Annotated in this window: 46 protein-coding genes, 1 tRNA gene and 8 pseudogenes (2 of these 55 cut by a window edge); 24 read left to right on the top strand and 31 right to left on the bottom strand. The window is 62.3% G+C overall.

Translation table 11 applies throughout. The features are described from left to right. Together ACFQT0_RS02145 and ACFQT0_RS02140 are read right to left on the bottom strand one after the other, a co-directional pair. Positions 1–174, bottom strand: the 5' end (the start) of a protein-coding gene (locus tag ACFQT0_RS02145) for a pentapeptide repeat-containing protein (protein WP_380200004.1). The gene continues 546 nt to the left of window position 1, outside the view; 174 of the gene's 720 nt are visible here — the first part of the coding sequence; it begins with the start codon at positions 172–174; its stop codon lies off the left edge, out of view. Positions 175–217: 43 nt separating this feature from the next. Further along, on the bottom strand, positions 218–2,290 hold the full coding sequence (locus tag ACFQT0_RS02140) for an ExeM/NucH family extracellular endonuclease (RefSeq protein WP_380200002.1): 2,073 nt from the start codon (positions 2,288–2,290) through the stop codon (positions 218–220). Between the two features lie 218 nt (positions 2,291–2,508). Here ACFQT0_RS02140 and ACFQT0_RS02135 point away from each other — a divergent pair, with 218 nt between their 5' ends. The 3 genes from ACFQT0_RS02135 to ACFQT0_RS02125 all read left to right on the top strand — a co-directional run bounded on the left by ACFQT0_RS02135 (position 2,509) and on the right by ACFQT0_RS02125 (position 5,340). Continuing rightward, complete coding sequence (locus ACFQT0_RS02135) at positions 2,509–3,729, top strand: Gfo/Idh/MocA family protein (RefSeq protein WP_380200000.1); 1,221 nt, start codon at positions 2,509–2,511, stop codon at positions 3,727–3,729. 189 nt (positions 3,730–3,918) lie between these two features. Continuing rightward, positions 3,919–4,773: a pirin family protein gene (locus tag ACFQT0_RS02130; RefSeq protein ID WP_380199998.1), complete on the top strand. Its 855-nt coding sequence runs from the start codon at positions 3,919–3,921 to the stop codon at positions 4,771–4,773. Between the two features lie 120 nt (positions 4,774–4,893). Continuing rightward, complete coding sequence (locus ACFQT0_RS02125; protein ID WP_380199997.1) at positions 4,894–5,340, top strand: hypothetical protein; 447 nt, start codon at positions 4,894–4,896, stop codon at positions 5,338–5,340. Positions 5,341–5,394: 54 nt separating this feature from the next. Here ACFQT0_RS02125 and lysA read toward each other — a convergent pair whose 3' ends face one another. Beyond that, positions 5,395–6,468 carry a diaminopimelate decarboxylase gene (gene lysA, locus ACFQT0_RS02120; protein WP_380205884.1) on the bottom strand — a complete coding sequence of 358 codons (1,074 nt, stop codon included), beginning with the start codon at positions 6,466–6,468 and terminating at the stop codon, positions 5,395–5,397. A 194-nt stretch (positions 6,469–6,662) separates the two neighbouring features. Here lysA and ACFQT0_RS02115 point away from each other — a divergent pair. Beyond that, a pseudogene (locus tag ACFQT0_RS02115) lies at positions 6,663–7,190 on the top strand (DinB family protein). A 74-nt stretch (positions 7,191–7,264) separates the two neighbouring features. On the opposite strand, the pseudogene ACFQT0_RS02110 reads toward ACFQT0_RS02115, so the two are convergent. Beyond that, positions 7,265–8,355: pseudogene (locus ACFQT0_RS02110) on the bottom strand (NADH:flavin oxidoreductase/NADH oxidase). A 598-nt stretch (positions 8,356–8,953) separates the two neighbouring features. On the opposite strand from ACFQT0_RS02110, the gene ACFQT0_RS02105 reads away from it, so the two are divergent. The 7 genes from ACFQT0_RS02105 to ACFQT0_RS02075 all read left to right on the top strand — a co-directional run bounded on the left by ACFQT0_RS02105 (position 8,954) and on the right by ACFQT0_RS02075 (position 13,993). Then, positions 8,954–9,838, top strand: a complete 885-nt coding sequence (locus ACFQT0_RS02105; RefSeq protein WP_380199995.1) for a prephenate dehydratase — start codon at positions 8,954–8,956, stop codon at positions 9,836–9,838. Between the two features lie 4 nt (positions 9,839–9,842). Continuing rightward, positions 9,843–11,060, top strand: a complete 1,218-nt coding sequence (locus tag ACFQT0_RS02100) for a pyridoxal phosphate-dependent aminotransferase (protein WP_380199993.1) — start codon at positions 9,843–9,845, stop codon at positions 11,058–11,060. A 95-nt stretch (positions 11,061–11,155) separates the two neighbouring features. Next, entirely contained in the window at positions 11,156–11,302 is a 147-nt protein-coding gene (locus ACFQT0_RS02095) for a hypothetical protein (protein ID WP_380199991.1), read from the top strand. Beyond that, positions 11,295–12,002: a prephenate dehydrogenase/arogenate dehydrogenase family protein gene (locus tag ACFQT0_RS02090; RefSeq protein ID WP_380199987.1), complete on the top strand. Its 708-nt coding sequence runs from the start codon at positions 11,295–11,297 to the stop codon at positions 12,000–12,002. The genes ACFQT0_RS02095 and ACFQT0_RS02090 overlap by 8 nt, the downstream gene beginning before the upstream one ends. A 175-nt stretch (positions 12,003–12,177) precedes the next feature. Next, a complete protein-coding gene (locus tag ACFQT0_RS02085) occupies positions 12,178–13,125 on the top strand; it encodes a 3-deoxy-7-phosphoheptulonate synthase (RefSeq protein ID WP_380199984.1) in 948 nt (315 codons plus the stop codon). Beyond that, positions 13,049–13,249, top strand: a complete 201-nt coding sequence (locus tag ACFQT0_RS02080; RefSeq protein ID WP_380199981.1) for a chorismate mutase — start codon at positions 13,049–13,051, stop codon at positions 13,247–13,249. Before ACFQT0_RS02085 ends, ACFQT0_RS02080 begins: the two co-directional genes overlap by 77 nt. A 150-nt stretch (positions 13,250–13,399) precedes the next feature. Further along, positions 13,400–13,993, top strand: a complete 594-nt coding sequence (locus ACFQT0_RS02075) for an Hsp20/alpha crystallin family protein (RefSeq protein ID WP_380199978.1) — start codon at positions 13,400–13,402, stop codon at positions 13,991–13,993. A 319-nt stretch (positions 13,994–14,312) separates the two neighbouring features. Here ACFQT0_RS02075 and ACFQT0_RS02070 read toward each other — a convergent pair whose 3' ends face one another. The 3 genes from ACFQT0_RS02070 to ACFQT0_RS02060 all read right to left on the bottom strand — a co-directional run bounded on the left by ACFQT0_RS02070 (position 14,313) and on the right by ACFQT0_RS02060 (position 18,129). Beyond that, on the bottom strand, positions 14,313–15,854 hold the full coding sequence (locus tag ACFQT0_RS02070; RefSeq protein ID WP_380199976.1) for a M56 family metallopeptidase: 1,542 nt from the start codon (positions 15,852–15,854) through the stop codon (positions 14,313–14,315). 2 nt (positions 15,855–15,856) lie between these two features. Further along, positions 15,857–16,219, bottom strand: coding sequence for a BlaI/MecI/CopY family transcriptional regulator (locus tag ACFQT0_RS02065; RefSeq protein ID WP_380199974.1), 363 nt, complete (start codon positions 16,217–16,219; stop codon positions 15,857–15,859). 653 nt (positions 16,220–16,872) lie between these two features. Continuing rightward, positions 16,873–18,129, bottom strand: a complete 1,257-nt coding sequence (locus tag ACFQT0_RS02060) for a TCR/Tet family MFS transporter (protein WP_380199972.1) — start codon at positions 18,127–18,129, stop codon at positions 16,873–16,875. Positions 18,130–18,410: 281 nt separating this feature from the next. On the opposite strand from ACFQT0_RS02060, the gene ACFQT0_RS02055 reads away from it, so the two are divergent. Further along, a complete protein-coding gene (locus ACFQT0_RS02055) occupies positions 18,411–19,505 on the top strand; it encodes an acyltransferase family protein (RefSeq protein ID WP_380199970.1) in 1,095 nt (364 codons plus the stop codon). 54 nt (positions 19,506–19,559) lie between these two features. On the opposite strand, the gene ACFQT0_RS02050 is transcribed toward ACFQT0_RS02055, so the two are convergent. Beyond that, positions 19,560–20,210: an alpha/beta hydrolase gene (locus ACFQT0_RS02050; RefSeq protein WP_380199968.1), complete on the bottom strand. Its 651-nt coding sequence runs from the start codon at positions 20,208–20,210 to the stop codon at positions 19,560–19,562. A 175-nt stretch (positions 20,211–20,385) separates the two neighbouring features. Here ACFQT0_RS02050 and ACFQT0_RS02045 point away from each other — a divergent pair. Continuing rightward, positions 20,386–20,458 (top strand) — tRNA-Met (locus ACFQT0_RS02045). Between the two features lie 40 nt (positions 20,459–20,498). Here the strand turns inward: ACFQT0_RS02045 and uvrA are convergent. The 11 genes and pseudogenes from uvrA to pxpB form a co-directional block, all read right to left on the bottom strand. Further along, a pseudogene (gene uvrA / locus ACFQT0_RS02040) lies at positions 20,499–23,055 on the bottom strand (excinuclease ABC subunit UvrA). Positions 23,056–23,145: 90 nt separating this feature from the next. Further along, the gene (locus ACFQT0_RS02035; RefSeq protein ID WP_380199966.1) at positions 23,146–24,003 is read right to left on the bottom strand and encodes a hypothetical protein; all 858 of its coding nucleotides are present in this window, start codon (positions 24,001–24,003) and stop codon (positions 23,146–23,148) included. Positions 24,004–24,010: 7 nt separating this feature from the next. After that, positions 24,011–24,319, bottom strand: coding sequence for a cytosine permease (locus ACFQT0_RS02030; RefSeq protein ID WP_380199964.1), 309 nt, complete (start codon positions 24,317–24,319; stop codon positions 24,011–24,013). A gap of 61 nt (positions 24,320–24,380) precedes the next feature. Continuing rightward, a pseudogene (locus tag ACFQT0_RS02025) lies at positions 24,381–25,028 on the bottom strand (cytosine permease); the annotation flags it as partial. Beyond that, the gene (locus tag ACFQT0_RS02020) at positions 25,000–25,476 is read right to left on the bottom strand and encodes a cytosine permease (protein WP_380199962.1); all 477 of its coding nucleotides are present in this window, start codon (positions 25,474–25,476) and stop codon (positions 25,000–25,002) included. The pseudogene ACFQT0_RS02025 and the gene ACFQT0_RS02020, both read right to left, overlap by 29 nt. Before the next feature lie 354 nt (positions 25,477–25,830). Further along, on the bottom strand, positions 25,831–27,426 hold the full coding sequence (locus ACFQT0_RS02015; RefSeq protein WP_380199960.1) for a glycerol-3-phosphate dehydrogenase/oxidase: 1,596 nt from the start codon (positions 27,424–27,426) through the stop codon (positions 25,831–25,833). A gap of 216 nt (positions 27,427–27,642) precedes the next feature. Continuing rightward, positions 27,643–28,680: an NRAMP family divalent metal transporter gene (locus ACFQT0_RS02010; protein WP_380199958.1), complete on the bottom strand. Its 1,038-nt coding sequence runs from the start codon at positions 28,678–28,680 to the stop codon at positions 27,643–27,645. A gap of 159 nt (positions 28,681–28,839) precedes the next feature. Beyond that, entirely contained in the window at positions 28,840–29,622 is a 783-nt protein-coding gene (locus ACFQT0_RS02005) for a LamB/YcsF family protein (protein WP_380199955.1), read from the bottom strand. Between the two features lie 138 nt (positions 29,623–29,760). Then, entirely contained in the window at positions 29,761–29,991 is a 231-nt protein-coding gene (locus tag ACFQT0_RS02000) for a hypothetical protein (protein ID WP_380205883.1), read from the bottom strand. Next, entirely contained in the window at positions 29,903–30,766 is an 864-nt protein-coding gene (locus ACFQT0_RS01995) for a 5-oxoprolinase subunit C family protein (RefSeq protein WP_380199953.1), read from the bottom strand. Before ACFQT0_RS01995 ends, ACFQT0_RS02000 begins: the two co-directional genes overlap by 89 nt. Further along, entirely contained in the window at positions 30,756–31,502 is a 747-nt protein-coding gene (pxpB, locus tag ACFQT0_RS01990) for a 5-oxoprolinase subunit PxpB (RefSeq protein WP_380199951.1), read from the bottom strand. The genes ACFQT0_RS01995 and pxpB overlap by 11 nt, the downstream gene beginning before the upstream one ends. Positions 31,503–31,675: 173 nt before the next feature. Here pxpB and ACFQT0_RS01985 point away from each other — a divergent pair, with 173 nt between their 5' ends. Together ACFQT0_RS01985 and ACFQT0_RS01980 are read left to right on the top strand one after the other, a co-directional pair. Next, on the top strand, positions 31,676–31,870 hold the full coding sequence (locus tag ACFQT0_RS01985) for a hypothetical protein (RefSeq protein ID WP_380199949.1): 195 nt from the start codon (positions 31,676–31,678) through the stop codon (positions 31,868–31,870). Positions 31,871–31,901: 31 nt separating this feature from the next. Continuing rightward, positions 31,902–33,062 carry a M1 family aminopeptidase gene (locus ACFQT0_RS01980; protein ID WP_380199947.1) on the top strand — a complete coding sequence of 387 codons (1,161 nt, stop codon included), beginning with the start codon at positions 31,902–31,904 and terminating at the stop codon, positions 33,060–33,062. A gap of 1,247 nt (positions 33,063–34,309) precedes the next feature. Here the strand turns inward: ACFQT0_RS01980 and ACFQT0_RS01975 are convergent. From ACFQT0_RS01975 to ACFQT0_RS01955, 5 genes and pseudogenes are all read right to left on the bottom strand, one after another. After that, entirely contained in the window at positions 34,310–35,509 is a 1,200-nt protein-coding gene (locus ACFQT0_RS01975) for an ATP-binding protein (RefSeq protein ID WP_380199945.1), read from the bottom strand. Positions 35,510–35,582: 73 nt separating this feature from the next. Then, positions 35,583–35,867, bottom strand: a pseudogene (locus tag ACFQT0_RS01970) (PAS domain-containing protein); the annotation flags it as partial. A 767-nt stretch (positions 35,868–36,634) separates the two neighbouring features. Further along, a complete protein-coding gene (locus ACFQT0_RS01965) occupies positions 36,635–36,895 on the bottom strand; it encodes a hypothetical protein (RefSeq protein ID WP_380199943.1) in 261 nt (86 codons plus the stop codon). 414 nt (positions 36,896–37,309) lie between these two features. Further along, positions 37,310–40,846 carry an IPT/TIG domain-containing protein gene (locus ACFQT0_RS01960; RefSeq protein ID WP_380199941.1) on the bottom strand — a complete coding sequence of 1,179 codons (3,537 nt, stop codon included), beginning with the start codon at positions 40,844–40,846 and terminating at the stop codon, positions 37,310–37,312. Positions 40,847–41,361: 515 nt separating this feature from the next. Further along, the gene (locus ACFQT0_RS01955; RefSeq protein ID WP_380199939.1) at positions 41,362–41,895 is read right to left on the bottom strand and encodes a GNAT family N-acetyltransferase; all 534 of its coding nucleotides are present in this window, start codon (positions 41,893–41,895) and stop codon (positions 41,362–41,364) included. A 442-nt stretch (positions 41,896–42,337) separates the two neighbouring features. On the opposite strand from ACFQT0_RS01955, the gene ACFQT0_RS01950 reads away from it, so the two are divergent. From ACFQT0_RS01950 to ACFQT0_RS01940, 3 genes and pseudogenes are all read left to right on the top strand, one after another. Next, complete coding sequence (locus ACFQT0_RS01950; protein ID WP_380199937.1) at positions 42,338–42,652, top strand: DUF1028 domain-containing protein; 315 nt, start codon at positions 42,338–42,340, stop codon at positions 42,650–42,652. Continuing rightward, positions 42,636–43,333: pseudogene (locus ACFQT0_RS01945) on the top strand (DUF1028 domain-containing protein). Before ACFQT0_RS01950 ends, ACFQT0_RS01945 begins: the two are co-directional and overlap by 17 nt. 203 nt (positions 43,334–43,536) lie before the next feature. Further along, positions 43,537–45,189, top strand: a complete 1,653-nt coding sequence (locus ACFQT0_RS01940) for a M28 family peptidase (RefSeq protein ID WP_380199935.1) — start codon at positions 43,537–43,539, stop codon at positions 45,187–45,189. A gap of 263 nt (positions 45,190–45,452) precedes the next feature. On the opposite strand, the gene ACFQT0_RS01935 is transcribed toward ACFQT0_RS01940, so the two are convergent. Beyond that, positions 45,453–46,343, bottom strand: a complete 891-nt coding sequence (locus ACFQT0_RS01935) for a pirin family protein (RefSeq protein ID WP_380199933.1) — start codon at positions 46,341–46,343, stop codon at positions 45,453–45,455. A gap of 297 nt (positions 46,344–46,640) precedes the next feature. On the opposite strand from ACFQT0_RS01935, the gene ACFQT0_RS01930 reads away from it, so the two are divergent. Further along, positions 46,641–47,750 (top strand): glycoside hydrolase family 43 protein, encoded by a 1,110-nt coding sequence (locus ACFQT0_RS01930; RefSeq protein WP_380199931.1) that lies wholly within the window; start codon positions 46,641–46,643, stop codon positions 47,748–47,750. Between the two features lie 249 nt (positions 47,751–47,999). Then, a pseudogene (locus ACFQT0_RS01925) lies at positions 48,000–48,421 on the top strand (BrxA/BrxB family bacilliredoxin). A gap of 96 nt (positions 48,422–48,517) precedes the next feature. Here ACFQT0_RS01925 and ACFQT0_RS01920 read toward each other — a convergent pair. After that, entirely contained in the window at positions 48,518–48,910 is a 393-nt protein-coding gene (locus ACFQT0_RS01920; protein ID WP_380199929.1) for a GxxExxY protein, read from the bottom strand. A gap of 99 nt (positions 48,911–49,009) precedes the next feature. Next, entirely contained in the window at positions 49,010–51,217 is a 2,208-nt protein-coding gene (recQ, locus tag ACFQT0_RS01915; RefSeq protein ID WP_380199927.1) for a DNA helicase RecQ, read from the bottom strand. Between the two features lie 310 nt (positions 51,218–51,527). Here recQ and ACFQT0_RS01910 point away from each other — a divergent pair, with 310 nt between their 5' ends. Further along, on the top strand, positions 51,528–52,544 hold the full coding sequence (locus ACFQT0_RS01910) for a KpsF/GutQ family sugar-phosphate isomerase (RefSeq protein ID WP_380199926.1): 1,017 nt from the start codon (positions 51,528–51,530) through the stop codon (positions 52,542–52,544). Between the two features lie 92 nt (positions 52,545–52,636). After that, positions 52,637–53,716 (top strand): annotated as a pseudogene (locus ACFQT0_RS01905) (mannose-1-phosphate guanylyltransferase). Positions 53,717–53,803: 87 nt separating this feature from the next. Here ACFQT0_RS01905 and ACFQT0_RS01900 read toward each other — a convergent pair. From ACFQT0_RS01900 to ACFQT0_RS01890, 3 genes are all read right to left on the bottom strand, one after another. Further along, positions 53,804–54,061, bottom strand: coding sequence for a hypothetical protein (locus tag ACFQT0_RS01900; RefSeq protein WP_380199924.1), 258 nt, complete (start codon positions 54,059–54,061; stop codon positions 53,804–53,806). A gap of 6 nt (positions 54,062–54,067) precedes the next feature. Next, on the bottom strand, positions 54,068–54,553 hold the full coding sequence (gene rlmB / locus ACFQT0_RS01895) for a 23S rRNA (guanosine(2251)-2'-O)-methyltransferase RlmB (protein ID WP_380199922.1): 486 nt from the start codon (positions 54,551–54,553) through the stop codon (positions 54,068–54,070). Between the two features lie 507 nt (positions 54,554–55,060). After that, positions 55,061–56,383 (bottom strand): GWxTD domain-containing protein, encoded by a 1,323-nt coding sequence (locus tag ACFQT0_RS01890; protein WP_380199920.1) that lies wholly within the window; start codon positions 56,381–56,383, stop codon positions 55,061–55,063. A gap of 113 nt (positions 56,384–56,496) precedes the next feature. Between ACFQT0_RS01890 and ACFQT0_RS01885 the strand changes: the two genes are divergently transcribed. Continuing rightward, complete coding sequence (locus ACFQT0_RS01885) at positions 56,497–56,718, top strand: hypothetical protein (RefSeq protein WP_380199918.1); 222 nt, start codon at positions 56,497–56,499, stop codon at positions 56,716–56,718. 60 nt (positions 56,719–56,778) lie between these two features. After that, positions 56,779–57,171, top strand: coding sequence for a hypothetical protein (locus tag ACFQT0_RS01880; protein WP_380199916.1), 393 nt, complete (start codon positions 56,779–56,781; stop codon positions 57,169–57,171). A 65-nt stretch (positions 57,172–57,236) separates the two neighbouring features. Here the strand turns inward: ACFQT0_RS01880 and ACFQT0_RS01875 are convergent, their stop codons facing one another. Further along, positions 57,237–57,254: the 3' end of a hypothetical protein gene (locus ACFQT0_RS01875; RefSeq protein ID WP_380199914.1), read on the bottom strand. 537 nt of this gene lie beyond the right edge of the window; only the last 18 of its 555 coding nucleotides appear in the window; its start codon lies beyond the right edge, outside the window — the gene reads right to left on this strand; the stop codon is at positions 57,237–57,239.

Raw genomic sequence — 57,254 nt, 5'->3', positions numbered from 1 at the left:
CTCCGAAAAGCGCAGGTTGCTCAGGTTGGCCCCGCTAAAGTCGCAGTTGACAAAGCGGTACTCGTCAAACTCGGTATGGCCGGCCAGGTGCCGCGCGTCCCAGCGCTCCACCACGTTCTCGGCCGGAAAGTAGTGGGGCTTGCGGGCAGCAGCGGGTTTGCGGCGTTGTTTCATGGGAGCGGAGTGAGGGCGCAAAAGTAGGTTATGGGCTGCCGCACTACAGCTTCACCACGCGCTGCGCCTGGCTGAAACCAGCGCTACTGAGCCGCACCAGATAAGTGCCGGGAGCCAGTTGAGCCGTACGGCGAGTCATGTCGGCCTGAATTGCCTCGGCGGTGCCGTGCAGCAAAAGCACGCGCCGGCCCAGCATCGACAGCACTTCCAGCGTCAGGAGTTGCTTGTCGGCAATGCCCGCGATGCGGACGCTAAACGCGCCCGAAGCCGGGTTGGGAAATACTTCAAACCGCACGTCAGCTTTGGGTTTGGCAGCGGCCGTTACCACGCCCGAGAAGTTCAGCCCGATAAGCACCGGGTCGTGGTCGGAGGAGCGGAAAGGGCTGCTGGTGTTGGTGGCGGCGCCAGCCACGTCGTACTGCAGAAAATCGGGCTCGCTGGCGTTGATGTGCCACTTCTCCACGGCCGCGTGGCCCACCAGGTTGCTGCTGAGTACGGCGTGGTCGAGGGACCCGCTCAGGCCGTTGAAGACGTAGGAGGTGCTGCCGGGGGAGCCAGCTACTACCAGGCCTGCGGCGCGCAGAATGTCCATGGTGTCTTCTTCGTAGTGCGCGTTGTAGTCGCCCACGCTCACCACGTAGCACGTACCGGCCGGCCGCACCGTGCTGTTGATGAACTGCACCAGCCCCGTGGCCTGGCCCTTGCGCCGCAGGTTGGAGGCTCCCTGTCCGTCGCCCTGGTCGGCGTTGAGGCCGGAGCCGCTGCCTTTGGATTTGAAGTGGTTGACGACGAGGGCGAAGGTGTCGGGCGCCGCGGTTCGGTTGGTGGTGAAAAGTTGAGCCACCGGGGGCCGCTCAAACACGCCGGTGACGGTGGCGACGAGGACGTTGCCGTAGGGTGTGACCGCGGCCGGCTTGTACAGAATAGCGCAGCGGATGAGGTCGGTGTCGTTGGGCTGGCGCAGGGTGCCGTCGTTCACAAAGGCGTAGGTGCCGGCACCCACGGCCTGGTTCAGCCCGCTCACCAAATCCTGCAAAGCCGAATTAGGGCCGGTGCCGTCGTTTTCTATTTCAATCAGCCCCACGACGTCGGCGTTCATCTGGGCAAGGGCGGCGATGATTTTGCTGCGCTGGCGGTTGAAATCGGCCAGCGTGGTGGCCCCGCGCGAAGTGGGAAAGCCCCCGCCCAGGCCGTCGCCGTTGAAATAGTTGAGCACGTTGAAGCTGGCCACTTTCACGTCAATCGGCCCGAAAGTGGGCACCGGCGGGCGCAGCGCCGTCACTACGGGCGCATCGGGCCCGGGCAGCGGCTGCACGCGCCACTGGCTGTTGCCGTAGCCCAGAATGCCGCGCAAGCTGGCCACGGTGCTGCCCACGCGCACGGTTTGGGTGGCGGCGTCGAGGTAGGGGATGGGCAGCGGGTTGGTGGTGGCGCGGCCGTCATCCAGGATGAGCGTCTTGTTCACGTTGGCGGCCTGGTAGGCATTCACGGCGGGCACGTTGCTGGTACCGGTGCTGCTGGTGCCCGCGGCGGGGTCGTCGTTGGGGTCCACAAACTGAGTGGGCTGGTACGCCAGGCCCTGGGTGGAAATGTCCAGCTCACCGCGCGATTTCAGGGCCGACACGTCCGTGACCGTAACCGGCGCCGAAAACTGCACCAGCATGCCCTCAAACCGCTCGGCTGTGGCCACCGAAAAAGTGCTGTTATCCAAGACAGTGAAAGCCGGCAGCGCCGCAGCTCCCGACAGCACCGTAATAACTGGCTCTGTGAGCACGGCTTGGTTGAACGACGGCGTGGAGGCCGTTTCCTGCACTGCGCCGGTTACGCGCACCTTGCTGCCCGCGGGCACGGTGGGCGCCGCCTGCACCACAAACAGCGCATCGGAAGTGGCGGGGTCGCCGTCGGCGCTGGCGGCTTCGTTTTGCACGTAGAAACCGGCCGGATTCAGGCCAGCGTACACGCCCGTCACCACGCCTTCGATGGTGTAAGTGCCGGCAGTAGCCAATGCCCCGGCGCCCTGAATAACCCCGATGGGAGTGACTTGCTGAGCCAGCGCCGCCGTGAAGCTGAAAGCACAGGCAGAAAATAGGAATAAGGCCTTAGTAAAGAGTTTCATCAAACGAGCAACGGAGCTGGAAAACAGGGTCCTAAATGTATTGCTATTTCAACTCATAGCTCAAGTAAAGGGTGAGGGAGGCAGGAGCCGAAGGCGGTGGCCAGCCAGAAGAGCCGCCTGGCCGACCTACGCCGGTTCCGGCTTGGTATTCCGGCTCAACTTGCAACACCAAACGGAAAAAGGTACGTAAGGCTTAGCTCCACATTTTCCTTTCGCCCATGCCCCGACCAACCCCTGCCGTCAAAGCCAAACCCACTGCCAAACCCAAGAAGGCGCCGTCCTCCGCCTCGCTCGAAGTAGCGCTGCCGCCCCTGAACGCGCCCACTGAGCCGCAAAGCGCCGGCCCGCCTAACCCCGACGCCGTAGACCAGCGCGTCGGCTTTGCCCTGGTGGGCCTGGGCACGCTCACCCTCGAAGAATTGCTGCCCGCATTCGGGCAGTGCAAGCACGCCCGGCCGGTGGCGCTGGTGAGCGGCGACCCCCGCAAGATGAGCAAGGTGGCTCGCCAGTACGGCATCAGGGCCAGCGGCTGCTACTCCTATGAAACCTACGACCAGCTCCGGGACAACCCCGAAGTGGAGGTGATTTACATCGTGCTGCCTAACTCCATGCACGCCGAGTTCACCATTCGCGGAGCGCAGGCCGGCAAGCACATTCTCTGCGAAAAACCCATGGCCAACTCCGTGCAGGAGTGCGAGGACATGATTGCGGCCTGCAAAAAAGCCGGTAAAAAGCTCATGATTGCCTACCGCATTCAGTACGAGCCGCTCAACCGCATGGCCCGGCAGCTGGTGCGCGACAAAACCTACGGCCGCGTGAAGATGATTGACGCCATGAACTGCCAGAACCAGGCCCACGACAAACAGTGGCGCCACCAGAAAAAGCTGGCCGGCGGCGGCTCCCTGCCCGACGTGGGCCTCTACTGCCTCAACACCACGCGCTTCCTGCTGGGCGAAGAGCCCAACGAGGTGTTTGCCAGCATCTACAGCACCCCCGGCGACGCCCGCTTCAAGGAAGTGGAAGAAAACGTCAGCTTCATGCTGCGCTTCCCGAGCGGCGTAATTGCGAACTGCGCCACCGGCTACGGCAGCTTCAACGCCAAGCGCTACGCCGTGTACGCCGAAACCGGCACCATCAAAATGGACCCAGCTTTCACCTACCGCGGACTGCAGCTGGAAAAGGAACACGCCCCCGACGGCCAGCAAGTGCAGGAAAAGCCCCAAAACCCGCACAAGGACCAGTTTGCCCTCGAAATAGACCACATGGCCGAGTGCGTGCGCCAAAACAAAACGCCCTACACCCCCGGCGAAGAAGGCCTGCAGGACCAGCGCATCATGGAAGCCATCTACCAGTCGGCCAAGGAAAACAAGCCCGTAAAGCTGCCCGTGGTGAAGAAGCTCGATGCCTTCCGCGGCACGCCGCCCACGGAGGAGGACTAAACTTTAGCCGGGTGCTTGGTCTTATTGGGCCGTGTTATGCAGAAATGAACGTCATGCAGAGCGCAGCGAAGCATCTTTACCTCGGTAGTAAATCTGATTAGTTGCGCAGTAAAGATGCTTCGCTGCGCTCTGCATGACGTTTCTATTTATAAGCAGCTTCTTCTTTCTGCCCTCCAACCTCCACCACAAATGCGCACCATCAAGCAGCAGCACCGCGCCGTGAGCGCCCCCATTGCCGACCTCACGACCTTCCGGGCTCTGCCCACGGAATCGGTGGAGCACCTCGACCCGTTTCTGTTTCTGAACCACCACGGCCCGCAGGTGTACCGGCCCAACAACCGGGGCCTGCCCTTTGGCCCGCACCCGCACCGGGGCTTCGAAACCGTGACCTTTATCCTGGAAGGCGACATTTTGCACAAGGACAGCAGCGGCCACGAAAGCGTGATTGAAGCCGGCGGCATTCAGTGGATGACGGCCGGCAGCGGCCTGATTCACGCCGAGGTGTCTTCAGACAATTTCAAGAAGGAAGGCGGCCCACTCGAAATCCTGCAGCTGTGGGTAAACCTGCCAGCCAAGGACAAGATGGTGGAGCCGCGCTACATCGGCCTCCAAAAAGATGAAATTCCAACGGTAAAGCTCGACGACGGCCGCGTCACGGTGCACGCGGTGTCGGGCAACTGGGCGGGCACGGCCGGTGCGGTGCAGCCCCTGGCCGACGTGCAACTGGCCTGGCTCAACCTGCAGGCCGGCGCCCGCATTACACTACCCATCGCAGCGGCGCGCACCGTTTTCTTCTACGTAGTGCGCGGCAGCCTGCGCGTGAACGGCACCGATACCAAGGCCCTGCAGCTGGTGGAGTTCAACCACGACGGCGACGCGCTGACCATCGAAGCCAGCACCGACACCGTGCTGCTATTGGGCCACGCGCTGCCGTTCAACGAGCCCATCGTGTCATACGGGCCCTTTGTGATGAACAGCGAGGCCGAGATTCAGCAAGCCTACCGTGACTACCAGCGCGGCGCCTTTGGTACCTGGCAAGGGTAGGGCCAGGTAAAAAATGTGGCGCTGGGCGCAACCCCGGCCGGTAGTTTGTGGTTGGGGCTTCGGCCGAGCGCCGGGGCAGTGCTCTGGCGAGCCGGGGCGCTTGGCCTGTTACCGTTTATTTTGCTGCGTAAGTTGTTGAGCCACAAAAGCACCCGCTCCCTTTATTTCGAAAACAGCATCGGTCGGATTTGGGAGGAGCCCGGGGATTCCTGCGGCTGGAATACCGTGCCGGCCCGCGCGAGCCTGCTGCAGTTTCGGGCCCTGCTCACGCACGCTGCGCAGGCCCTGAGCCGGCGGCACTGGGAAAAAATGCTGGTTGACCAGCGCGCCATGGCCCCCTTCAATGCCAGCGAGCAGGAGTGGATGGCCACCGAATGGCTGCCCCGCGCCGTGGCCGAGCACGGCTACCGCTACGGCGCCGTCCTGCTGGCCCACGACGTGTTTGCCCGCCTCGCCATGAACCAGTACGTCATGGCCAGCCGCCAGCTCCACCACGTCTACCGCACCTTCGACACCGAAGAAACAGCCGTGGCGTGGCTCCTAAACCCGACGAAGCACCTAGGCTAGACCGCTGGGGCGGGCACCGTGGTTTCGGCATCTACCTGCCCGGCCAGCAGGTCTTCAAAGGTCTGGCGGCGGCGGATGAGCCGCAGGCTGGCCGTCTTCCAGCAGCACCTCGGCGGGGCGGGTGCGCGAGTTGAAGCTGCTGCTCATCTCGAAGCCGTAGGCGCCGGCGTTGTGGAAAGCCAGCAGGTCGTTTTCGCGAATTTCGGGCAGCAGGCGGTCCCAGGCAAAGGTGTCGGTCTCGCAGATGTTGCCCACCACCGTGTACAGCCGCTCCGTGCCCTTGGGGTTGGTCAGGTTGCTGATGTGGTGGTAGCTGTCGTAGAACATGGGCCGAATCAGGTGGTTGAAGCCCGAGTTCACGCCCGCAAACACCGTGGCGGTGGTTTGCTTCACCACGGCCACGTTCACGAGCAGGTAGCCGCTTTCGCTCACCAGGTACTTGCCCGGCTCAAACCAGCACTCCAGCGGCCGGCCGTATTCTTTCTCAAAGCTCTTGAAGGCCTCGGCCACTTGCTTGCCGAGCGTGGCCACGTCGGTTTCGGCATCGCCGGGCTTGTAGGGCACCTTGAAGCCCGAGCCCAAATCCAGAAAGTCCAGCTCCGGGAAGCGGCCGGCGGCATCGAACAGAATTTCCAGGGCGCGCATGAACACGCCCACGTCCTTGATTTCGGAGCCGGTGTGCATGTGCAAGCCCTTTACGTGCAGGCCGGTGCCCTTCACCACGCGCTCGAGGTGGCGCAGGCGGTGAATGCTGATGCCAAACTTGCTGTCGATGTGGCCGGTTTGAATCTTGTAGTTGCCGCCCGCCTCGATGTGCGGGTTCAGGCGCACGCACACCGGATAGGAGCCGCCAAACGCCGCGCCGAACCGCTCGAGCAACGAGATATTGTCAATATTCAGGTTTACGCCCAGGTTTTTGGCTTCCACCAGCTCCTCAAATGTCACACTGTTGGGCGTAAAAAGGATGTCGTCGGGCGCAAAGCCCACGTGCAGGCCCAGCCGCACCTCGTTGATGCTCACGCAGTCCAGCCCCGCGCCCAGGCCGAGGATGTGGCGCAGAATGGCCACGTTGCTCAGGGCTTTGCAGGCGTAGAAAAAGCGCGTTTTGTGCCCCGAGAAGCCCTTTATAAGCTTGTTGTACTGACCGGTGATGGTCGCGGAGTTGTAGACGTAAAGGGGGTGCCGAACTGGTCGGCCGCAGCGCGCAGCGCATCGTTAATACCTGACATAATCACAAAAGTAAGGCCCGCAGCGGCGCCTTATATAAACCTCAGGCCGATAGTACATTCACGGCCCGGCCATAGTTTCCCGCTTTCCTGTTTATGCCCAATCCCGAAACCCTAGAAGTGTGGCTGCGCGGGCCCCTGCCCGGCGTGCCCCCACTGCTGCAGCCCGTGGCCCACGCCCTGCTGCAAGCCCGCGAAGAACTCACCGCCGCCTTCCACGACTTTCCCTCCGAGCCTGCTCAACGAGCGGCCCGCCGGCGTGGCCTCGGTAGGCTTTCATTTGCAGCACCTCTCCGGCGTGCTCGACCGGCTGCTGACCTACGCCCGCGGCGAAGCCCTGATGGCCGAGCAGCTGGCCGCGCTGGCTGCGGAGACCCCGCCACTACTCGTTGGAGCGGACACACTGACGCAGCTGGTGCAGCGCTTCAGTACGCATGTTGATAATGCTTTAGCTCAACTTCGCACCACCCCGAAAGCTCCCTGACGGAGCCGCGCGGGGTAGGTCGGGCCCAGATTCCTTCCACCCATATCGGCTTGCTGGTGCACGCTGCCGAGCATACCACGCGGCACCTGGGCCAGTTGCTGGTGACAGCCAAATGGGTGCAGAGTGTAGCTTACAAATAGATTTTAACTAAAAGAACGGTCATGCTGAGCGCAGCCGAAGCATGACCGTTCTCTATCTTCTGGCAGCTCAACTGCTAGCGCGGTCCAGCAGCCACATGCGCCCGCGGCTTGGCGCGCTCGTACTGCACCGGCCACGCCATCTCTACGCCCACTCGTGCGCTGCGAAAAGCGGGAAGTACGGCTCGCGCAGAAACTCGCGGGCCAGCAGCACCACGTCGGCCTGGCCGTTCGCCAGAATGGCCTCGGCCTCGGCGGGCGTGGTGATGAGGCCCACGGCTCCCGTCAGGATACCGGTTTCCTGCTTGATGCGCTCGGCGAACTGCACCTGGTAGCCGGGGCCCACGGGAATGGGCGCCTTGGGCACGTTGCCGCCGGTGGAGCAGTCTATCATGTCCACACCGCGCACTTTGAGCATGGCGGCCAGCTGCACTGATTCGTCGGCGTTCCAGCCGCCCTCGGTCCAGTCGGTGGCCGAGAGGCGCACGATGAGCGGTAGCTCCTCGGTCCAAACTTCGCGGGTGGCGGCCACCACCTCCAGCAGCAGCCGGATGCGGTTTTCAAACGAGCCGCCGTACTCGTCGGTCCGGTGGTTGCTCAGGGGCGACAGAAACTCGTGCAGCAGGTAGCCGTGGGCCGCGTGCAGCTCAATTACCTGGAAGCCGGCTGCCAGCGCCCGAATCGCCGCCGCCTGAAAATCGGCCACGACCTGCTGAATGCCTTCCGTGCTCAGGGCGTGCGGCACGCCGTAGTTGGGTGCAAACTCAATGGCGCTGGGGCCCACCGGAATCCAGCCGCCTGCGTTTTCCGGTACCCAGCCCTCGCCTTTCCAGGGGCTGTAGGTGCTGGCCTTGCGGCCAGCGTGCGCCAGCTGAATGCCCGGCACCGAGCCCTGGGCCACTATAAACGCCGTGATGCGCTGCAGCATGGGCAGGTGCTCGTCTTTCCAGATGCCGAGGTCGTCGGGGCTGATGCGGCCTTCGGGCGACACGGCCGCGGCCTCCGTGATGATAAGGCCGGCGCCGCCCACGGCACGGCCGCCCAGGTGCACCAGGTGCCAGTCGTTGGCAAAACCATCGACGCTGCTGTACTGGCACATGGGCGATACAACAATGCGGTTTTTCAGAGTAACGCCGCGCAGGGCGAAGGGTTCAAATAGCTTGGGCATAAGACAAATGGAAGGGGAGATGCGAAGCTGTGTAAACCGATTTTCGGCCGTTTGGGTTGTAGCGGGCGGGTTTTTGGGGTTGAGCCGTGCAAAAGTTCGGGCGTGTTTCCGGGCCCTTGGGCAGGGCGTGGCCAGCCGGTTAGTTGTCCTGCTCAGCTTGCATTTCTAAAACTCCTGCCTAACTTGCCACTACATTCACCGCCACCATGCTCCAGACGCGCTACTTTTTCGGCTATTATTACTTCTACGCCACCGCGTAGAACGAGCCGCCGTTTGTAGCCCCCACAAACACTACCAGCGCCGCTCGTTCACCGAGAAGGCGCTTTTTTAATGCCCGATTCGCAGATGCTTCCCTCGCAACAGGTCTTTTTTTATTACGGCTATTACTTCTTCTACCCGAAGAAGCCGGCCCGCTGTTGCCAGTGTTAACCACCACACTCTCTGCCAACAACCTCAGGGCCCCGCACAACGGAGGCCTTTTTTATTGCCCAATTTTTAGTTGTCTGTTGCTGGTTGTCAATTGTCAGTAACTCGAAAATGAAGACTTCAAACTAGCAACCAGCAACTAGCAACAAACAACTACCAACCAACAACTAATATGCCCCAGCACGTCTCCATCCAGGGTTTTCAAGGCAGCTTTCACGAAGTGGCCGCCCGCCAGTATTTCGGGGCCCAGCCCGCGCTGCTGCCCTGCGCCACCTTCGCGGCCGTGGTAGCCCACGTGGTAAACGGCACCGCCGAGGCCGGGCTGATGGCCATGGAGAATTCGCTGGCCGGCAGCATCCTGCCCAACTATCTTCTGCTGGAGCGGGCCGCCGTGCGCGTCACCGGCGAAGTGTACCTGCCCATTCACCAGCACCTGCTGGCCCTGCCCGGCACCACCCTGGCCGAAGTTCAGGCCGTGCACTCGCACCCCATGGCCCTGCGTCAGTGCGGCGACTTCCTCGACCGCCACCCCCACTGGAAGCTGGTCGAAACCGACGACACCGGCCACAGCGCCCAGCTCCTGGCCGAAAACCAGACGCCCGGCGTGGCCGTGGTGGCCGGCGCCCAGGCCGCCGAGCAGTTTGGCCTTCAGATTCTGGCCCCGGCCATTCACGACGACCCGCACAACTACACCCGTTTCCTGGTGCTGGAACGCGCCGAAACGGCCACAACGCATCCGCAGGCCGACAAAGCCTCGCTCTACTTTCACGCGCCCCACGCCCCGGGCAGCCTGGCCCGGGTGCTCACCCGCGTGGCCGCCCACGGCCTCAACCTGAGCAAGCTGCAGTCGTGCCCGCGCCCGGGCCAGCCCTGGCACTACGGCTTCCACGCCGATGTCGAATTCGACGAGTTGAGCCAGCTCAATTCCTTGCTCGCCGATTTGGCGCCCGTCACCGAGGCCCTGCGCGTGCTGGGCACTTACCAGCGCGGCAGCATGGCGACTGCCATGGCCGAGAGCACCACGCCCCACCTTGCCCTGAACCCGACCAACGCCTAATCCCATGCAAGTTTCCACTGCCAGCCGCTTGGCCCAAACCGGCGAATACTACTTCTCCCGCAAGCTGCGCGAGCTGGCGGCGCTCAACGCAGCCGGCGCCAACATCATCAACCTGGGCATTGGCAGCCCCGATTTGCCGCCGCACCCCAGCGTGACGGCTGCCCTCACGGCCACTGCCGCGCTGCCCAACGCCCACGGCTACCAGGGCTACCAGGGCACGCCCGCCCTGCGCGGCGCCATGGCCGACTTCTACCAGCGCCACTACGGCGTAGCGCTGGACCCCGCCACCGAAGTCCTGCCGCTGCTGGGCTCCAAAGAGGGCCTCATGCACGTGGCCATGACGTTTCTGGAAGCCGGCGACGCCGTGCTCATCCCCAATCCCGGCTACCCGACCTACCGGGCCGTGGCCGAAATTTGCGGGGCCGAGGTGCGCGAGTACGACCTGAACGCGGCAACCGGCTGGCTCCCCGACCTCAATGCCCTGGCCCAAACCGACCTCTCGCGGGTGAAACTCATGCTGGTGAACTACCCGCACATGCCCACCGGCACGGCCGCCGATGTGCCCTTCCTCACCCGTCTCGTGGAATTTGCCCGGCAGCACGAGATTCTGCTGGTGCACGACAATCCCTACGGCTTTGTGCTGAACGAAACGCCGCCCGTGAGCCTGCTAGCGGTGCCCGGCGCCCGCGAAGTAGCCCTGGAGCTGAATTCCCTGAGCAAATCGCACAACCTGGCCGGCTGGCGTGTGGGCATGCTGGTGGGTCGCGCCGATTTGCTGGCCGCCGTGCTCCGCTTCAAAAGCAATATGGATTCGGGCATGTTCCTGCCGGTACAGCAAGCCGCCGTGGCGGCCCTGGCGCTGGGTCCCGATTGGTTTGAGGAGCTGAACACGACCTACCGCGCCCGCCGCGAGTTGGTAATTGAGCTGCTACGGGCCCTTGGCTGCGAGCCAGCTCCCGGCCAGGTTGGGCTGTTTATCTGGGCGGCCGTGCCCGCCGCCTTTGTCGATGGCTACGCCCTGAGCGATGCCGTGCTGGCCGGCGCCCGGGTGTTTATCACGCCAGGCGGCATTTTCGGCAGCAACGGCGAAGGCTACGTGCGCGCCAGCCTCTGCCAGCCCGAAAGTGTGCTGCGCGAGGCCTTGAACCGAGTGAATACCTGGAAGTCCAATATCCAAGAACGTCATGCAGAGCAGAGCGAAGCATCTCGACCGCAGAAGTAATTCAATCAGCTCAACGAAGCGGGCGAGATGCTTCGACTTCGCTCAGCATGACGTTCTTCTAACACCGGACAACGATTAATTAACAACCCAAAACCATGAACGTCACCATCATTGGCCTCGGTCTTATTGGCGGCTCGCTCGCCCTTAGCTTGCGCCAGCACGGGCTGGCCGAGCGCCTCATTGGGGTGGAGCAAAACCCGGCCCACGCCCAGCGCGCGCTCGAGCCTGGAACTGGTGGATGAAGTGGAGCCCGACCTGGCCACCGCTGTGCGCCGGGCCGATTTAATCGTGGTAGCAGTGCCCATGGATGCCATGGTGAGCGTGCTGCCGCCCGTGCTCGACGCCACCGCCGCGCACCAGGTGGTTATCGACGTGGGCTCGACCAAGCAGGCGCTGCTGGCCGCCTTGGCCGAGCACCCCAACCGGGGACGCTTCGTGGCGGTGCACCCCATGGCCGGCACCGAGCACTCGGGGCCCGAAGCAGCCGTATCGGGCTTGTTTGAAGGGAAAACCGTGGTGCTCTGCGACGCCGCGCACAGCGACCCCGACGCCCTGCGGATGGTGGAGGACCTGTTTCACGCGCTGCCCATGCGCCTGCTTTACCTCGACGCCGCCGACCACGACCTGCACACGGCCTACGTGTCGCATATTTCGCACATCACTTCCTTTGCCCTGGCCCTCACGGTGCTGGAAAAGGAGAAAGAAGAGCAGCGCATTTTCGACCTGGCCAGCGGCGGCTTCGAGTCCACCGTGCGGCTGGCCAAAAGCTCGCCGGCTACCTGGGTGCCCATCTTTCGCCAAAACCGGCTCAACGTGCTCGACGTGCTCGACGAGCATCTGCACCAGCTCCAGCACCTGCGCGAGCTGCTGGCGCGGGAGGATTACGAAGGCCTAACCGAGCAGATTCAGCAAGCCAACCACATCCGCAAAATCCTGCCATGATTGGTCTCAGGAACAATAAAAAGAACGTCATGCTGAGCGAAGCCGAAGCATCTCGCTTGAGGTAGTAACTCAATCGTGAGGACGAAGCGGGCGAGATGCTTCGGCTTCGCTCAGCATGACGACCTAATAATTAAAAGAAACAAAAAATAATAACCCCAACCTTATGGTACCCACGATGAAATCCGCGCTGTTCAACCGCCAGCCCGACGACAAGCCTTTCCTTATCTCCGGCCCGTGCTCGGCCGAAACCGAAGAGCAGGTGCTCGATACCTGCCAGCGCCTGGCAGCCACCGGCAAGGTGCAGGCCCTGCGCGCCGGCATCTGGAAGCCCCGCACCAAGCCCGGCATGTTTGAGGGCGTGGGCACCAAAGGCCTGCCCTGGCTCAAGCGAGCCAGCGAGCTTACCGGCCTGCCCACCGCCGTGGAAGTAGCCACCGCTAAACACGTAGAGGACTGCCTGGCCTTCGGCATCGACATTCTGTGGGTGGGCGCCCGCACCACCGGCAACCCGTTTTCGGTGCAGGAAATCGCCAATGCCCTGCGCGGCGTGGACGTGCCGGTGCTGGTGAAAAACCCCATTCACCCCGAGCTGGAGCTGTGGGTGGGCGCCGTGGAGCGTCTTCAAAAGGCCGGCCTGCAACACGTGGGCCTGATTCACCGGGGCTTTTCGAGCTACGGCAACACCGACTTCCGCAACGCCCCAATGTGGCACCTGCCCATCGAAATGAAGCGCCGCATGCCCGAAATGCCCCTGCTCTGCGACCCCAGCCACATCTGCGGCCGGCGCGACACGCTGTTCGCCGTGGCCCAACAGGCCCTCAACCTCGGGTTCGACGGCAACATGATAGAGTCGCACCAAAATCCCGACGCCGCCTGGAGCGACGCCAAGCAGCAAATCACCCCCGAGGTGCTCCGCGACCTGATTGAGGGCCTGGTATGGCGCCACGAAACCACCGACAAGCGCGAGTTCCTCACGGCCCTGGCCAGCTTCCGCGAGCAAATCAATCAGGCTCGACGCCGAAATCATGCAGCTGCTGGGCCGCCGCATGGCCGTGGCCGAGAAAATCGGGCAGTACAAAAAGGAAAACGACATCACCATCCTCCAAACCAACCGCTGGAATGAAGTGCTCGAGCGGGCGCTGCGCCAGGGGCAGTCGGTGGGCCTCACGCCCGAATTTGTGGAGCAGTACCTGGCGGCAGTGCACCTCGAATCCATCGCGCACCAGAGCCGCGTGATGGAGTCGTAGATAGCGCCGGGCTTAAGTGAAAAATTTGAAAAAATGCCGCTACTGTTCAGTAGTGGCATTTTTTTGTGAAACATGCGGCCCGGAAGCACAGTAGAAAAGACCGCCTCATCGGCAAAGTTTTTTCTCTTTCAACCCTTAAATTTTTCAGCCATGGCTATTCAAAAGTATCAGGACTCTTTCGGCGACATGATGCCGCAGAGTTTTTCGACCATGCTCGACCGGTTCTTTCAGGATTCGATGGCGGGCCGCGGCCGGGTCAGCACTTTTTCACCCCAGGTCGACGCGTACGAAACCGACAAGGGCTACCAGATTGAAGTAGCCTTGCCGGGCCTGAAGCGCGAAGACGTGAAAGTGGACTTCCAGCAGGGCCGCCTCACCATCTCCGGCGAGCGCCAGTTCAAAAACGAGCAAAACGACCGCCGCTACCACATCGTGGAAAGCTCCTACGGCTCGTTCCAGCGCTCGTTCCAGCTGCCCGACACCGTGGAGCCGCGCCAGATTCAGGCCAATTTTGAGGACGGCGTACTGCGCGTGCTAGTGCCCAAAGACGAGGAGAAAACCATGCGCCACCAGATTCAGGTGCAGGGTGCCCAGGCCGGTAGCCAGCCCAGCGGCCAGCTTTCGGAGCGCATGGGCCAGCAGGCCACCGACGCCAAGGTGCAGCAAAACCAGGACAAGGGCAACGGGCAAAAAGACTCCGGCAACCAAGGCGGCCAGCGCCAGAAAGAGTCCGCCTCGCGCTAAGCGGGCAGTATAAAGCTCGCACGGAGCCTGAAATCAACCGGCTGTAGGGTTTTGTGCGGATTTTATACTAAGAGTATATAAAAAAGAGGCCGTGCGCTATGCACGGCCTCTTTTTAGTTTAGCTCAATTGCCACCAAGCTAGTAAATATCCTCAGGATTGCCAAGTAGATTGCGGGAATCCCAGAAGGCTCTGGCTCAGCTATCACGCCCTCTTAGCAGAACAGCCTGTAGGGCCAGACTGCCGAAGCGAGGTAATTAGGGCCGCGCAGAGTGTGGTTCACAGCCCGCGCGGGCCCAGGGCTCAGTCTCAGTAGCAAACTCAGCGGGCCTTCTGCGATTCTGAAATGAACTGGCCTTTCGCATCAAATACCAGGTATGCGGGGCGGCGCCCAATGGCAATTTCAGCCTGGTATTGTGGGGTACCGTCGGCTCCCTGAATTTGGGTCACGCCCAGGAGCCGGGCGTCGGGATAAGTTTTGGTGATGTATGCCAGGGCCGGCGCCGCCAGATACGGGGTTTCGGTTTTGGCCGGAGCAGCTGGCACGGCCGCTTGCACGCCGTATTTTTGGTTGAAAGCCAGCACTTCCGGGTTATTCTCATTCTGTTTGGTGGTTACCACCACGACCCCCGCCGCGCTGGCTTCGTCGCCGAATGGGCGCGCTTGCTCGCCTTTAAACACGCTAATGGAGGCAATGGACTTGGGGTCAAGGGTATTCTGAGCATTGCTGCTAAGCTTTCCATCCACATAGTAAAGGGGCGGCGGGCCGCTTTGCTTGGTGGCATTTACTGCTTTGGGGGTAGATTCGGCGGCTTCCGGTCGCGAAGCTGCGGCGGGCACTTGAACCGAGACTTTAGCCCTTTTAGCAGCCGGCCGTGGGCGTGGTGCCGGTTCGGCCGCCGTTTTCATCTCAACGGCGGCTTGTGGCGAAGATATAGTGGTGGGCTGGGCTTCGGCTGGCGTCAGTTTTGCCGGTGTCGTTGGGCCTGCCCCTGCGCTTGCGCGGCCGAGAAGCCCAGCGCCAGAGCCAGCACCAGCGGTCCGGCCACAAAGTAGCGGGCCAGCCTGCCCAGCCGAAGAATGAGGGGTATTCATCATGGCAACACGGTTTTTGAGGGTTGGAAATGTGAAATGGGAGACGAGGGAAGGCCCAGCCACGCCCTGGCTGAGGCGCAGCAGGCTGTATTGGTAAGCTTGGCGGTCGAGGCCGGTTTGCAAGGCGGCGTGGTCGGCGAGGTACTCGAGGTTATTGAGCAGGGCGCGGCGCAGCAGCCAGGCCGCGGGGTTGAGCCAGGCCAGTGCCAAGGCCACCTGGGCCAGCAGCACGTCGAGCGTGTGCCACTGTCGCACGTGCACCTGCTCGTGGTGCAGCACAGCCGCCAGCTCGGCGCCCGGGTGCTGCAGCGGGTTGAGGTAGATAGTTCGCCAGAACGAAAACGGGCTGACCGCGCCCGCCAGCGCCCGGATGGGCTGGCCCAACACCGTCGAGGGGCGCGAGGAGCGCCGCAGCCACAGCGACAGCAGCTGCACTAGCAGCCGGGCCAGCAGCACCGCCGCGCCACCGGCGTAGAGCACCAGGCCCACCGCTTCCCAATCGACAGCGGGGGCTACCGAGCTAGCTACCACAGCGCTCTGGGCAGCGGTAGTTTCTACCAGCACAAAAGCGCCGGGCAAGGCGGCTTCGGCGGGAAACAGCGCCGGCATGGGTAAGGCCGGGTAAACGGCCGAAAACAGCAGCGCAAACAGCAGGTAAAAGCGGTTTAGCGAGAAGAACGTGAGCCGGCGCAACAAGCCAAAGTAAGCCAGCGCAAACAGTAGCAGCGCCCCGTTGGCCTTCATCAGATACAGTAGGATGGGCGACATGGCTATTCGGCTTTTTTGCTTTCGATGAGCTTGATGATGTCCTGCAAGTCAGCCGCGCTGATTTTCTGGTCCTGCGCAAAAAAGGACACCACCTTGTAGGAATTCTGGAAGTGCTGCTGCACCAGCGTGCCCAGCGAGCGGCGCTGGTAGTCATCGGCCGACACCACGGGCACGAACCGGAAGGAATTGCCCAGTTTCTCGGCCCGCACGTAGCCTTTGCGCTCCAGGTTGCGCAGCGTCGACGCCAACGTGGTGTAGGGCGGGCGCGGCTCGGGCAGGCCATCGAGCACTTCCTTTACAAAGCCACCGCTGCTCTGCCAAAGCACACGCAAGGCATCTTCTTCTGGTTGGGTGAGGCGTTCCATAAGGTGATAGATAAAACGTATTACGATTATTTCGTAAACCTACGAAGATTTCGTAATAGATTATCCGTATCCTGAAAAAATATTGTTGGCTGAATGAAAAAGGCCTTTCCAGCAATGGAAAGGCCTTTTTTGGAAAGAAATAATTTGAGCGAGGATGCTGGAGGTTACGCCACTCAACGGCCTGCTGGCTGGTGAGCCACTGGATGGCTTCGCCCTCATCGCCAAAGAAACCTACTACGAATGGCTGGCCAGCATAAGAGTCGATGGGGGCAAACGCCGGTCCGCTGACGATGTGGTGATGCAGGTCGGGGCCGACCAGGTAAGCCACGCAGAGCCGGCCGCCCAGCTGCCCGGCCATGTCGGGGAAGTACTCGGTGAGCAGCCACTGGGTCGTCTGCGGGTCGTTGAGCGTGCGCCGGCGAATATCCTGCAGCCAGAAGCAGCACTTATCGCGCAGCCCCGCGGCGGCGAGCTCCGCGTAGGCGGCCGGCAGTTGAGCCGGGTCTGGCTGGAAGCCCCAGCGGCCCACCAATATGCCCAAATCGGACCGGAGCGTGAGTTGCAGCAAGGGAAGAGAATTGGGCTGAATCATATAAGCAGCACGGATGAGCGAGGGGAAGATAGCGCCCGCTGTGAAAACAGGGCCGGGTCGATTAGTGCGCAGGCGTGGCTTCCAGAGGTGCCGCGCCCACCGCTACCGGTGGGTGCTTGCGCAGCGACCGCACGGCCAGCGCGATGCTGACCAGCGTAAGCACTGCGCCCAGCAAAAACGGCGCGCCCGGGAAATGCACCGGCGCCGTGGGCCGGGTAAAAAACGCAAACAAATACGTCATCAGCAGCGGCCCCACCACGCCCGTGGCGCTGATGAGGCTGGTAAGCGAGCCCTGCAGCTCGCCCTGTTCGTTGGCCGGCACCTGGCTCGAAATGGTGCCCTGCAGCGCCGGCCCCGCCAGCCCACCCAGGCAGTAGGGCGCCAGAAACACCAGCATCAGCCAGCCGCTCGAAGCAAAGGCAAACAGCACAAAGCCCACCGTGTAGCACGCCAAACCGATGACGATGGCCCGCGCCGCGCCCAGCCGCGGTATGGCCACGCGCACCAGCCCGCCCTGCACCAGCCCCGAAAACAGCCCCACCACCGCCAGGGAAATGCCCACCAGCTTCTCAGTCCAGCCAAACTTGAGCATGGTGTAAAACGTCCAGACCGACTGCGTGGCCGAGCCCGCCAGGTAAATCAGCACCAGGGCCGCCACCAGCCCCAGCACCGCCGGGTAGTGGGTAAGCCGCAGCAGGGAAGCCACGGGGTTGGCCCGGCGCCACTGAAACGGCCGCCGCTGGTCGGGCGCCAGCGACTCGGGCAGCACAAATAAGCCGTAAAGGAAATTGCACAAGCTCAGCCCCGCGGCTACCATAAAGGGCACCCGGGACCCAAAATCGGCCAGCAGCCCGCCTACGGCCGGCCCAATAATAAAGCCGATGCCAAAGGCTGCGCCCACCAGCCCAAAGTTCTGGGCCCGCTTCTCCGGCGTGCTGATGTCGGCAATGTAGGCCGTGGCCGTGGTGAAGCTAGCCCCCGTGATGCCCGCCAGCACGCGCCCCACAAACAGCCACGCCAGGGTAGGGGCAAAGCTCAGAAAGATGTAGTCGAGCCCCAGGCCCAGGAGCGCCGCCAGCAGCACCGGCCGCCGCCCCAGCTTGTCGCTGAGCCCGCCAATCACCGGCGCAAAGCAAAACTGCGCGCTGGCGTAGGCAAAGGTGAGCCAGCCCGAGTACTCCGACGCCCGGCTCAATCCCTCACCCGTGAGCTGCTGAATCAGCTTGGGCACCACCGGAATGATGATGCCCAGCCCAATGACGTCAATCAGAATCGTGATAAAGATGAACCCAAGGGCGGGAGGACGTTTTTCGGACATAACATCGGACATAACAACAAGGCAAAAGCAAGGCACCGCCGCACGCAGCGTAAGGGGGCAAAGGTCAGGAGAAAAAGTGCGGGTTCAGAAGCCGTAGAACCTATCCTAAAAATGCCCTCCCCGAAAAAGGCCGTCATGCTTTGACTGCGCGGACGCCAGATAAAGCATGACGTGCACATTACTTTTCGGACAGGCTCTTATTGTCCTGCCAGGGGCTGCAGTAGAGGCCGCGTGTACTTTGCGGCTTCGCTCTACTTCGCTCTAGAATGGCTGCTCCTTTTATGTCCACTCCTCCGCCCACTGCTCTCGCGTACCGCCCCGAACTCAACGGCCTGCGGGCGGTGGCGGTGAGCATCGTGCTGGTACAGCACTGGGTGCGGCCCGCTTTTCCACTGGGTGAGCTAGGGCCGAGCCTGTTCTTTGTGCTCAGCGGCTACCTGGTATCCGGCATTGTCTGGAAATACGGGGCCTATGCGGGCGCGCCAGGGCCCTGGTGGCGCCGGGTGGGGGTATTCTACGTGCGAAGGACGCTGCGCATCCTGCCGTTGTACTACCTGGCCTTGGCGGGCTGTGCTTTGCTGCCGCTGGCCATGGTGCGCGAGTATCCTGTGTGGTTTGTGCTGCCCGGAGCTAACTTCCTGGTTTACCGCTTCGGGGGCTGGGGCGACGGCGTGGGCCATTTTTGGACCATTGCGGTCGAAGGTCAATTCTACCTGGTATGGCCCCTGCTTCTCGGCCTGATTGGTCGTCGGCTCAAGCCCCTGCTGGCCCTGGCTGCCTCGGCCTGGGTATTCCGGATAACGTGGACCCTGTGGGTAAACCCCAACATGGTCCACATGCTGCTGCCCGCACACTTCGATTTATTTGCACTGGGGGCCATTCTCCGCCTGGAACAAAGTCGCCCGTGGCTGGCCCACCTGGCCCAGGGGCGGTACGTGCTGCTGGCCTGGCTCGGCTGGATTGCTTTGCGCCTATGGGTACCCCCAGGCGATTGGGCGCAAGTCTGGAACCTCGGCCAAGGCGCCTGGCTCGCTGTTGCCGAATTTCTAACCATCGGCTGGTTTCTGCATGCGCCTGAGGCGGGCCGTCGCATGGGGCTGAACCACGCGCTAACCCAGTGGGTTGGCCAGCGCAGCTATGGGATTTACCTGTTTCACCTGCCGTTGCTGGTGTTCTGGCAGCGCTTGGTATACTACTTCGTGCCCGGTGGTGAGGGTCGCGCCGCTCTTATGGAGCCGTTGCCCGTTCTACTCGCGCTGGGTCCCGTGCTGCTTCTGCTCAGCGCCGCCTCCTGGCATTTCGTGGAAGCTCCTGTGGACCGTTTCAAAAACAGGTTCCGGTACACTGAGCTGCCCAGCACTCCCGAATACGCCTAGGAAGCCAATTCCGCGCATCGCCTCGGTCTGGCATGCTCAGACTCCTAAAACCACTCAGGCTTCGGCGCTGGCGCCCAGGGAGGCCAGCGGCAGCGGACCTGCATCTACCAGGCGCTGCTGGGCGCTCAGGCCCACATCCAGCAAATCCTGCATCAGGCCTTCGCCGGCGGCTTCGGGAGTGTACGTATCGGTAGTAGTGCTTACCACGAGCACCGGCCGCTCGGGCAAAGCCACCAGGGTGGCCCGCCGGTCGATATTGGCCGGAAACACGGGAGCGTACATAATCAGGCGGGTGTATTCTACGCCATTGCCCGCCAGCCAGCGGCAGGCCGCGGCGGCGCCGTGGCCGTAGCCGAGTATCGTGAGGGGAGTAGCCGGCGGGCAGGCCGCCAGCACCTCGTTGGTAAGGGCATCGAGGTAAACGCCAAGGTCGTCGAAGTCAGTGAGCAGCGAATCGGGAGCAAACCAAGCGGCGCCGGTGCGCAGTTCTCCCTCCTCGGTTGGGGGCAATTCGTAACGGCTCAGGGCTTCGGGCAGTACCAACAGGCGCTCCGGAGTATCGAGGTTGCGAAGCTGCTCGGCCAGGTCGCCCACGGGCTGGTCGTGGCCGTGCAAACACACCCACACGTGCTCAATGGCGGGCCCTGGCTCGCCCAAGCTCAGATAGCGGGCCGTGCGCGGCGTAGTAAAGGTGAGGGGTATCATAGCAGCGACGTGAAAGGCATGGATAAGCCCATTCTATACGGCTTATATGATTCTATCGCTCAGTGGTATCATGTTTTTTCTGCCTGACAACCACCTCTTAACCCGTTCGGACGGGCTAAAACGACATTTTTTGTGGCTTTGCCCGAAAGTTTGCTTACCTTTGTATCACAAACAGTGCGGGGTGGAGCAGTTGGTAGCTCGTTGGGCTCATAACCCAAAGGTCACTGGTTCGAGTCCAGTCCCCGCTACCTAAAAGGCCGTTTTCCTTATGGAAAACGGCCTTTTTCTTTATGCCCTTACGCTATCAGGCTGTTGCAGGTAGCGCAGCAGGTACGGAGCGGTCCGGCTGGCCTTCACTTCAGCTACTGCTTCCGGAGTTCCGGCCGCAACGACGCGTCCGCCTTCTTCGCCCGCGCCAGGGCCGATGTCGATAACCCAATCGGAGCCGGCTACTACGCGCATGTCGTGCTCCACTACGATGACGGTGTTGCCGGCTTCTACCAGGCCGTCGAGCCTGCAGCATGAGCTTTTCTACGTCGGAGGGGTGCAGGCCGGTGGTGGGCTCGTCGAGGATGTAGAGCGTGTTGCCCCGGCCGATGCGCTGCAGCTCGGTGGCCAGCTTGATGCGCTGGGCTTCGCCGCCCGATAGCTCGGTGGCGGGCTGGCCGAGGCGCAGGTAGCCCAGGCCGACTTCGCGCAGCACGGTGAGGGCGCGGTGTACGGGCGGCTCTTCGGCGAAGAACTCCCAGGCGTCGTCCACGGTCAGGCTCAGCACTTCGGCGACGTTTTTGTCGCGGTAGGTTACTTCCAGCGTTTTGGCGTTGTAGCGGGCGCCGTGGCACAAGGGGCAGGGCGCGTACACGCTGGGCAGAAACAACAGCTCAACCATCACGAAGCCTTCGCCCTGGCAGTTTTCGCAGCGGCCTTTCGCCACGTTGAAGGAGAAGCGGCCGGCGTCGTAGCGGCGCTTTTTGGCGGCGGGCGTAGCGGCAAACAGCTTGCGCACGTGGTCGAACAAGCCAGTGTAGGTGGCCATGTTGGAGCGCGGCGTGCGGCCAATGGGCTTCTGGTCGACCCGCACCAGGCGCTTGATGCCTTCCAGGCCGCCCGTAATCTGGCCGCCGAGGGTGACGGGGGCGGGCTGGTCCAGCGCATCTACTTCCTCTTCCTCGGCTGGAATGTCTTGACCCAGGTGCTCGGCTACCAGCTCAACCAGCACCTGGCTCACCAGGCTCGACTTGCCGGAGCCCGACACGCCCGTGACGGTGGTGAACACGCCCAGCGGAAACTGCACGTCGAGCCGGTCAAGGTTGTTGCGCGTCACGCCAGTCAGCTTCAGCCAGCCGGTGGGGCGGCGCGGCGTCTGTTCGGGTAAGGCGGATATGTCGAAAAGGTGCTGCCGGGTTTGCGATTCCAGCACTGTTCTTAAGCCCTCGGGCGGGCCGCTGTAGAGAATTTCGCCGCCTTTTTCGCCGGCGGCGGGCCCCACGTCCACCAGCCAGTCGGCTTGGCGAATGACGTCCAAATCGTGCTCGACTACGAACAGGGAGTTGCCCGCGTCCTTCAGGCCGGCCAGTGCGGCCAGCAGGGCTTCGGTATCGGCGGGGTGCAAGCCGGCAGAGGGCTCATCGAGCACGTACACTACCCCGAACAGGTTAGAATATAGCTGGGTAGCCAGCCGCAGCCGCTGCAGCTCGCCTGGCGAGAGGGTGGGAGTGGCGCGCTCCAGCGACAGGTAGCCCAAGCCCAAATCCAGCAGCACCGTGAGGCGGGCAGAGAGGTCTTCGGCAATGCGTTGGGCTACAATGGCTTGCTCGGGGTGCTCGGCATCGTGCTTTTGCTTGCCTGCTTTGCCTTTGGCGTAGGGTTCCAGTTGGCCGGCCAGGCGCTTGAGCGGCAGCCGTGACATTTCCGCAATATCCAAACCGGCAAATTTCACCGACAAGGACTCTTTGCGTAGCCGCTTGCCCTGGCAGGTGGGGCAGTCGCTGCTGAGCATGTATTGGGCCACGCGCTTCTTCATTAGCGGGCTGTGGGTGGTGGCGAAGGTGTGCAGCACGTGCCGCCGCACGCCGGTGAAGGTGCCCATGTAGCTGGGTTCCATCTTGCGCTTCACGGCGTAGCGCGTCTGCTCGGGGGTGAAGCCGGCGAACACGGGCACCACCGGTTGCTCGTCGGTGAAGAGAATCCAGTCGCGGTCTGTCTGGGGCAGGTTGCGCCAGGGCGTGTCCACGTCGTAGCCCATGCTCACGAGGATGTCGCGCTGGTTTTGGCCGCCCCAAGCCTGGGGCCAGGCCGCAATGGCGCGCTCCCGGATGGTGAGCGACGGGTCGGGCACCATGGTTTGCTCCGTGACTTCGTACACGCGGCCCAGGCCGTGGCAGGTGGGGCAGGCGCCCTCGGGGGTATTGGGCGAAAACGACTCGGCGTAGATAATGCCCTGGCCCTTGGGGTAGTCGCCGGCCCGCGAGTAGAGCATGCGCAGCAGGTTGGACAGCGTGGTGACCGAACCCACCGACGAGCGGGTGCTCGGGGCGCCGCGCTGCTGCTGCAGGGCCACCGCCGGCGGCAGGCCATCGATGGAATCGACTTCGGGCACGGCCATCTGGTGGAACAGCCGGCGGGCGTAGGGCGACACCGATTCGAGGTAGCGGCGTTGGGCCTCGGCGTAGAGCGTGCCGAAGGCCAGGCTGGATTTGCCCGAGCCCGACACGCCTGTGAACACCACCAGCGCATCGCGTGGCAGGTCGACGTCAACATTTTTGAGGTTGTGCTCACGGGCGCCGCGCACGCGCACGAACCCGGTGCGTTCTTCGGTGGGCTGCAGAGGAGATGGTTTCGCCATGTGGGTATGCGCCTGGGTTAAGTGGAAGGAAGGCCACCCCCAACTACGTATCCGGCGCGTAGGGATACGAACCTCAACCAGAAAAAACAGCTACAGGTCGTCTTCGAATTGCCGCAGCCGCTTCTTGCTCAGCTCGTAGCTCAGGATGGCCGGGACGTAAAACGTCACATCGGCCAGCAGCTTGGCAAGCAGAATGCCCGCCGCGAAGTGACCCAGCCAGCGTGGCAGGTAGTACATGAGCGCGGGCCGAATGAAAAAGCTATCGAGCAACTCTGCTGGCCCAAACTCTACCGCCAGCGCCCGCAGATTCCGGCCCAATGTGCGCCACGTGTAGGGCTGCCCGCGCCGCTGTCGGGCCCGGTGGGCCAGCAGCACATCCTGAGCCAGCAGGTAGCCGAAGTACGCCACGTTGCCGGCCCAAGTCCCGGCCAGCGCTGCGCGTAGGCCACTGTGCGTGGCGTGCAGCACCAGGCCTGCCGCTACCAGCGTGGCCACACTCGATAGGAGCTCGGCGGGTAGGTAACGGTGTAGCCATTCGCGCAGTCGGGGCTTCATGGGCGTAAAAATCCGGCTGTCGGACCTGCCCGCATCAGGGGTGGTAGCTAGCAGCGCTACCACGGCCACGGGGTCTTCTACCTCGATGATGAGCTGCTGGTATTCCTCGTCGCGCAAGTCAATTACCACGATGTTTTCGGGGTGAGCCACGTCGATAAACGAGGGCTTGTGGCCGGCATGGGAGTCGAGGTAAAACGTGCCCGCCGTTAGGAGCCCGGGCACGTGGGTGCCGCCGGCGCGCAGCCCTTCGAGGCGGTGGGTGGCGGCAGGGTCGAGCCGGGCGCCCGTGATGTGGGAGCGCGGCACGGTGAGCTGGCTTTTGAAGGCCAAAACCTTGTGCAACCCGCGAATGGTGAACACGACGGTGTCGTGCTGCACATCAACTTCAACCATGGGAAAATTATTGAGCCAGTGACGAGGAAGGAGCCGGGCGGGCCACGATGCCTGGCTGGAGGTCGGCAGAGCGGCTGGCGGACTGCCAGTGCATGAGCAGCATATACACGCCGCCCGACACCAGGAAGCCCACGAACCAGGCGTAGTTGTATACGGCCACCAGGCCGGGCCATACCGCGCCTTTATCCAGAACGCCGATGGCGGTGAGGAAGCCGGGCACGTTGGGCAGAATGCCAACGATGAGCGCGACGATGGCGGCGAGGTTGAAGCCGTTGCGGTAGGCGTAGCGGCCGTGGTACTGGTAGAGGTCGGGCACGTCGAGCCTGCTGCTTGCGGATGAGGTAGTAGTCAGCTATCATGATGCCGCCGATGGGACCCAGCAAGCCCGAATAGCCTACCAGCCAGGTAAAAATGTAGCCCGAAGGGTCGGCAATGAGCTTCCAGGGGAAGATGAGCACGCCGAGCACGCCGGTGATGTAGCCGCCGGTTTTAAAGCTGATGCGGGTGGGCGAGAAGTTGGCGAAGTCGTTGGCCGGGCTCACGATGTTGGCCGCGATGTTGGTGGCCAGCGTGGACAGGGCCACGGCCAGCATGGCCACGGTCACGAGCACCTTGCTATCGAACTTACTGGCCAGTACCACCGGGTCCCAGATGGTTTTGCCGTAGATGACAAACGTGGCCGAGGTAACCACCACGCCCACAAACGAAAACAGGGTCATCGACGTGGGCAGTCCCAGCGCCTGCCCCATCAGTTGGGCCCGCTGGCTGGTGGCGTAGCGCGTGAAGTCCGGGATGTTGAGCGAGAGCGTGGCCCAGAATCCCACCATGCCGGTGAGCGAGGGAAAGAAAAAGGCCCAGAACGCCGCGCTACTGGTGAATTTGCTGGGTTGAGCTAAAATAGGCCCCAGCCCGTGCCCGGCCGATATGGCCCACCACAGCAAGGCCAGCGCCGCCACTGGTAGAAAATACGCCTTGAATACCAGTAGCTTCCGGATGCTATCGACGCCGAGGTATACCACGTACATGTTCACGAGCCAGAACAGGAAAAATACCAGCGCCGGCCCCGTAGCCAGCGCCCCTGGCCGGGAAAATAGGCGGCAAAGTAGCCAGCCCCGGCACCCAGAGCACCGCCATCTGGTAGAGCGCGTAGCCGCCAATCCAGGTCTGAATGCCGAACCAGCCGCAGGCAATAATGGCCCGGAGCAGGGCCGGCACGTTGGCCCCGCGCACGCCAAAGCTGGCCCGCGCAAATACCGGAAACGGGATGCCGTACTGCGCCCCGGCCCGGCCATTCAGCAGCATGGGCACCAGCACAATCGTGTTGCCGAGGAAGATGGTGAGCAGGGCCTGCCACCAGTTCATGCCGCCCTCGATGAGCGAGCTGGCCAGCATGTAGGTGGGGATGCACAGGCTCATGCTAATCCAGAGCGCGGCGTAGTTGCCGGTGCCCCAGGTGCGCTTCTGCGGCGGCACCGGCGCCAGGTCGGGGCTGGTGAGGCCGGCGGCGTAGGCTCGGTGGCGAATGGCGGCGTGGTGTTCATGCGGTTATCGGTGAAAAAGACCCCGGCTAATGTAAGCGTCTCGGCGATAAGAACCTCTTGTTGAGCTTGCCAGGCCATCTCGCGAGCTGCCTTCCGCCATGTTAACGCCTGTTATGCTACCGTCTGTCATGCTGACGAAGGAAGCATCTTATCGCCGCTGAACGAATCATTGAGCCGTGATAAGATGCTTCGCTGCGCTCTGCATGACAGATGGCGCGGTAAAGGTGCTCGGTTCCGCCGACCATTGGTTTTCTCTGCTATATAAATGACAGACAAGAGATTGAGCTCACTGCTTTAGAAGCAAATAGTTTTGAGTTAACTGGTTAAACGCGGCTACCTGCTGCGCCTGCCATGCCTGGTCGTGGCCCAATTCCTGAGCCAGCAGCGCGGCCACGGTGGGAGCCGCGCGCACCGCGGCAGCAGCGTCGAGAAACAGCAGGCGCACGCGGCGAGCCAGCACGTCTTCCACGGTGCGAGCCAGTTCGTGACGCGCCGCCCACACCACTTCGGCTTGCCGAAATTCCAGCTGTGCATCCAGCTTTTGGCCCAATGCCGGGGTCTCGGAAATGAGCTGTTGCAGCTTGGCTTGGTCGCTGCCGTAGGGAGCGAGGCTATCAGGCACGGAGGCCTCGACAGTTGCTTCGGCGCCGTGGATGCGCATGTGCTCGGTTCGGCTCGGGGCTAGGGGCAACCGGCCCAAGGCAATGGCCCGGTCAATGGTGTCCTGGCCCATGCGGCGGTAGGTGGTCCATTTGCCGCCGGTGATGGTGATAAGGCCGCTGGCCGAGACCAGGATTTTGTGCCGCCGGGAAATCTCCTTGGTCTTGGTGAAGCCGGCGGTAGCAGCTGCCAGCGGGCGCAGGCCCACGAAGACGCTTCGTACGTCGGCGAGGGTAGGAGCGCGGGTGAGATATTGGGCGGCAGTGCGCAGCAGGAAGCTGATTTCGGCTTCCTGAGCCTGGGGCTCCAGGCTGGCCGTGGGCACGGGCGTGTCGGTGGTGCCCAGCACCACGTGGCTCAGCCACGGCACGGCAAACAGCACGCGGCCATCCTCGGTGCTGGGAATCATCAGAGCAGCATCGCCGGGTAAAAACGACTGGTCCAGCACCAGGTGCACGCCTTGGCTGGGCTGCACTAGCGGACTTACCTTGGGCTCATCCAACTGCCGCACTTGGTCAACGAAAATGCCGGTGGCATTGACCACAGTTTTGGCTTGCAACTCGTATGTAGCGCCGGTTTCGAGGTCGGTGGCGCGTACGCCGGTGAGGCGGCCGCGGGCGTCTTTGAGCAGGCCTTGCACCGCGCAGTAGTTGAGGGCGGTGCCGCCGTAGTCGATGCAAGTCTGCGCCAGGTTTACGGCCAGGCGGGCGTCATCGAACTGGCCGTCGTGGTAGAGTACGCCGCCGCGCAGGCCGGCAGGGCGCAGGTTGGGCAGTCTGCGCAGGGTTTCGGCTTTGCTGAGGTGGACCGATTCGCCGAGGCTCAAACGGCCAGCCAGCAGGTCGTACAGTTTCAGCCCAAGCGTGTAAAATGGGCCGCCCCACCAGTTATAATTTGGGATAATAAAGGCTTGGTTGTGGCACAGGTGCGGGGCGTTTTGCAGCAGCAGGCCACGCTCGTGCAACGCTTCGCGCACCAGCCCAATATCTCCCTGCGCCAAGTAGCGCACCCCGCCGTGCACCAGCTTGGTGCTGCGGCTGCTCGTGCCCTTGGCGAAATCAGCTTGCTCCAGCAGCAGCGTTTTGTACCCCCGGCTGATGCCATCGATGGCCACCCCCAACCCCGTAGCCCCGCCGCCGATGACGATGAGGTCCCACGTGGGTACCGTGGCTAACTGCTGCACCAGGGTTTCGCGGCGATAGGGGTTGGTTTCGGCGGACATAACGGTTGTATACTGCGCATTTGGGGAACCTCACCCCCGGCCCCTCTCCAAAAGAGAGGGGAGCCACGGCACAATCTTTAGCTCAATTTTAAAAGAAGAGCCCCAGCTCACTTGAGGCGGGGCTTTTTCCTTGTTCTAACTAACGCCCGGCTCCCCTCTCTTTTGGAGAGGGGCTGGGGGTGAGGTTCCCACGCGCCTGAGCTGCCACAACCAACCTCAGCGCAGAAACCCGCCAATCTGCTCCACCAGCACCGGCACGCTCAGCCCGCCCATTATCACGACCACGACCCAGCCCGCGGCCAGCATCCACCTCGGGTGGTGGTAGGCGCCCATCAATCGGCGGCTGGTCGCTGCTACCAGCACGATGGCCAGGGCTATTGGCAGTATCAATCCGTTGATGGCGCCAGCAAAAACTAATAGCTGCGTGGGCTTGCCGACCAACACGAATATCGCCGTCGAAAGCATGATGAACGCGGAAATGCAGACCCGCTCGTAGCGCTCAAAAATCGGGTGAAAGGTCTTGAAAAACGATACCGACGTGTAGGCCGCCCCCACCACCGAGGAGATGGCCGCGCTCCACAGAATCACCCCGAAAATCCGGAAGCCAATCTCGCCCGCAGCGGCCCGAAACACGCCGGCCGCCGGGTTCTCCGCTTCCAGCACCGCGCCGTGGGTGAGCACGCCCACAATGGCCAGAAACAGCACAAACCGCATGATGGTCGAAATGACGATGCCGCTGATGGCGCTCCGCGTAACGGTAGCCTGGTTTTCCAGCCCCTTGATGCCCGCATCGAGCAGCCGGTGCGCGCCCGAAAACGTGATGTAGCCGCCCACTGTGCCGCCCACAATGGTCACAATGGCCGCCGCGCTAATCTTCACCGGCAGCAGCGTGTGGTGGATGGCCTGCAGCACGGGCGGGTGCGCGCTGAAGGCAATGCCCAGCGTGAGCAGAATCTTCACCGTGCCGAGAATCTTGGTGAAGCCGTCAAGCATCTTCCCGATTTCGCGCACCCAAAACAGCACCAGCGCCACCCCACAGCTAATGAGCGCGCCCTGCTCAAACGACATGCCTGTGAGCACGTTCAGCCCCAGCCCGCACCCGGCGATGTTGCCAATGTTGAACGCGAAGCCGCCCAATATCACCATCGCCGCTAGGAAGTAACCCAGGCCCGGCAGCAGTCGGTTGGCCAGGTCTTGGGCCCGCAACTCGCTCACCGTGAGAATGCGCCAAGTGTTGAGCCTGGGCGCCCACATCGAGTACCACCGACACCAGAATCACAAACCCAAAGCTGGTGAGTAGCTGCTGGGTAAACACCGTGGTTTGGGTCAGAAACCCGGGGCCAATCGAGGAATTAGCCATCAGAAAGGCCGCCCCCAGGCTGGCCCCGCCGAAGAGTCGAAACTTATTGGGCTTCACTGGATGCTGGGGGTTAGGCCGGCTTGCAGCTGCACGCCCGCCTCGCGCAGGACAGTGTTGAGGCGTTGGGCAAACTCCAGGGCGTGGGCGCCGTCGCCGTGCAGGCACACGGTATCGGCCCGGATGGCTACGTCGAGGCCCTGTTGGGTGCGCACCTGGCCTTCCTGTACCATGCGCAGCACCTGGGCAATGGCCACGTCGGCGCTGGTAATGAGGGCATCGGGCTGGCGGCGTGGGGTAAGGGTGCCGTTGGCTTGGTAGGTGCGGTCGGCAAATACTTCGTGGGCGGTTTTCAGGCCGATTTTCTCGCCGGCTTTGGTCAGCTCTGAGCCAGCCAGGCCGTAGAGCGTAAGCTCGGGCTGCACCTTGTAGACTGCTTCCGCAATGGCCTCGGCCAGGGCGGCGTTGGTGGCGGCCATGTTGTAGAGCGCGCCGTGGGGCTTGAGGTGGTGCAGCTGCCCGCCTTCGGCCCGGGCCACGGCCGCGAGGGCACCCAGTTGGTACACCGTCATGTCGAACGCCTCCTCGGCCGAAATGTCCATGTTGCGTCGGCCAAACCCGACCAAATCGGGCAGGCCGGGGTGGGCGCCCAGGGCCACGCCGTGGCGCAGGGCTGCCCGCACGGTTTGCTTCATCACGGCCGGGTCGCCAGCGTGGAAGCCGCAGGCAATGTTGGCCGAGGTAATAAAGGGCATCAGGGCCGCGTCGTTGCCCAGCGTCCAAGCGCCGAAGCTTTCGCCCATGTCGCAGTTGAGGTCAACAGTAGGGGTTGGGGTCATGCAGGAAGTAAACCGAGTGAAAATACGTTTTGCTGAAGGCCCGTCATGCAGAGCGCAGCGAAGCATCTTTACCGCTTCGTTGAGCTAGTATTAATTACTACAGCAGTAAAGATGCTTCGCTGCGCTCTGCATGACGGCCTAATTTATTTTAAAATCAATACCCCGCCGCAACGCCCGCAACCGGTGTTCCTGCGCAAGGTACAGCAGTTGCGCTTCGGCCAAAGAAACCTCCGCAAAACGGATGTGCTGCCCCGGCCGCACCTGCGCCATGGCCGAAAAATCAGCGGTGATAACCTGGGCAATGCGCGGGTAGCCGCCCGTGGTTTGGTGGTCGGCCATGAGCACAATGGGCTGCCCACCGGCCGGCACCTGCACGGTGCCAAACGTCACGGCACTGGACAGCAGGCTCGCCGCTGCCGTGGCGCTCCAGCATCGGTCCCTGCAGGCGGTAGCCCATGCGGTCGGCTTCCGTCGTTATGGGGAAAGGCTGCTGCCAAAAATTGAGCTGACTTTCCGGTGAAAACTGCGCGTACTCAGGTCCGCGAATGGCGTGAATAACCGGGTTGGGCCGCGGCGTGGGGCAAAGCTCCGGCCCGGGCGTCCAGCGGGCTTGGGCCCAGCCTGCCTGAGGGTTGCTGCTGCTCAATTCCGCCAGGAGATGGCGCCCCGCAGCGGTGGGGCCGGGGCAGGGAATCAGGTCACCGGTTTGCAGAGCGCGGCCGTGCAGCCCGCCAAATCCTGCGCGCAGGTAAGTGGACTGGCTACCAAGCACCGGCGCAATGTCAAAGCCGCCCGAAACCGCGAGGTAGGCGCGGCTGCCGGCCACCGGTGCCCCGAACGCCAGCTCAGTTCCTGCCCTGACCCAGATGGCGCGGTTTAGCCCAACCGGCTGGCCGTTGAGGGTGGGGGAGAGGTGGGCGCCGGTAATAGCCAGGAGGTGGTCGGTTTCAAAGCGAATGCGGGGGCCGAGCAGAGTGATTTCGAGGCCGGCCGCGGCTTCGGGGTTGCCCACCAGCAGGTTGGCCACGCGCAGGGCAGTGGCGTCCATGGCGCCGCTCACCAGGATGCCGTCTTTCTGGTAGCCGTGCCGGCCGAGGTCTTGCACGGTGCTGAGCAGGCCGGGGCGGAGGATGCTAAGACTCATGCTGCTGGCGGTGCTGGTATTCGGCCTCGCTGATGGGCACGAAGCGCAGGTGCTGGCCCGCCTGCAGCAGGCTGGGCTGCGCCCAGCCGGGGTCGAACAGCCGCAGCGGCGTGCGGCCGATGAGCTGCCAGCCGCCCGGCGTAGGCATGGAATAAATACCGGTCTGCGGCCCCGCAATGCCCACGGTGCCGGCCGGCACCAGCGCGCGCGGCTGAGCCTTGCGGGGCGTGGCCAGGCGCGCATCGAGCCCACCGAGGTAGGGGAAGCCGGGCGCGAATCCTATCATGTGTACCAGGTATTCTGGGGCAGCATGCAAGGCGATAACCTCCTCAGATGACATGCCGGCGTGTTGCGCCACAAAGGCTAAGTCAGGCCCGTGCGCGCCGCCGTAGCAAACGGGAATCTCCACCACGGTGGTCGGGACCGCAACCGCGGTGGCCTGGGCGGCGGGCAGCATCTGCCGGAGGGTTTCGGCCACCCACTCGTAGGGCGGGTGCTGGCCGTTGTCGCTCACCTGCCAAGGGTCGTAGTACACGGTGAGGGTGGTGAAAGCGGGCACGTATTCAATCAGCCCCACGAAGGGGTGTTGAGCTAAATAAGCGCTGAACGCCTGAATGGCGCGGTGCGTAGCTGGGCTGATGCCCTCGCCGAACTCCAGCACCACGGCCGCGTCGCCCAGCGGAAACAGCCGCACTGCGAAGGCGGGCGCGGCTGGCGGCTCAATGGTTCTGCTCACGTGCTGGCGGTTACTTTTGGAGCTCTCTGCACTGGACACTCCCGATGAATTTTAGCTTCCGTAAATATGGCAGGACCGGGGCGGTTCTGCTCGCCCTGCTCACCGCGGCCTGCCACCGCCAACCGCAACTCAACATCGCAGTGCCACCCGCTGCGCAAGCCCCAACCCCGGCCATGGAGCGCGTCCTGCCTCCCGTCGAAAAAGGCGTTTCCGAAGCGCTGGCCGTAGCGCGCAAAAAGAACATCAGCGGCGTGGCTTACGACCTCAACCTGAGCATTCCGGCCCAGAAAAACGAGCCCATTGCCGCCGTCGAGTCGGTGTCGTTCAACCTGCCCGACAACCTCGACCCGGTGCAGGCTCGATTTTAAAGCGCCCACCGAATACCTGCACGGCCTCACCGTGAACGGGCAGCCGGTGGCCATCGACCACCGCAATGAGCACCTCGTGCTGCCGGCCGCTGCTCTGAAAGTGGGCCGCAACGTGGCCGAAATCCGCCTGCGGGCCGGCGAGCAGTCGCTGAACCGCAACGCCGACTACCTCTACACACTGCTGGTGCCCGACCGCGCCCGCACCGTCTTCCCCGTCTTCGACCAGCCCAACCTGAAGGCCCCCTTTACGCTGGCCCTTACCGTGCCCCAGGGCTGGCAGGCCATGGCCAACGCACCGGTGCGCGACTCCGTGCTGAATGGAGCCAGCAAGTCGTACAGCTTCGCGCCGTCCGACAGCATCAGCACCTACCTGTTTTCGTTTGCGGCGGGCAAATTCACGCGGCTCACGCGGCAGCTCAACGGCCGCACCATGAGCCTGCTGCACCGCGAAACCGACCCCGCCAAGCTGCGCCTTAGTCTCGACCCCATTTTCCAGCTCCACGCTTATGCGCTGGCTTTTATGGAGCAGTATACCGGCCTGCCGTACCCGTTCCAGAAGTTTGATTTTGTGTCGATTCCGGACTTCCAGTACGGCGGCATGGAGCACGTGGGCGCCATCGATTACAAGGCCTCGACGCTGTTTCTGGACGAGGGGGCCACGCAAGACCAAATCCTGGCCCGCTCCAACCTTGTCTCGCACGAAACGGCCCACATGTGGTTCGGCGATTTGGTCACCATGCAGTGGTTCAACGACGTGTGGATGAAGGAGGTATTTGCCAATTTTATGGCCGACAAAGTGACGCAGGTGGCCGTGAAAAACTCGAACTACGACCTCAAGTTCGTCATCGACCACTACCCTGCCGCCTACGGCATCGACCGCACAGCCGGGGCCAACCCCATCCGCCAGCCGCTGGCCAACCTGCAGGACGCGGGCTCGCTCTACGGCAACATCATCTACCACAAGGCGCCCATCATGATGCGGCAGGCTCGAGCGCCTGATGGGCCCGGAATCTTTCCGGCAGGGCCTGCAGGAATACCTGAAAAAGTACGCCCACGGCAACGCCACCTGGCCCGACCTCATCGACATTCTGGACGCCCGCACCCCCGCCAACCTCCAGGCCTGGAACCAGGTGTGGGTAAACCAGCCCGGCCGCCCCGTCTTCAGCTACGACCTGAAAGCCAGCGCCGGTAAAATCACCCAGCTCAGCCTCACCCAGCACGCCGAGGATGGCTCCGACCGCCTCTGGCCCCAGCTGTTTGAGGTGCTGCTGGTGTACCCCGGCGGCCGCGCCAAAGAGCTGACCGTGAACATGGCCGACCGTACCGTGGCCTTGCCCCAAGCCGCGGGCCAGCCCGTGCCCAGTTTCATTTTGTTCAACTCCACCGGCCTGGGCTACGGGGTGTTTCCGGTGGCCCGGCAGCTCACCGGCCAGCTGGCCACGCTGAAAAACCCGGTTGCCCGCGCCACGGCCTACGTCAACCTCTACGAGAACATGCTCAACGGCCAGGCCAGCAAGCCGCAGGAGCTGCTCGCGGTGTACCGCCAGGCCCTCACCCGCGAGCCCGAGGAACTCAACCTGAAGTTGCTCACCGGCCAAGTCAGCGACATTTTCTGGCACTTCCTCAGCCCAACCCAGCGCCTGGCCGTGGTGCCGGCCCTGGAAAAAGACCTGTGGGCAGCCCTGCAGAAAAACCCGGCGGCCAACTCCAAGAAGCTGCTCTTCAAAACCTATCAAACCATCGCCCTCACCAAGCTTGCCCAGGAACGGCTCTACCAAATCTGGCAAGCGCAGAAAGCTCCCACTGGCGTAAAGCTGACCGAGGACGACTACACCGCCCTGGCCCTGGCGCTGGCCGTGCGCGACTATGCCGCCCCGCAGCCCATCCTGCCCGAGCAGCTCGCCCGCATTAAAAACGTGGACCGCCGCCAGCGCCTGGAGTTTCTCATGCCCGCCTTGGCCCCAGACGTGGCCACGCGCGACGCGTTTTTTGAAAGCTTAAAAGACGAGAAAGGCCGCGACAAAGAAGCTTGGGTTACCGCCGCATTGGGCTACCTGCACCATCCGCTGCGTCAGGCCACGTCCCAGAAATACCTGCCCGCCAGCCTGGAGCTGCTGGAAGAAATCCAGCTCACCGGCGATATTTTCTTTCCGTATTCCTGGCTGCAGGCCACGCTGGGCTCCTACCAAACCGCCAGCGCCGCCAGCACCGTGCGAGCGTTTCTGCAAGCCCACCCCGATTACAACCCCAAGCTGCGCGCCAAGCTCCTGCAAGCAGCCGACGACCTGTTCCGGGCCGAGCGGCTGGTGCCGGCCGCCGTGGAGATGGCACCTTAGAGCGGTTTCGGGGCCGTGCCTGGCAGGGGCGGGGTCCACGTACATTGACCCTGCCAGGCACGGCCCCGAAACCGCTCTGAGTTAAAGTATATCTGTTTCTTTGTTAGTAGTTTGAGCTGGATTGCATGGCCTCGCGGCAAGCCCACGGAAAGTTCTGCTGCAGCAGGTTGCTTATTTTTTCTTTGGTCAGGGGCTTGCTCACCACGTCGGTGATGGAGCTGGTTTGAACGCAGTTCAGGTCGTAGGGGTGCATGGAGCTGCTGAGCACCACGATAACGGCTGCCTGCTGCTTCACCAGGGGCAGGGCCTGGTAGGCGTCGAGAAACTCAATGCCGTCCATCACGGGCATGTTTAGGTCGAGCAGGACCAGGGCGGGGTTGGTGGGGCTGAACACCGTGCCGTGTTGGGCCAGCACTTCGAGGGCTTCTTCGCCGTTGGCGGCGCACAGCACCTGCTCGGCCACGCCCATGTTGGTTAATAGCCGCTCGCTAAGGAAGTTGCTGGTTTCGTCGTCGTCGACCAGCAGTACGGTGGATAGCTTTTTCATAGTACGATATCTGTGCAAACAGGAAATAAGTCGGGGATTAAGCAGCTTGCTGGGGCGGCTCAGGCTCGCGCCGGAGGGGGCCGGAAGCGTGACGGTGAACGTGGAGCCGATGCCGGGCGCGCTGTGCACCGCAATGGTGCCGCCGGCGTTTTCCACAATGCGCTTCACCATGTAGAGGCCAATGCCGGAGCCTTCCACGTGGTCGTGCAGGCGGCGGAACATGCCAAAAAGCTTGCCTTGCTGGCTGGTAGTCAGGCCGAGGCCGTTGTCCTGCACCTCGAGCACGATGGTGCGGGCCGTGCTGTGGCAGCGCAGGTGCACCAGCGGCGGGCGGTCGGGGTGGCGGTACTTCACGGCATTGCTGAGCAGGTTGTACACAATGGAGCGCAGGTTTTTGGGGGCAAACGACACGCGGGGGCAGGCGTCGACGTCGACGGTGAGCTGCGTGCCGGAGTCGGCCAGGGCGGGGGCCAGGTCGAGGCAGATGTCGTCGACCAGGGCCGCCAGCTCCACGGTTTCGGTGGGCTGCGACTGGGCCTGCTGCAGCCGCGACACGTCGGTGAGCTGGGCAATGGTGAGCTTGAAGCGGTCGACGGAGCGCTGCATGCGCTCGAGCATGGGCTGCACGGGAGGCGCCTGCCGCACCTCGGCGGGCAGCTCCTCGAGCAGGGCCTGGAGCAGCCCCTCCAGGTTGCTGATGGGCGCTTTTAGGTCGTGGGAGGCGGTGTAAATGAACATGTCCAGGTCGGCATTCACGCGGGCGAGCCTGGTGCTGCATCTCTACCTGCTTGTGAATCTCGACGTTGACCCCGCTGAAGCCGGCCAGCTGCCCATTGCTCTGGAAATTGGGCTGGGTGCGGGTGAGCGCCCAGCGGTACTCGCCGTCGCGCCGCAGGATGCGGTACACCGGGCTTTCCCAGGGCTGAGTGGTGGCCACCGAGGCCAGAAATGCCGCCCTGAGCGCCGGGGCATCGTCCGGGTGCACGGCGCTCCACACCAGGTCCAGGTTGGCGGGGCGGGGAAGCAGGCCGCTCCACTCAAACAGCGCGTCATTGACGTAGGTCATGCGGCCGGTGGGGTCGGTGCGGAACAGGAACACGGGCACGCTGGCCATCACCAGCTGCAGCTCGGCGGCGGCCCGGGTGGCCTGCTCGCGCACGCGCACCTGGTCGGTTACGTCGTAGGCAAATACCGAAACGCCGGCCGTGCGGCCACCTTCCTGGTAGGCATCGTAGGAAAAAGTGAAGTAGCGGGTGACGGGCGGCTGGCCGTCGGGCTGGGCCAGGGTCAGGGGGCGGGCCACGCCAAACACCGATTTGCCGGAGGCATACACCTCGTCGAGGCCGGCCACAATGCCCTGGGCCACGGCCTCGGGGTGCAGCACGGCCACGGGGAAGCCAGACGTGAGATGCCGGCCGGAAAACAGCCGCTGGTAGGCTGGGTTGCCGTAGTCGAGCCGGTGCGCCGGGCCCCGCAGAATGCAGACGATGGCCTGCGTTTGGCCCAGGAAGCGTTCGAGGCTGGCGCGGTGGCGCTGGGCGTCGGCCTGCGCCAGGCTGCTCGCGGGCGCGGCTCAGGCGCAGGGCCGCTTCCATTGGCAACTGGGCATGCTGGTCGGTACGACAAAGCTTGACCGCCAGGTGCTTGCTCTTGCGGGAAGCCTCTATGCAGAGGGGCGCTGCCAAGCCCTCGTGCGGGTCCGGGCATTCGAAGTACCCAGGCTGGCCGGTTTCCCATACGTCGCTCAGGAAAGCCAGAACCCTTGCTTCGGACCCTTGGGGGAAACTGGCCAGGAAGGGGCTGTCCGGGTGTTCGGGCAGGCCCAGCAGGCCTTGCGCGGCGGGGTTGAGATACTCGAAAGCAAAGTCGGTAGGCCCCTGGCTATCCGGTAAGTAGCAGGGGCGCACCAGCGCCAGCGCGGTCTGAGATACGTCGAGCAGGGCCAGCAGGCTCATCGGAACTGGGCAGGGCCAGGGAGCCCTGGCGGGGGTAAGCGGCATATAGGCACAGGCAGCGCCGGGGCGCCAAGGAAACTTCGGCCGGGAAAGCAGCGGCTACAACTGCGGGCGGGTAATTGCCGATGGCCGCGCACTGGCGGCGAAGGGGCCCCGCAAAGCAGGAGCGGGCCGGGCGGCTGTCCATGCAGCACCGGCCCGCGTGTATACGTGCTTAGCTCAGCTATGGCTGAAACTCAATGAAAACAAGTGAGTTATTGGCTCAACAGACCGCTCCATTCCGCGCTACTGGCTTATCTAACGCTCCGGGCGGGCGCGGCCCGAGCAAAGGCAAGAGCAATTGCATAATAATATTTTGTCGTTGAATTATTTCCATTGACCTCCCGACATGAATTGCCGCTGCGCTCTGGGCTTCTCCCGGCTACCCCGGCCCCCGCCCAGGCTCCTGCGCCAGCTCCTGAGGCCGCACCCCGGCCCACCATTCAGGGTGCCTCAATACCGAAAAGCCCGCCGCTAGCCCGCAGTTGAGCTAGCTGACTGGTGCACAAAAAAGGCCCCTGCCAAAGCAGGGGCCTTTTTCAATTGGTGCAGGCGGGTTGAGCTATTTCTTCTCCACCCGGCGAATGGCCGTCACGTTGCCCTGACGAACTTCCAGCAGGTACATGCCGGCCGCCAGCGTGGCGGGCAGCTGCGCCTGCTTGTCGGCGGCCAGGGGAGCCATGGGCACTACTACGCGGCCGGTGAGGTCACGCAGCCCTACCTGGGCCGCGCCCGTGGTGGGCAGGGAAACCGTCAGGCGGTCCTGGAACGGGTTGGGGTACACCGACAGGCCGGCGAGGGCCTTGGTGGCCACCGTGGCCGATACCAGGTTGAAGGCAGCGGTGCTGGTAGCCGTGCCACCGGGCGTTACCACCGAGATGAAACCGCTCACCGTGCCCGTGCCCGTGGGCAGTACCAGCGTGATGCTCGTGGGCGAAACCACCGTGAAGCTGGTGGCTGCGAAGGTGCCAATCGAGACCGCCGTAGCGCCCGTGAAGTTGGTGCCCGTGATGGTAACGGTGGTGCTGGGGCCGCCCGAGGTGGGCGTGAAGCTGGCGATGGTGGGCACTGCTGCCGTTACCACAAACGCAGAGCCAGCCGACGTGCCGCCGCCGGGAGCGGCGTTGGTCACGGTTACCTGGAAGCTGCCGGCCGTAGCCACGGCCAAAGCCGGAACCACTGCCGTGAGCTGAGTAGCCGACACAAACGTGGTGGCCAAAGCCGTGCCGTTGAAGTTCACGACCGAACCGCTCAGGAAGTCCGTGCCGTTCACCGTCAGGGTGAAGTCGGCGCTGCCGGCTACGGCCGTGACCGGAGCGATGCCCGTGATGGCGGGAACCGCGTTGGGTACGAGCACCGTGAAGGCGGTGGCGCTGGTCGCCGTGCCGGTGGGCGTGGTCACGGCGATGTTGCCGCTGGTAGCGCCAGGTGGTACCGTGAAGGTGATGGACGTAGCGCTAGCCACCGTATAGCCGGTGATGGCTACGCCGTTCAGGGTTACCGCCGTAGCGCCGGTGAAGTCGGTGCCGGTGATGGTTACCACGGTGCCGGGGATGGCACTGGCCGGCGTGAAGCTGGCGATGGTCGGAGCCGGAGCCTGAACAACCGGAGCAGTTACAGTGAACGTGGAGGCTGCCGAAGTGCCGCCACCCGGAGCCGGGTTGGTCACGGTCACGTTGTAAGCGCCAGCAGTGGCAAGGGATGTAGCAGGCAAGGCAGCCGTGAGCTGCGTAGCCGATACAAACGTCGTAGTCAGAGCCACGCCGTTGAAGTTTACTACCGAAGTAGCCAGGAAGTCAGTACCGTTTACCGTCAAGGTCAAGGCAGCAGCACCGGCAACGGCGGTGTTAGGCGCCAGGCTGGTGATGGTAGCTACGGCATTGGGCACGAGCACCGTGAATGCGGTAGCGCTGGTGGCGGTACCGGTGGGCGTGGTTACGGCGATGTTGCCGCTGGTGGCAGCAGCCGGTACCACGAACGTGATGGTTTGGGCATCAACCACCGTGAAGCCCGTGATAGCAAGGCCGTTGAGCGTAACAGCCGTAGCGCCGGTGAAGTCCGTACCCGTGATGGTAACGGTAGCAGCAGGCAAGCTGCTGCTGGGGGTGAAGCTAACGATGGTGGGCGCCGGAACAGCAGGAGCCGTAACGTTGAAGGTAGCCGCAGCCGAAGTGCCGCCACCCGGAGCAGGGTTGGTTACGGTCACGTTGTAAGCGCCGGCCGTAGCGAGGGCCGTGGCGGGCACCGCCGCGGTCAGCTGCGTAGCCGATACGAACGTGGTGGCGAGGGCCGCCCCGTTGAAGTTCACCACCGAAGCAGCCAGGAAGTTGGTACCGTTCACGGTCAACGTCAAGGCAGCAGCACCAGCCACGGCGGTGTTAGGCGCCAGAGTGGTGATGGTAGCCATCGGGTTGGGGGCAACGTAGGTGAAGGTCGCCGTGCTGGTAGCGGTGCCGGTGGGCGTGGTCACGGCGATAACGCCGGACGTCGCCGTAGCGGGCACAGTGAAAGTGATGGTTTGGGCATCAACCACGGTGAAACCGGTAATGGCCACGCCATTGAGCGTAACGGCGGTAGCGCCGGTGAAGTCCGTGCCGGTAATCGTAACCGTGGCGCCGTCGGAGCCGCTGGTGGGCGTAAAGCTGGCGATGGTGGGCGCAGGAACAGTCACGGTGAACGTCGAAGCTGCCGACGTACCGCCGCCGGGAGCGGCGTTGGTCACAGTTACGTTGTAGGTGCCGGCCGTCGCAACCGACGTGGCGGGCACGGCAGCAGTGAGTTGCGTAGCCGATACGAACGTGGTGGCCAGCGCCACGCCGTTAAAGTTCACAACCGAGCCGCTGATGAAGTTCGTGCCGTTAACGGTCAGCGTCAACGCGCCGCTGCCGGCTACAGCCGTAGCGGGACTGATGCTCGCAAGGGTCGGGACTGGCGCGAAGTCAGTAATGGAGATGTCGTCGATGTTGATGCGGGGCGCGGTCGCAGTGGTAGTGGCAAAGGTGTTCTTGATACGGAAACGCACGTTGCCCGCTTGATTTACCGTAAACTCATAGGCAGTAAGTACACCGGTGAGGGCAGTGGGAGCACCGGCAACGATGCTGTAGGTAGCGCCGCCATCAGTTGATACCTCCAGCGAGAAGGTGGTGGCCGGGTCCGTAGTGCCGTAGAGAGCAGCATTTACAGTGACGATGCCGGCTCCATTGGCCTTGTCAAAGTTCATAGAAATGGCTCCACCGGTACGCAGCCGGGCAGACTGCAGACCGTTGAACTTGTCGGCAAAGGTGTTGCCAGGAAGGGCATTGTCGAATTTCCAGCTGCCGCTAGCAAGCGCCACGTCACCGACAGCGTAGCCGGTGGTTTTGGTGCCGGTTTCGAAATTCTCAAAGGCACCGGCAGTGCTGGGGTTGCTCACCACGAAGGTGAAGTTGCTCGATGTACCAGCAGCGCTGGTCACGGAAACCGGAAAGCTGCCAGCAGTGGCCAGGGCACTGGCTGGGATGGTCACCACTACCGAAGTAGTCGTGCTGCTGGAAGGGGTGTAGCTTACACTGTTGAAATTCACCGTCGAAGTGGGCGTGAAGTTTCTACCCGTGATGGTGAGTATGACATCGGGGCCGCCGACAACCTGTGCTGTGGGCGCAAGTTCTGTGATAGCAGGGGCTACAGAGAATACGTCGGCGCTGGTAGCCGTGCCTCCCGGCGTCGTGACGGAAATAGTGCCGCTGGTAGCGCTGGTGGGAACGGTAAATTTGATGGTCTGGGCATCAACCAACGTCACGTTAGCAGCGGCAACAACTACACCGTTTAGCTTAACGACGGTTGTAGTAGCCGTACCCGTAAACTCAGTGCCGGTAATTGTAACCACTGTACCGGTTCCTACTGCACCGCCCGCGCCGAAGGTGGGCGTAAAGCTGGTGATGGTAGGAACTGCCGTTACACCGCGTACCCCTACGGTAGCGTGAGCGCCGGCTGTGGTAGGTGTAATGAGGTCAGCGGCCTGAGCCGAGAAGCTGCCCACCAATAGCCCCAGTACGGCGGCAAATTGGGCTAGCCCCTTGCCGGGACGCCTAGTGGTAGAAAGAAAGGAAAAGTGTTTCATATTATTGAAAAAATGAAAAAAGAAGTTTGTTGAAAAAGATTGGGAAGAGAGGATTGAATCGGTCAGGAGCGCTATTTTTTATGCTCAGGAAGCCCCGAAAACGATGTTGAATGGTGACTTCGCCTTTGTAAAAAAATATAAAAAACACAGCAAAGCTAGCTCGCGGCTCAACAATAAAAAATACCATACAGGTATTTTTTAATTCTTAGATACTGTCTGTGCTACAGGCGGCTACCCAGGCCTTGCGCATAGCGGAGCCAATGGCACCAGCCTGCCAGCAGCCCCCGACCCGCTGCATTCGCAATGTGTTGCACGGCAGGCAGAAGAAAGTCCGCCTGCTGAGGTATTTATTCAGGCCCGCCGCTTCTGCCGGCGCGTTCATTTCCTTCTTAAAGCAGTTTTCGGACCCGTGTACAAGTAGCGTGGACTCTGTGAGTCCGCGCGTGGCGATGCTGGCCGAACGACGCGCGGACTCGCAGAGTCCACGCTACCGGTATTCCAACCTCAAAGCCGCTTTAAGCTGCTCCTGCCAACGGCTTCTCGAGGACCAGCAGGGTGAGCGGCTGCCGGGGAATGCCGTAGCGCGGGTCGGTTGGAAACGGCTCGGTTTCACCGGTCTGATGGTAGCCCTGCCGCTCGTAGAAGGCAATGAGCTCCGGCCGCACCGAAATCACGGTCATCTTGCTCGCCGTGCAGCCGTGCTGGCGGCCGTAGTCCTCGGCGGCCCGAATCAGGAATTTGCCCACGCCGCTGCCTTGGCCGGCCGGGGCCACGGCCAGCATGCCCAGGTACACCTTGCCAGCCGATGGGCAAGCGTAGAAGCTGCCCAGCAGCTCATCGTCGGGGCCCAGGCACAGCAGCATGGCCGCCTCCGGTACCGCCAGCATCTCCAGCAGGCCTTCCTCGTCGATGCGCTGGCCGTCGAGCAAATGGGCCTCGGTGGTCCAGCCCTGGCGGGAGGAGTCGCCGCGGTAGGCGCTGTTTACGAGGCGCGTGAGCCGGGGCGCATCGGCGAGGGTAGCAGTGGCGAGGCGGAAGGCAGTGGTCATGCCGCAAAAATAGGGTCGGTTGTCAAACGGGTATAAGAAGAACATCGTGCTTCATCCGGCGTCCGGTCGAAGCATCCTCCCGCTATCTGTCATGCTGAGGTACGAAGCATCTTATCACCGCTGAACGACTTGTGCAAATGTGAGAAGGTCCTTCGCAGGCTCAGGATGACAGACGAAGCGGTAGAGATGCTGGCTGCGCCGACCTTCGGTTCGACTGCGCGGACCCTAGATGAGCATGACGTTCTTTTTAGCACTAATACCCCGCTCGCTGGCTCAATTGGGCTCGCGCCGCAAATACTGGCCTGGCTCCGACACCGAGGCTATGCCAAGCTGCTGCGTATGCTGCTGCCGCATCGGCAGCGTGTAGGTGTTCTTGGCGCCCGGCGGGGCCACGGCGTACCTTCGGCCTCCTGACTTTATCGTGCCTGTTTAACCTCTTCCCATGCTGTCCAAATCCCTGCTTTCGTTCCTGCTTCTGGTGCTGCTGCGCTTGCCGCTGGCCGCCCAAATGTATTCCACCACCGACCCCTTTGCCCACACCTTCAGCATTGTGGCCCGCGACCCCGCCACCGGCGAGATGGCCGTGGCCGTGCAAAGCCACTGGTTTTCGGTGGGCACCTCGGTGAGCTGGGGCGAAGCCGGCGTGGGCGTGGTGGCCACGCAATCATTCACCAATAAGTCCTTCGGCCTGCGCGGCCTGGCTTTGCTGAAAAGCGGCAAATCAGCCCAACAAGCCCTCGATGAGCCTGCTATCTAACGACGAAGGCCGCGACGTGCGCCAGGTGGCCATTCTCGATAACCAGGGCCGCGTGGCCACCCACACCGGCAAAAAGTGCGTGGACATGGCCGGGCATCAGCAAGGCAACCAGTTTTCGGTGCAGGCCAACATGATGCTGTCCGACAAAGTGTGGCCCGCTATGGCCAAAGCCTACCAGCAAAACGCCAAGCTGCCGCTGGCCGAGCGGGTGCTGGCTGCCCTCGATGCGGCCCAGGCCGCGGGGGCGATATCCGCGGCCGGCAGTCGGCCGCGCTGCTGGTGGTGCGCGGCAAGGCCACCGAAGGCCCCTGGGCCGACCGCCTCGTGGACCTGCGCGTGGACGACCACGCCACTCCGCTAGTTGAGCTGCGCCGCCTGCTCAGCCTGCACCGCGCCTACGAGCACATGAACGCCGGCGACCTGGCCGTAGAGAAAAACGACATGCCCAAAGCCATCCAGGAGTACCAGGCCGCCGAAAAGATGTTCCCGCAAAACCTGGAAATGAAGTACTGGCACGCCATCACGCTGGCCAACAAGCAGCAGGTGCCGGCCGCGCTGGCCCTGCTGCGCCCCATTTTCAAGCAGGAACCCAATTGGCGCATCCTCACCGAACGCCTGCCCAAAGTGGGTTTGCTGACCGTGAGCGCCGCGGAGCTCAAGCAGATTTTGGCTTTGAAGTAGCCGAACGGCAGGCCTAGGAGCAAAACGCCCGTCCTGCGGCGTCATGCTAAAAGAACGTCATGCCGAGCGCAGCCGAGGCATCTCGCTCGCATCGTTGAATTAAAAGTCAACGCAGCTAACGATTGGAATTACTACCCCACGCGAGATGCCTCGGCTGCGCTCGGCATGACGTCCTTCTGTCTTCCTTCTGACCTTTTATACCTATGAAAGCCTTCTTTCCAGTAAGCGCCCTCACTTATCTATTGTTGAGCAGCGCCGCCCAGGCGCAAGCGCCACTCACCGTTCCCGCGCCTGTTAAGCAAGCTCTCGACCAGGTGCAACCCGAAGCCATCAAAGCCCACATTGCCTACCTGGCCGATGACCGGCTGCAAGGCCGCCGGGCCGGCACGCCCGGCTACCAAATGGCCGTCGACTACGTCGTGAAGCAGCTGAAGACTCTGGGCGTGCAGCCGGCCGGCGAAGGCAATACCTACATCCAGAAGGTGCGCCTGCGCCAGGCTTTTCTCAAGCCGGGTGCCACCTTCACAGTGCGCGATGCGCAGGGGGCCGCCGTGCCGCTCACGGCTGGTCAGGACTACGTTATTTACCCCAATCCAGAGCTGGGGGCTGCCAAGGTGGACAACGCGCCGCTGGCCTTCGCGGGCTTCGGCATCAGCGCGCCCGAATTGGGCTACGACGACTATGCCGGCCTCGACGTGAAGGGCAAAGTGGTGGTGATTGTGCGCGGGGCCCCACGCACGTTTGCGTCCACGGTAGCCTCGGCCAGCCAAGACATGTCAGGGATATTGCAGGCGGCGGCCAGGCATGGCGCCGTGGGGCTGATTGTAGCGTCTACCCATACCGCGCCGCTGCCCGACCTGAAACGCGGTACCTATAGCGTGCTGGGCGCTAATGGAAAGGTAGCAGCTTCGCGCTCGTTTGCCGTGGGCAGCAAGCAGCAGCTATACGCCACGGTGAACGCCGCCACGCTTCAGCGCATGATGCAGACCGCCTCCTTAGACACGGCCCGGGTGTTCGCTTCCATCAAAAGCGGCAAGCCGGCGTCGGCAGCGTTGAAAACTTCTATAAGCGCCAGCCTGCAGTCCACTTACCAAGACATCGAGAGCTACAACGTGGTGGGCAAATTCACGGGCTCCGATGCCAAGCTCAGCAAGGAATACGTGGTGCATTCTGCTCACTTGGACCACTTGGGCATCACCGCGCCGGTGAAAGGCGACTCCATTAACAACGGCGCCCACGACAATGCCTCCGGCGTGGCCTGCGTGCTGGAAATCGCTAAAATCTACTCCCGGCTCAAGGAGAAGCCCAAGCGCAGCATGCTGTTCGTGTTCATGACCGGCGAGGAGTTGGGCCTGCTCGGCTCAGCAGCCTTCGCGGCCAATCCCACCGTGCCCAAAGCCAGCATCGTGGCCGATGTGAACATGGACATGCCCACCATCATTGCCCCGCTGCTCTCCGTGGTGGCGCTGGGTGCCCCGCATTCCAGCCTGCTTGAGCCGGTTACCAAAGCCACTGCCTACCTCGGCATTGCCCTCGAGCAGGACCCGGAGCCGGAGCAAAACCGCTTCATCCGGAGCGACCAGTACAGCTTCGTCACGGCCGGTATTCCGGCCCTGCACATCAAATACGGCAACAAAACCGCCGACGGCCGCAACAACCTCAGCGAGGAGGTGCAGAAGTGGCGGGCCGTTACCTACCACAAGCCGCAGGACGATATCAACGGCCGCTTCGACTTCGAAGCCGGCAAGAAATACGTGCAACTCTGCTTCCTGATTGGCTACCAGGTAGCTCAGAATCCCGTCCGTCCCACCTGGAGCAAAGGCGACTTCTTCGGCCAGCGCTACGGCAGCCGGTAGCCTAAGGCAAGTCAAAAAGAACGTCCTGCAGAGCGCAGCGAAGCATCTCGCTCGCATCGTCTGTCATGCTGACGAAGGAAGCATCTTATCAGGTTCGTACGTTTCGTTCCACTTCGTACGTCTCGTTCCACGGTGAGAAGATGCTTCGCAGGCTCAGCATGACAGACGATTGGTTACTACCACACGCGAGATGCTTCGGCAAGCTCAGCATGACGTTCTTTTTTATACTCTTTAGCTCAATTCCTGCGAGCTATTGGGCCGGCTCAATTGTGGTCCTCAAACTTGCCCATGGCGCCGCTTTCAAAGTCAGCAATGGCTTGCACCAATTCCTTGTTCGTGTTCATCACGAAAGGGCCATAAGTAGCCAGGGGCTCCTCAATGGGCTCGCCGGCCAACACCAGCACGATGCTGTCCTCATTGCACGTGATGCTTGTGGTGGCTGAATCCCAGCCCAATACTACGAGCTGCTTGGTAGTCGCGGGGCGGTCGCCGTTGATGAGTACGTCGCCCTTCACAATGTAGAGGCCCACATTGTAGGCGGCGGGCAGATTGAGGGTGATTTCGCTGCCTTTGGCCAGGTGCACATCCAGCATGGTCATGGGCGAGAAGGTGGTGGCCGGGCCGCGCACGCCTTCGTAGCTGCCCGCAATCACGCGGATGGTGCCTTTGCCGTCGGGCGTGGGCAGGGTTTTGATGGCCGCGGAGGGAATGTCCTGGTAGTTGGGCGGCGCCATCTTGTCCTTCTTGGGCATGTTTACCCACAGTTGCACCACTTCCAGCGTGCCGCCGCGGCGGGTGAATTCCTTTTCGTAGAGCTCCTCGTGCATGAGGCCGGCGCCGGCGGTCATCCACTGCACGTCGCCGGGGCCAATGTTGCCCTGGTGGCCGGCCGTGTCGCGGTGCGCGAGCACGCCCTGGTACATAATGGTCACGGTTTCGAAGCCGCGGTGGGGGTGGGGCGGCGAGCCCAGAGGCTTGTCGCTCGGGGCCACCGTCATGGGGCCAATGTGGTCGATGAGCAGGAAGGGGCTGAGCTGCCGGATGCGTGGCCCCGGCATGGGGCTGGTCACCTGGAAGCCGTCGCCCACAGCTTTTTTGTTGCCGTCGATAACCTGAAAGATTCTGCGGTAAGTAGTCGCCAGAGTAGTGTCCATAGTTTGCGGGAAAGGAGTTGAGTGGCCTGCGCATGGCGGCCGCATCATAAAAGCGTTTGGGCTCAAAATAGTTATCTGTTTTGCCCGGAATGTGCTGCGCTCAGCAACTGCTGTTACGGTAAAACTATCACAAACGGTTTCGGTAGTCGTGGCCTAAAACGCATTATCAATCAAACTGTTGCACGAGCAAAGGAGGCTTCTATATTTGCGCAACGCCCTCGGTATTCGTTGGGCTGGTCAAGGGTTGGCGCCACGTCTTCGGGTATTGATATTTGCTTCCATTCCTAAAATTCCCTCATGCTTAATTCTCTAAAATTGAAAGCGTCGGTGCCGGTGCTTGCGGTTTCTGTGGCCCTGCTGGGCGCTTGCCAGAGCAACACCTCCAAGCAGGAAACCACCACAACTGCTGACGCTTCGGCCCCGGCAGATACTGCGGCCAAGAAGCCGCTGTCGCAGCCACTGGTGCGCGACATCTACACGGCCGACCCCTCGGCGCACGTGTTTGCGGGCAAGATTTACATCTACCCGTCGCACGATATCGAAGCCGGCATTCCGGAGAATGACAAGGGCGACCATTTCGCCATGCGCGACTACCACATCCTGTCCATGGACAGCATCAATGGTAAAGTCACCGACCACGGCGTAGGGCTTGATATCAAGGACATCCCCTGGGCCGGCCGGCAGCTGTGGGCTCCCGATGCGGCCTTCAAAAACGGCACCTATTACCTGTACTTCCCCGTGAAGGACAAGCAGGACGTGTTTCGCATCGGGGTGGCTACCAGCAAGTCGCCCAGCGGCCCGTTCAAAGCCGAGCCCACGCCCATTGCCGGCAGCTACAGCATCGACCCCGCCGTGTTTACCGACACCGACGGCAAGGCCTATATGTACTTCGGCGGCCTCTGGGGCGGGCAGCTCCAGCGCTGGCAAAAAGGCACCTACGACGCCAAGGCCCCCGAAAAAGAACCGAACACCGCCGTGCCCGCCATCGGCCCCCGCGTAGCCAAGCTCACAGCCGACATGAAGCATTTCGACGGGCCGGTGAAGGAAATCAAAATCCTGGACGAAAACGGCAAGCCCCTGCTGGCCAGCGACAACAACCGACGCTTTTTCGAGGGTGGCTGGCTGCATAAGTACAACGGCAAGTACTACTTCTCCTATTCCACCGGCGACACGCACCTGCTGGTCTACGCCACGGGCACCTCGCCCTACGGCCCCTTCACCTACCAGGGCGTCATCATGAAGCCCGTGCAGGGCTGGACCACTCACCATTCCATCATCCCCATCAAGGACAAGTGGTACATCTTCTACCACGACACTCAGCTCTCCGGCAAAACCTGGCTGCGTAACATCAAAGTCACGGAGCTAAAGCGCCGGGCCGACGGCAGCATCGAAACCATCACACCGTGAACTGTAAAGTATAAGCTGACTGAGGAAAAAGGACGTCATGCTGAGCTTGTCGAAGCATCTCGCCCGGAGCAGTAATCCAATCAGTTGAGTTACTGCTCCGGGCGAGATGCTTCGACAAGCTCAGCATGACGTTTTGTGGTTTAACACCCTGTAGGTTACTGCCCGAAACTTTCCGGGCCCACGGATGCTTTAGGCATTCGTACTTTTGCAGTTGCATGCGGCCCCGCCGCCCCTTAACTATTACATAAAATGGCAGTTTATCCCGAATACATGGTGGCGCCCATCCGGCAAGACCTTACCGAAGTTGGCTTCGAGCAGTTGATGACCCCCGAAGAAGTGGACTCCGCGCTGGCTTCGAACGAAGGCACCGTGCTGGTAGCCGTAAACTCGGTGTGCGGCTGCGCCGCCGCCAAGGCCCGTCCGGCCCTGAAAATGGCCCTGGCCAGCGCCGACAAAAAGCCCGGCAAACTCGTTACCGTATTTGCCGGCATGGAAACCGAAGCCGTGGCCAAGATGCGCGAGCACCTGCTCCCGTATCCTCCCTCGTCGCCCTGCATCGCCCTGTTCAAAGATGGCGAGTGGTGCACATGATTGAGCGCTACCACATCGAAGGTTCCGACGCCATGCGCATCGTGAACAACCTGCAAGGCGCTTTCGAGGAGTACTGCTAGACCACGGATTAGCGCGGATTTTAACGGATTTCACGGATTTTGTGGACGGCTTCTTTCGGGGAGCCGTCTTTTTTCTCTTATCTACTCGCTGCTTTTTTAAATCGTGCGCGTGGGGTTGTGTAAGAACCGCCGGTGGCGAAGGCTGGATTCACCAAAGTTGATGAGTAGCGCTACTTCGAGCCTGTATGCTTTTAGGTAATTGACCACCTGAGAGAAGTTGGATTCGACAAGTTCGTTGATTGCTTTTAGCTCAACTAGTACTTGTCCTTCAACCAGAAAATCTGCCCTGCGAGAACCAATATTGGTGTCTTTATAAAAAACGGGGAGATGGATTTCGGCCTGAAAAGCAAGGCCTGCTTCTCTCATTTCAACTGCCAGCCCTCGTTGGTAAATAATCTCAGGAAATCCACTTCCTAATTCCCTATGCACGCTCATGGCGCAGCCGATGATTGTTTGGGTAAGGCTATTAAACCGGTTATCGAGTAGCATTCAACAAATGAAGTTGCTGAAAAACAAAAAGGACGACCCCACTGCTGGAGTCGTCCACAAAATCCGTGAAATCCGTTAAAATCCGCGCTAATCCGTGGTCTAGTTAGCCACTTCGCTGATGAACTTGATGCGCACCAGCCGCAGCTCTTCTTCGGTGAAGTCGTCATCGCCGAGCTCCTGCAGGGCCACCGCAATGTTGTCGGTGCTGGCCGTCATGAAGTAGTCGTAGATTTCTTCCTGACGGTCTTCCTCCACCATCTCGTTGAGGTAGTAGTCGAGGTTGAGCCGAGTGCCGGAGTAGCAGATGTGCTCAATTTCCTCCATCAGCTCGCCCATGCCAATACCCTTGGACGAGGCAATGTCCTCCAGCATCATCTTCTTGTCGATTTGCTGGATGATGTAGATTTTGATTTTCGAGCGGTTCACGGCCGACTTCACCACCACGTCTTCGGCGGTTTCGATGTCGTTGTCTTCCACGTATTTCTTGATGGCGGCCACGAACGGCGCCCCAAACTTCTGGGCCTTGCCCTGGCCCACACCCGACACGTGCGTGAGGTCGTGCAGCGTGGTGGGGTAGGTGGTGGCCATTTCCTTCAGGCTCGGGTCCTGGAAGAGGACGTAGGGCGGCAGGTTTTTCTGCTTGGCTACCTGCTTGCGCAGTTCCTTGAGCTGCACGAACAGGGCTTCGTCGTGCCCGGCGGCTTGCTGCACTTCCTCCTTTTCCTCGTCGGCCTTTTGCTCCTCGTCGAAGTTGTGGTCCTTGGTGAGGGTGATGGGGTGCGGGTTTTCGATAAAGTCGATGCCCTTCTCGGTGATGCGCACCAGGCCGATGCTGTCGATATCCTTTTCCAGGAAGCCGTTGAGCAGGCACTGGCGCAGCACCGAATGCCAGAACTGCGCGTCGCCCAGCTCCTTGCCCTGGCCGTACACGGGCAGCGCGTTGTGGGCGTAGCTCTCGATGTGCGGGTTGCTCAGCCCCAGCAGCACCTGGCCGATGTGCGTGAGGTTGAAGCGGGCTTCGGTCTGGACCACGGCGCGCAGGGCCAGGCCCACGGCCGCTTCGCCCTCAAACCGCTCCTTGGGGTGCTTGCAGTTGTCGCAGAAGCCGCAGTCCTTCTCGAGCACCTCGCCGAAGTAGTGCAGCAGCTGCCGCCGCCGGCACACCGACGACTCGGCGTAGTTGGTCATTTCAGCCAGCAGGCGGTGGGCATTGTCGCGCTCGGTCACCGGCTTGTCCTTGCTGAACTTCTCCAGCTTCAGAATGTCATCGTAGCTGTAGAACATCAGGCAGTTGCCTTCCAGGCCGTCGCGGCCGCCGCGGCCGGTTTCCTGGTAGTAGCCTTCGATGCTCTTGGGCGCGTCGTAGTGCACCACAAAGCGCACGTCGGGCTTGTCGATGCCCATGCCGAAGGCAATGGTGGCCACGATGACGTCGCACTCCTCGTTCAGAAATGCGTCCTGGTTGTCGATGCGCACTTGTTGGTCGAGGCCGGCGTGGTAGGGGCGGGCGCGCACGTCGTTCACGCGCAGCAGCTCGGCAATCTCCTCCACTTTCTTGCGGCTCAGGCAGTAAATGATGCCGGCCTTGCCCTTGTGCTGCTTCACGTACTGAATGAGCTGCTTCTTGGTGTTGTGCTTGGCGCGCACCTCGTAGTAGAGGTTGGTGCGGTTGAAGCTGGTTTTGAACACCGAGGCGTCGTCCATCTGCAGGTTCTTCTGGATGTCCAGCTGCACTTTGGGCGTGGCCGTAGCCGTGAGGGCGATGATGGGCACATTGCCGCCCAGGTTGTCGATGATGCCGCGAATCTTGCGGTACTCGGGGCGGAAGTCGTGGCCCCACTCCGAAATGCAGTGGGCCTCGTCGATGGCCACAAAGCTGATGGTCGATTTGAGCAGAAACTCAATGGTGTCGTCTTTAGTAAGACTTTCCGGGGCCACGTACAGCAGGCGGACGTCGCCGTTGATGACGTCCTTCTTCACCCGGTTCATCTCCGTTTTGGTCAGCGTCGAATTGTACACCTGGGCATTGACCCCAAAAGCGGCCAACTGGTCGACCTGATTTTTCATCAGGGCGATGAGGGGCGAAATCACGATGGCCGTGCCGGGCACCACCAGGGCCGGCAACTGGTAGCACAGGCTTTTGCCGGCGCCGGTGGGCATAATCACAAAGGTGTTATGTCCGGCTAATACGTTTTGAATAACAGCCTCTTGGGTGCCCCGAAACTGGCCGTAGCCAAAAACCTCTTTGAGTGTGTGTTTTAAATCGGCGAGGAGAATCGGGGCTTCTTGTAGGGCAGCAGATGGCATAGGATGGGCGCTCAATGGAAGGCGTGCAAATGCACGGTTCTTAACGAAGATAAGCACGGGCCTAGTTCTTCGGCATAAAAAAATGGTGTTTTTAGTGAATTGTGGAAAACAATTTAATCATATAAAACCCCGACCATTGGCCGCGTTAAGGAACAAGCTCAAGATGAACCGTTAATTTAGGATGGAACGTAGAGGGCGGCTCCGCCAGAAAGCAAATGGCCCAACCGCGGCGGCAGGGAGGGATTGGGCTGGCCGCGCCCCGGCTTAGCTTCTTTCCCCCAATTTTGCAGGCACATTACCCGCTTCGCTCATGTCAGCTTCTGCTCAATCCACTGCCTTATCGGCTGCCACCGGCCCAACGGCCGCCGACGTCCTGACCATTGCCCGCCAGGTGCTGCACGAGGAGGCCGCCGCTCTGCACGATGTAGCCACGGCGCTCTCGGCCACCCCGGATTTTGTGAACTGCGTGCAGGCTATTCTGCAGCTCAAGGGCCGCGTGGTGGTCACGGGAATTGGCAAAAGCGCCCACATCGCGGGCAAAATTGTGGCCACACTCAACAGCACCGGCACACCGGCCCTGTTCATGCACGCCGCCGACGCCATCCACGGCGACCTGGGCATGATTCAGCCCGAGGACTTCGTGGTGGCCATCAGCAAGAGCGGCGACACGCCCGAAATTAAGGTGCTGGTGCCGCTGCTGCGCCGCAAAGGCGTACCGCTGGCCGCCCTGGTGAGCAACGCCGACTCCTATCTCGGGCAGCAGGCCAATTTCATCCTGCATGCCCCCGTGCAAAAGGAGGCCTGCCCCAACAACCTGGCCCCCACCACCAGCACCACCGCCGCGCTGGCCCTGGGCGACGCCCTGGCCGTGTGCCTGCTCGAAAGCCGCCAGTTCACCGCCGCCGACTTTGCCCGTCTGCACCCCGGCGGCACCCTCGGCAAGCGCCTTTACCTGAAAGTGGGCGACCTGAGCCGCCAAAACCAGCGCCCCCAGGTGGTGGAAGATGCGCCCCTGAAAGAAGTACTCCTGGAGATTTCCGGCAAGCGCCTCGGCGCCACCGCCGTGCTCACGGCAAGCGGTCAGCTCGCCGGCATTATCACCGATGGCGACTTGCGCCGCATGCTCGGCAGTTTCTCCGACCTGGAAAGCCTGAAAGCCCGCGACATCCTCACCCCCAGCCCGGCCACGATAGACGTCGAAGACTTCGCGGCCGAAGCCCTGGCCCGTATGCAGCAGCGCAACATCACGCAACTGGTCGTGACGGAAGAGGGAAAGTTTGCCGGCTTCATTCACCTGCACGATTTGCTGCGCGAGGGGCTCGTGTAGCGTGCGTTGCAGCAAGGTGCTGCTCTGGGCGGCGTTGAGCTGAAGCTTCGCGTTCCGGCTTGCGGATTCCGCTACCGCTTACCTTTGTTGTAATGAATTCTACTTATCTCGTTGTGATGGCCGGCGGCATTGGCAGCCGGTTCTGGCCCTTTAGCCGCACCAGCCACCCCAAGCAGTTCCATGATGTGCTGGGCGTTGGGCGGTCGATGCTCCAGCTTACCGTCGACCGGTTTGCCGGCATCTGCCCCCGAAAACGTGTTCGTCGTTACCAACCGCGACTACACGCAGCTAGTACAAGAGCACCTGCCGGAGCTGCCCGCCGACCAGATTCTGGGTGAGCCCATCGGCCGCAACACGGCCCCGTGCATCGCCTACGCCAGCTACCGCATTGCCCAGCGCGACCCGAAGGCCACCATCATCGTGACCCCGGCCGACCACGCCGTGCTGCGCGAAGACGAGTTTCGCCGGCTCATGCGCCTGGCCGTGGACGCAGCCCGCGCCAACGACGTGCTCATCACCCTGGGCATTCAGCCCTCGCGGCCGGACACGGGCTACGGCTACATCCAGTACATGGACGAGCAGTCGTTGCCCGGCGGCTTGCTGCACAAGGTGAAGACCTTTACCGAAAAGCCCAATCTTGAGTGGCCCGCATGTTTGTGGAAAGCGGCGACTTTCTCTGGAATTCGGGCCTGTTTGTGTGGCGCGCTGAGGTTATCATCGCAGCCTTTCATCAGTACCTGAGCGACATTGCCGAAGTGTTTGAAGAAGGCACCGGCAAACTGGGCACGCCCCAGGAGGAAGACTTCATCAGCCAGGCATATTCGCGCTGCCGCAACATCAGCATCGACTACGGAGTGATGGAAAAGGCTGACAACGTGTACGTACTGCCCGCCGACTTCGGCTGGAGCGACGTGGGTACCTGGGACTCGCTGCACCGCATCGGCCACCACGACGAGCACGGCAACATGATAAACGGCGACGTGCTGCTGTACGATACCACCGGCTGCGTCATCAAAACGCCTCCCGAGCGCCTGGTTGTAGTGCAGGGCCTGGAAGACTATATCGTAGCCGAGTACGACAACGTGCTGCTGATTTGCAAGCGCAGCGAAGAGCAGCGCGTGAAGGAATTCGTAGCCGACGTGAAAGCCAAGAAGGGCGCGGGGTATAACTAGCCATTATCCCCGGCTCTGGCTCAGAGCACTTTGTCAAGAAAAAAGCCCGCTTTCGGCGGGCTTTTTTGTGCGTTAGAATATGCGGAGCTACTCTTTTGGGGTTTTATAAATGCTCAGCGCAAGCGCTATAACCAAACCAATTGAAGCAGCTTTGATGAGGGTTAGTTGCTGGTCAAGCTCCTGGCCGCGGGCCTGAACTTTAGCTACTGCCGCTTGCGTGCCGCCGGATGAGACGACAACGGTTTCGGCCAGGTCAGCCTCGTATTTGTAGCTGACTCTGTTGTTCAGCCAACAGAAAAGGCTGAACAGAAAAAGACCAGCCAGCAAAAAGCTCAGCTTTCTCATCACTACTTATGCCACTGCCACGCGCTGGCGGGCAACCTCAAACAGCATGATGCCGGCGGCCACGCTCACGTTCAGCGACTGAATCTGGCCGGCCATGGGCACCTTTAGCTTCACGTCGGCCAGGCGCAACAGCTCGGGCGAGATGCCGTCTTCTTCCGAGCCCATGAGTACGGCTACGGGGCCCGTGAAATCCACCTCAGCAGAACCCACCGCTTCGTCGGCTTTCTCGGTACAGGCCACCACCGTCACGCCCGATTGCTGGAGGAAGCGGATGCTTTCCTGCAGGTTGTTTTCGCGGCACACGGGCAGCAGGTTCAGGGCGCCGGCGGAGGTTTTCAGGGCGTCGCCGTTGATTTGGGCGGCGCCGCGGCCGGGCACCACAATGGCTTGCACGCCCAGGCACTCGGCCGTGCGGGCAATGGCGCCGAAGTTGCGTACGTCGGTGATGCGGTCGAGCAGCAGCAGGAAGGGTACTTTGCCTTCCTCAAACAAGCCGGAGACAATGTTCTCAAGGGGGCGTAGTCGATGGGCGACACGAAGGCCACCGCGCCCTGGTGGTTTTTGCGGGTGAGGCCGTCGAGCTTTTCGCTGGGCACCGCCTGCACCGGAATGCCGGCGGCCCGGGCGGCAGCGAGATGTCGGCAACGAGGCTGTTTTTGGTGCCGCGCAGCAGGAAAATTTTCTCCAGGGTGCGGCCCGCGCTCAGTGCTTCCAGAATAGGGCGCAGGCCAAACAGCATGTCGATGCTGCGGTCGGCGGGGCGGTTTTCGTAGCGCGGCCGGTCGCTGCCGCCTTCATTGTTGCGCTCGCGGAAGGGCGGGCGTGACTCGCCGCGGTCGGAGCGGCCGGTGCGGTCGCCGGCGGCTTCGTCGCGGTTGTCGGAGCCGCCACGGCCACGGGGGCGGGCGGGGCGGTCGTCAAATTCGCTGCCGCCGCGGTCGGGGCGGAACTGCTTGGGGGTGACGGGCCGGTTGGCGCCGTCGTAAAAGCGGCGGCCGGCTACCGGTCGTGCGGGGCGGTTGGGACGTTCGGGCCGGTCAGGGCGGTCGGTGGGGTTCTCCATTTTTCAACGGCGGCATACCAGAGCAATTCGTACTCGGGCCGGCGCACCAATTCGTAGTAATCAGGTGCAAAGGTACTAGGCCGGGGGCGGAAGGTGTAGGTAACGGGTCCGCCGCCCAGGCTGCCGTCGGGATAGTACCACCGCTCTTCGCCGTTGGGCAGGCGCCGGACGCTGGGCGGCGGCCCCAGCACCACGTATAGCAAGCCCCTATCAGTAAGCCAGCCGGCCTTGTGGGCCGCAAACAGGCGGTTGGCCGCCGTGACCCGCCCGTAGTACCGCCGAATCAAATCTTTGGCCAAGGCTTGATTGTCTTGGGCAATGTTGAGCCAGAACTTGTCGACGGCGCGCTTGGGGTCGGGCGCGTCGGTGAGGCGCTGGCGTTCCAGGCTGGTGGTGAGATAGCGCAACGGCTCAATAAGTTCGGCCGCGGTGGTCAGGGCCGGGTACCCCGGGCCGTGACCATGACTGCCAGCGTGCGCGGCACCATGCCGCCGGCACCCCCACGCGCAGGGCGTACAGGCCGGGCTCGGCAAAGCGCAGCGGCTCGCCGGGGCGGGCTTCGGCCGAGTCGAGCACGGGCAGCACCCGGGGCCGGCCGGCAGGGCGGCGGGGTTGCTCATGGGCGGCAGCGCGGCTAGAGGGTTCACGGCGTAGCGTTTCCAGCGCACGGGTTGGTACAGCCCGTAGCTGTCTACGCCGAAGATTTCGTTGGCCTGCACGTAGCGGCGCAGCAGGGGCTGCCCCACCGAATCGGTAAGGACAAACGGGCGGGCCAGTACGGCCTCGGTTAGGCGCAGCCACGCGGTGGTGGCGGGGTCCTGGTAGTCGTCGCTGCCCTCTGCCGGGCCCGTGTGGATGGAGAAGACCGTACCGGCCGGTAGGCGCGCCGCGGCCACGCAGAAATTGAGCCGGACGCCGTCGGCATCGGGGCGCGGGTGCTGCTGGCGGCGCGGTACGCTGTCCTGCCACACGGGCAGCTTGGCGTCGTAGTTGGGCCACGCGGCAATGCGCAGCGGGTGGCCCGGGCCCAGGCGCGCGGGGGCGGGCAGGTGCAGGTAGAAGCGCAGGCTGTCGCCTTCGCGGCGCGTGTCCACTTCCAGGTGCGGGCCGTCGCGGTAGAGGCCCGCAAAGTCGGGGCGGGGTGCCAGGGGCGCAAAAGCCCCCAAACGGGTCGCCGCGTGGAAGCTGATGAAGCTGAAGCTGCAGGCCATCATAAGCAGCAAACTGCCTGCTCCACTCACTTTAGCGATGCGTTTCATGGGTTGAGCTGTAAGGGACGGTCGCGCCGGATGCGGATTGGTAACGCGGCGGGTGCCCCGTTCGTTTACGTAAATTTGGTGCCAAGTACGGCCTGTCTCATTTCCTTCGCCTTATGTCATTCCGCCTCGACCGCACGGCTTTCCACGCGGGTACCCACGAAGAAACCGAAGCCTATCACCGCCAGAATCAGCCCGAAACCCTTACCGAACGTCTGCGGGTAGCCATGTATCTAAATAGCGTAGCGTTCAACTTCGACCTGAATAACCCACCGCGCATGGACCGGACGGCATTTTCATGTCGGGCTCACAGGCAGCAGCCCGCTGATAATGGGTAACATATTCAACGAGGACTTTCGCGATTTTTAGCTGCCCTGCACCGGCACGAGGTCCGGTACGTGCTGGTAGGCAGCTACTCCGTTATCCTGCACGGATACAGCCCCACCACCGGCGCCCTGGATATCTGGGTAGAAAAAACGGCAGCCAACTACGTGCTGCTGGTTCAGGCTTTTCGGGACTTCGGGATGCCCACGTTCGATATGACGGCAGAAAATTTTCTGAATCAACCAGCGTTTGATGTCTTCACTTTCGGCCGCTCGCCCGTCGCCATCGATATTATAACCAAACTCAAGGGATTAGATTTCCCGGAAGCCTACGCGCAAGCAACTGATGCGCTGGTGGAAGGGCTGACGGTGCGGCTGATTCACTACCAGCACCTGTTGCAAGCCAAGCGGGCGGCTGGTCGCCCCCGCGACCAGAATGACTTGGATAATCTGCTGAACCGCAGCTAAAAAGGCCGGCCCGCACACTGCGGACCGGCCTTTCTCACGCGTCTGAGCATTCACTCAGGCACTCCCTACCGCGGGTAGTACTG

Origin of the sequence: Hymenobacter humi (assembly GCF_042665855.1) — a bacterium.
GTDB classification, from domain to species: Bacteria; Bacteroidota; Bacteroidia; order Cytophagales; family Hymenobacteraceae; genus Hymenobacter; species Hymenobacter humi.
Note: the sequence above shows the minus strand (reverse complement) of the source record. Positions and strands in the feature narration are given on the sequence as shown.

Bases quoted from the DNA above. Each gene is read 5' to 3' on its own strand.
- ACFQT0_RS02140 (WP_380200002.1), bottom strand. From the start codon at position 2,290: ATGAAACTCTTTACTAAGGCCTTATTCCTATTTTCTGCCTGTGCTTTC.
- ACFQT0_RS02135 (WP_380200000.1), top strand. From the start codon at position 2,509: ATGCCCCGACCAACCCCTGCCGTCAAAGCCAAACCCACTGCCAAACCC.
- ACFQT0_RS02130 (WP_380199998.1), top strand. From the start codon at position 3,919: ATGCGCACCATCAAGCAGCAGCACCGCGCCGTGAGCGCCCCCATTGCC.
- ACFQT0_RS02105 (WP_380199995.1), top strand. From the start codon at position 8,954: ATGCCCCAGCACGTCTCCATCCAGGGTTTTCAAGGCAGCTTTCACGAA.
- ACFQT0_RS02100 (WP_380199993.1), top strand. From the start codon at position 9,843: ATGCAAGTTTCCACTGCCAGCCGCTTGGCCCAAACCGGCGAATACTAC.
- ACFQT0_RS02095 (WP_380199991.1), top strand. From the start codon at position 11,156: ATGAACGTCACCATCATTGGCCTCGGTCTTATTGGCGGCTCGCTCGCC.
- ACFQT0_RS02085 (WP_380199984.1), top strand. From the start codon at position 12,178: ATGAAATCCGCGCTGTTCAACCGCCAGCCCGACGACAAGCCTTTCCTT.
- ACFQT0_RS02080 (WP_380199981.1), top strand. From the start codon at position 13,049: ATGGCCGTGGCCGAGAAAATCGGGCAGTACAAAAAGGAAAACGACATC.
- ACFQT0_RS02075 (WP_380199978.1), top strand. From the start codon at position 13,400: ATGGCTATTCAAAAGTATCAGGACTCTTTCGGCGACATGATGCCGCAG.
- ACFQT0_RS02070 (WP_380199976.1), bottom strand. From the start codon at position 15,854: ATGTCGCCCATCCTACTGTATCTGATGAAGGCCAACGGGGCGCTGCTA.
- ACFQT0_RS02065 (WP_380199974.1), bottom strand. From the start codon at position 16,219: ATGGAACGCCTCACCCAACCAGAAGAAGATGCCTTGCGTGTGCTTTGG.
- ACFQT0_RS02060 (WP_380199972.1), bottom strand. From the start codon at position 18,129: ATGTCCGAAAAACGTCCTCCCGCCCTTGGGTTCATCTTTATCACGATT.
- ACFQT0_RS02055 (WP_380199970.1), top strand. From the start codon at position 18,411: ATGTCCACTCCTCCGCCCACTGCTCTCGCGTACCGCCCCGAACTCAAC.
- ACFQT0_RS02050 (WP_380199968.1), bottom strand. From the start codon at position 20,210: ATGATACCCCTCACCTTTACTACGCCGCGCACGGCCCGCTATCTGAGC.
- ACFQT0_RS02035 (WP_380199966.1), bottom strand. From the start codon at position 24,003: ATGGTTGAAGTTGATGTGCAGCACGACACCGTCGTGTTCACCATTCGC.
- ACFQT0_RS02015 (WP_380199960.1), bottom strand. From the start codon at position 27,426: ATGTCCGCCGAAACCAACCCCTATCGCCGCGAAACCCTGGTGCAGCAG.
- ACFQT0_RS02010 (WP_380199958.1), bottom strand. From the start codon at position 28,680: ATGTGGGCGCCCAGGCTCAACACTTGGCGCATTCTCACGGTGAGCGAG.
- ACFQT0_RS02005 (WP_380199955.1), bottom strand. From the start codon at position 29,622: ATGACCCCAACCCCTACTGTTGACCTCAACTGCGACATGGGCGAAAGC.
- ACFQT0_RS01995 (WP_380199953.1), bottom strand. From the start codon at position 30,766: ATGAGTCTTAGCATCCTCCGCCCCGGCCTGCTCAGCACCGTGCAAGAC.
- ACFQT0_RS01985 (WP_380199949.1), top strand. From the start codon at position 31,676: ATGGAGCGCGTCCTGCCTCCCGTCGAAAAAGGCGTTTCCGAAGCGCTG.
- ACFQT0_RS01965 (WP_380199943.1), bottom strand. From the start codon at position 36,895: ATGGACAGCCGCCCGGCCCGCTCCTGCTTTGCGGGGCCCCTTCGCCGC.
- ACFQT0_RS01960 (WP_380199941.1), bottom strand. From the start codon at position 40,846: ATGAAACACTTTTCCTTTCTTTCTACCACTAGGCGTCCCGGCAAGGGG.
- ACFQT0_RS01955 (WP_380199939.1), bottom strand. From the start codon at position 41,895: ATGACCACTGCCTTCCGCCTCGCCACTGCTACCCTCGCCGATGCGCCC.
- ACFQT0_RS01950 (WP_380199937.1), top strand. From the start codon at position 42,338: ATGCTGTCCAAATCCCTGCTTTCGTTCCTGCTTCTGGTGCTGCTGCGC.
- ACFQT0_RS01940 (WP_380199935.1), top strand. From the start codon at position 43,537: ATGAAAGCCTTCTTTCCAGTAAGCGCCCTCACTTATCTATTGTTGAGC.
- ACFQT0_RS01935 (WP_380199933.1), bottom strand. From the start codon at position 46,343: ATGGACACTACTCTGGCGACTACTTACCGCAGAATCTTTCAGGTTATC.
- ACFQT0_RS01930 (WP_380199931.1), top strand. From the start codon at position 46,641: ATGCTTAATTCTCTAAAATTGAAAGCGTCGGTGCCGGTGCTTGCGGTT.
- ACFQT0_RS01920 (WP_380199929.1), bottom strand. From the start codon at position 48,910: ATGCTACTCGATAACCGGTTTAATAGCCTTACCCAAACAATCATCGGC.
- recQ (WP_380199927.1), bottom strand. From the start codon at position 51,217: ATGCCATCTGCTGCCCTACAAGAAGCCCCGATTCTCCTCGCCGATTTA.
- ACFQT0_RS01910 (WP_380199926.1), top strand. From the start codon at position 51,528: ATGTCAGCTTCTGCTCAATCCACTGCCTTATCGGCTGCCACCGGCCCA.
- ACFQT0_RS01900 (WP_380199924.1), bottom strand. From the start codon at position 54,061: ATGAGAAAGCTGAGCTTTTTGCTGGCTGGTCTTTTTCTGTTCAGCCTT.
- ACFQT0_RS01890 (WP_380199920.1), bottom strand. From the start codon at position 56,383: ATGAAACGCATCGCTAAAGTGAGTGGAGCAGGCAGTTTGCTGCTTATG.
- ACFQT0_RS01885 (WP_380199918.1), top strand. From the start codon at position 56,497: ATGTCATTCCGCCTCGACCGCACGGCTTTCCACGCGGGTACCCACGAA.